Source organism: Bacillus sp. OK048 (assembly GCF_900103525.1).
GTDB lineage: Bacteria > Bacillota > Bacilli > Bacillales > Cytobacillaceae > Neobacillus.
Map to the genome: position 1 here is coordinate 1 of NZ_FNHN01000019.1, position 56,453 is coordinate 56,453.

General features: G+C 39.8%; 70 protein-coding genes, 1 rRNA gene and 2 other annotated features. Of the genes, 70 read left to right on the forward strand and 1 reads right to left on the reverse strand.

All coding sequences use genetic code 11. The annotated features are described in order from the left end of the window. The 70 genes from rrf to BLR86_RS23640 form a co-directional block, all read left to right on the forward strand. Nucleotides 1-90, forward strand: a 5S ribosomal RNA gene (gene rrf, locus BLR86_RS23295); the annotation flags it as partial. Between the two features lie 466 nt (nt 91-556). Then, nucleotides 557-1,018: a CtsR family transcriptional regulator gene (locus BLR86_RS23300; protein WP_090767515.1), complete on the forward strand. Its 462-nt coding sequence runs from the start codon at nt 557-559 to the stop codon at nt 1,016-1,018. Nucleotides 1,019-1,048: 30 nt separating this feature from the next. Further along, on the forward strand, nt 1,049-1,597 hold the full coding sequence (locus tag BLR86_RS23305) for a protein-arginine kinase activator protein McsA (protein WP_090767518.1): 549 nt from the start codon (nt 1,049-1,051) through the stop codon (nt 1,595-1,597). A 1-nt stretch (nt 1,598) separates the two neighbouring features. Beyond that, nucleotides 1,599-2,669: a protein-arginine kinase McsB gene (locus BLR86_RS23310; RefSeq protein ID WP_090767520.1), complete on the forward strand. Its 1,071-nt coding sequence runs from the start codon at nt 1,599-1,601 to the stop codon at nt 2,667-2,669. A gap of 16 nt (nt 2,670-2,685) precedes the next feature. Beyond that, nucleotides 2,686-5,127, forward strand: coding sequence for an ATP-dependent protease ATP-binding subunit ClpC (clpC, locus tag BLR86_RS23315; RefSeq protein ID WP_090767524.1), 2,442 nt, complete (start codon nt 2,686-2,688; stop codon nt 5,125-5,127). A 93-nt stretch (nt 5,128-5,220) separates the two neighbouring features. Beyond that, nucleotides 5,221-6,603, forward strand: a complete 1,383-nt coding sequence (gene radA / locus BLR86_RS23320) for a DNA repair protein RadA (protein ID WP_090767527.1) — start codon at nt 5,221-5,223, stop codon at nt 6,601-6,603. Between the two features lie 3 nt (nt 6,604-6,606). Next, nucleotides 6,607-7,680 (forward strand): DNA integrity scanning diadenylate cyclase DisA, encoded by a 1,074-nt coding sequence (disA, locus tag BLR86_RS23325; RefSeq protein WP_090767529.1) that lies wholly within the window; start codon nt 6,607-6,609, stop codon nt 7,678-7,680. A 178-nt stretch (nt 7,681-7,858) separates the two neighbouring features. Further along, entirely contained in the window at nt 7,859-8,944 is a 1,086-nt protein-coding gene (locus BLR86_RS23330) for a PIN/TRAM domain-containing protein (RefSeq protein ID WP_090767532.1), read from the forward strand. 36 nt (nt 8,945-8,980) lie between these two features. Next, nucleotides 8,981-9,670 (forward strand): 2-C-methyl-D-erythritol 4-phosphate cytidylyltransferase, encoded by a 690-nt coding sequence (gene ispD / locus BLR86_RS23335; protein WP_090767535.1) that lies wholly within the window; start codon nt 8,981-8,983, stop codon nt 9,668-9,670. Nucleotides 9,671-9,672: 2 nt separating this feature from the next. Continuing rightward, nucleotides 9,673-10,149: a 2-C-methyl-D-erythritol 2,4-cyclodiphosphate synthase gene (gene ispF / locus BLR86_RS23340; RefSeq protein WP_090767542.1), complete on the forward strand. Its 477-nt coding sequence runs from the start codon at nt 9,673-9,675 to the stop codon at nt 10,147-10,149. A 75-nt stretch (nt 10,150-10,224) separates the two neighbouring features. Beyond that, on the forward strand, nt 10,225-11,682 hold the full coding sequence (gene gltX, locus BLR86_RS23345) for a glutamate--tRNA ligase (protein WP_090767545.1): 1,458 nt from the start codon (nt 10,225-10,227) through the stop codon (nt 11,680-11,682). A 47-nt stretch (nt 11,683-11,729) separates the two neighbouring features. Then, nucleotides 11,730-11,972, forward strand: a binding site (T-box leader). Between the two features lie 342 nt (nt 11,973-12,314). Beyond that, nucleotides 12,315-12,983, forward strand: a complete 669-nt coding sequence (gene cysE, locus BLR86_RS23350) for a serine O-acetyltransferase (RefSeq protein ID WP_090767548.1) — start codon at nt 12,315-12,317, stop codon at nt 12,981-12,983. Next, the gene (gene cysS / locus BLR86_RS23355; RefSeq protein WP_090767551.1) at nt 12,964-14,361 is read left to right on the forward strand and encodes a cysteine--tRNA ligase; all 1,398 of its coding nucleotides are present in this window, start codon (nt 12,964-12,966) and stop codon (nt 14,359-14,361) included. Before cysE ends, cysS begins: the two co-directional genes overlap by 20 nt. A gap of 3 nt (nt 14,362-14,364) precedes the next feature. Then, on the forward strand, nt 14,365-14,787 hold the full coding sequence (locus BLR86_RS23360) for a Mini-ribonuclease 3 (protein ID WP_090767554.1): 423 nt from the start codon (nt 14,365-14,367) through the stop codon (nt 14,785-14,787). Beyond that, the gene (rlmB, locus tag BLR86_RS23365; protein ID WP_090767557.1) at nt 14,784-15,533 is read left to right on the forward strand and encodes a 23S rRNA (guanosine(2251)-2'-O)-methyltransferase RlmB; all 750 of its coding nucleotides are present in this window, start codon (nt 14,784-14,786) and stop codon (nt 15,531-15,533) included. Before BLR86_RS23360 ends, rlmB begins: the two co-directional genes overlap by 4 nt. Nucleotides 15,534-15,535: 2 nt before the next feature. Continuing rightward, nucleotides 15,536-16,045, forward strand: coding sequence for an NYN domain-containing protein (locus BLR86_RS23370; protein ID WP_090767560.1), 510 nt, complete (start codon nt 15,536-15,538; stop codon nt 16,043-16,045). A gap of 71 nt (nt 16,046-16,116) precedes the next feature. After that, complete coding sequence (gene sigH / locus BLR86_RS23375; protein WP_090767563.1) at nt 16,117-16,767, forward strand: RNA polymerase sporulation sigma factor SigH; 651 nt, start codon at nt 16,117-16,119, stop codon at nt 16,765-16,767. 108 nt (nt 16,768-16,875) lie between these two features. Further along, the gene (gene rpmG, locus BLR86_RS23380; RefSeq protein WP_090767566.1) at nt 16,876-17,022 is read left to right on the forward strand and encodes a 50S ribosomal protein L33; all 147 of its coding nucleotides are present in this window, start codon (nt 16,876-16,878) and stop codon (nt 17,020-17,022) included. 52 nt (nt 17,023-17,074) lie between these two features. Then, nucleotides 17,075-17,257, forward strand: coding sequence for a preprotein translocase subunit SecE (gene secE / locus BLR86_RS23385; protein ID WP_090767569.1), 183 nt, complete (start codon nt 17,075-17,077; stop codon nt 17,255-17,257). A 139-nt stretch (nt 17,258-17,396) separates the two neighbouring features. Next, the gene (gene nusG / locus BLR86_RS23390; RefSeq protein ID WP_090767572.1) at nt 17,397-17,930 is read left to right on the forward strand and encodes a transcription termination/antitermination protein NusG; all 534 of its coding nucleotides are present in this window, start codon (nt 17,397-17,399) and stop codon (nt 17,928-17,930) included. Nucleotides 17,931-18,122: 192 nt separating this feature from the next. Then, complete coding sequence (gene rplK / locus BLR86_RS23395) at nt 18,123-18,548, forward strand: 50S ribosomal protein L11 (protein WP_139185721.1); 426 nt, start codon at nt 18,123-18,125, stop codon at nt 18,546-18,548. A 159-nt stretch (nt 18,549-18,707) separates the two neighbouring features. Next, nucleotides 18,708-19,406 (forward strand): 50S ribosomal protein L1, encoded by a 699-nt coding sequence (gene rplA / locus BLR86_RS23400; RefSeq protein ID WP_090767575.1) that lies wholly within the window; start codon nt 18,708-18,710, stop codon nt 19,404-19,406. A gap of 54 nt (nt 19,407-19,460) precedes the next feature. Continuing rightward, nucleotides 19,461-19,607, forward strand: a sequence feature (ribosomal protein L10 leader region). Nucleotides 19,608-19,640: 33 nt separating this feature from the next. Continuing rightward, entirely contained in the window at nt 19,641-20,141 is a 501-nt protein-coding gene (gene rplJ / locus BLR86_RS23405) for a 50S ribosomal protein L10 (RefSeq protein ID WP_090767578.1), read from the forward strand. A 54-nt stretch (nt 20,142-20,195) separates the two neighbouring features. Then, nucleotides 20,196-20,555, forward strand: coding sequence for a 50S ribosomal protein L7/L12 (gene rplL, locus BLR86_RS23410; protein ID WP_090767581.1), 360 nt, complete (start codon nt 20,196-20,198; stop codon nt 20,553-20,555). Nucleotides 20,556-20,690: 135 nt separating this feature from the next. Continuing rightward, nucleotides 20,691-21,290 carry a class I SAM-dependent methyltransferase gene (locus BLR86_RS23415; protein WP_090767585.1) on the forward strand — a complete coding sequence of 200 codons (600 nt, stop codon included), beginning with the start codon at nt 20,691-20,693 and terminating at the stop codon, nt 21,288-21,290. 262 nt (nt 21,291-21,552) lie between these two features. Then, nucleotides 21,553-25,113 (forward strand): DNA-directed RNA polymerase subunit beta, encoded by a 3,561-nt coding sequence (gene rpoB / locus BLR86_RS23420; protein ID WP_090767588.1) that lies wholly within the window; start codon nt 21,553-21,555, stop codon nt 25,111-25,113. 66 nt (nt 25,114-25,179) lie between these two features. Then, nucleotides 25,180-28,779, forward strand: a complete 3,600-nt coding sequence (gene rpoC, locus BLR86_RS23425) for a DNA-directed RNA polymerase subunit beta' (RefSeq protein ID WP_090767591.1) — start codon at nt 25,180-25,182, stop codon at nt 28,777-28,779. A 140-nt stretch (nt 28,780-28,919) separates the two neighbouring features. After that, nucleotides 28,920-29,168, forward strand: a complete 249-nt coding sequence (locus tag BLR86_RS23430) for a 50S ribosomal protein L7ae-like protein (RefSeq protein WP_090767593.1) — start codon at nt 28,920-28,922, stop codon at nt 29,166-29,168. Between the two features lie 103 nt (nt 29,169-29,271). Next, the gene (gene rpsL / locus BLR86_RS23435; protein WP_090767596.1) at nt 29,272-29,694 is read left to right on the forward strand and encodes a 30S ribosomal protein S12; all 423 of its coding nucleotides are present in this window, start codon (nt 29,272-29,274) and stop codon (nt 29,692-29,694) included. Nucleotides 29,695-29,735: 41 nt separating this feature from the next. Next, on the forward strand, nt 29,736-30,206 hold the full coding sequence (gene rpsG, locus BLR86_RS23440) for a 30S ribosomal protein S7 (protein WP_090767599.1): 471 nt from the start codon (nt 29,736-29,738) through the stop codon (nt 30,204-30,206). Nucleotides 30,207-30,254: 48 nt separating this feature from the next. After that, complete coding sequence (gene fusA, locus BLR86_RS23445; protein ID WP_090767602.1) at nt 30,255-32,336, forward strand: elongation factor G; 2,082 nt, start codon at nt 30,255-30,257, stop codon at nt 32,334-32,336. A gap of 126 nt (nt 32,337-32,462) precedes the next feature. Then, a complete protein-coding gene (tuf, locus tag BLR86_RS23450; RefSeq protein WP_090767605.1) occupies nt 32,463-33,650 on the forward strand; it encodes an elongation factor Tu in 1,188 nt (395 codons plus the stop codon). A 443-nt stretch (nt 33,651-34,093) separates the two neighbouring features. Continuing rightward, nucleotides 34,094-34,402 (forward strand): 30S ribosomal protein S10, encoded by a 309-nt coding sequence (rpsJ, locus tag BLR86_RS23455; RefSeq protein WP_090767608.1) that lies wholly within the window; start codon nt 34,094-34,096, stop codon nt 34,400-34,402. Between the two features lie 40 nt (nt 34,403-34,442). Beyond that, the gene (rplC, locus tag BLR86_RS23460) at nt 34,443-35,069 is read left to right on the forward strand and encodes a 50S ribosomal protein L3 (protein WP_090767612.1); all 627 of its coding nucleotides are present in this window, start codon (nt 34,443-34,445) and stop codon (nt 35,067-35,069) included. Nucleotides 35,070-35,098: 29 nt separating this feature from the next. After that, nucleotides 35,099-35,722, forward strand: coding sequence for a 50S ribosomal protein L4 (gene rplD, locus BLR86_RS23465; protein WP_090767615.1), 624 nt, complete (start codon nt 35,099-35,101; stop codon nt 35,720-35,722). Further along, nucleotides 35,719-36,006 (forward strand): 50S ribosomal protein L23, encoded by a 288-nt coding sequence (rplW, locus tag BLR86_RS23470; RefSeq protein WP_175493034.1) that lies wholly within the window; start codon nt 35,719-35,721, stop codon nt 36,004-36,006. Before rplD ends, rplW begins: the two co-directional genes overlap by 4 nt. 28 nt (nt 36,007-36,034) lie before the next feature. Continuing rightward, nucleotides 36,035-36,865, forward strand: a complete 831-nt coding sequence (gene rplB, locus BLR86_RS23475; protein WP_090767620.1) for a 50S ribosomal protein L2 — start codon at nt 36,035-36,037, stop codon at nt 36,863-36,865. 60 nt (nt 36,866-36,925) lie between these two features. Further along, nucleotides 36,926-37,204: a 30S ribosomal protein S19 gene (gene rpsS, locus BLR86_RS23480; RefSeq protein ID WP_090767623.1), complete on the forward strand. Its 279-nt coding sequence runs from the start codon at nt 36,926-36,928 to the stop codon at nt 37,202-37,204. Nucleotides 37,205-37,221: 17 nt separating this feature from the next. Continuing rightward, nucleotides 37,222-37,563, forward strand: a complete 342-nt coding sequence (gene rplV, locus BLR86_RS23485; protein WP_090767626.1) for a 50S ribosomal protein L22 — start codon at nt 37,222-37,224, stop codon at nt 37,561-37,563. Between the two features lie 3 nt (nt 37,564-37,566). Continuing rightward, complete coding sequence (gene rpsC / locus BLR86_RS23490) at nt 37,567-38,223, forward strand: 30S ribosomal protein S3 (RefSeq protein WP_090767629.1); 657 nt, start codon at nt 37,567-37,569, stop codon at nt 38,221-38,223. 1 nt (nt 38,224) lies between these two features. After that, nucleotides 38,225-38,659 carry a 50S ribosomal protein L16 gene (gene rplP, locus BLR86_RS23495; RefSeq protein WP_090767633.1) on the forward strand — a complete coding sequence of 145 codons (435 nt, stop codon included), beginning with the start codon at nt 38,225-38,227 and terminating at the stop codon, nt 38,657-38,659. After that, nucleotides 38,649-38,849 carry a 50S ribosomal protein L29 gene (gene rpmC / locus BLR86_RS23500; RefSeq protein WP_090767636.1) on the forward strand — a complete coding sequence of 67 codons (201 nt, stop codon included), beginning with the start codon at nt 38,649-38,651 and terminating at the stop codon, nt 38,847-38,849. The genes rplP and rpmC overlap by 11 nt, the downstream gene beginning before the upstream one ends. 22 nt (nt 38,850-38,871) lie before the next feature. Further along, complete coding sequence (gene rpsQ, locus BLR86_RS23505; protein ID WP_090767638.1) at nt 38,872-39,135, forward strand: 30S ribosomal protein S17; 264 nt, start codon at nt 38,872-38,874, stop codon at nt 39,133-39,135. Between the two features lie 40 nt (nt 39,136-39,175). Next, on the forward strand, nt 39,176-39,544 hold the full coding sequence (gene rplN / locus BLR86_RS23510; RefSeq protein WP_090767641.1) for a 50S ribosomal protein L14: 369 nt from the start codon (nt 39,176-39,178) through the stop codon (nt 39,542-39,544). A gap of 35 nt (nt 39,545-39,579) precedes the next feature. Beyond that, nucleotides 39,580-39,888, forward strand: coding sequence for a 50S ribosomal protein L24 (gene rplX / locus BLR86_RS23515; protein WP_090767644.1), 309 nt, complete (start codon nt 39,580-39,582; stop codon nt 39,886-39,888). Between the two features lie 30 nt (nt 39,889-39,918). After that, on the forward strand, nt 39,919-40,458 hold the full coding sequence (gene rplE / locus BLR86_RS23520) for a 50S ribosomal protein L5 (RefSeq protein ID WP_090767647.1): 540 nt from the start codon (nt 39,919-39,921) through the stop codon (nt 40,456-40,458). A gap of 24 nt (nt 40,459-40,482) precedes the next feature. Further along, on the forward strand, nt 40,483-40,668 hold the full coding sequence (gene rpsN / locus BLR86_RS23525; RefSeq protein ID WP_090767650.1) for a 30S ribosomal protein S14: 186 nt from the start codon (nt 40,483-40,485) through the stop codon (nt 40,666-40,668). A gap of 29 nt (nt 40,669-40,697) precedes the next feature. Beyond that, nucleotides 40,698-41,096 (forward strand): 30S ribosomal protein S8, encoded by a 399-nt coding sequence (gene rpsH / locus BLR86_RS23530; RefSeq protein ID WP_034676109.1) that lies wholly within the window; start codon nt 40,698-40,700, stop codon nt 41,094-41,096. 31 nt (nt 41,097-41,127) lie between these two features. Then, complete coding sequence (rplF, locus tag BLR86_RS23535) at nt 41,128-41,664, forward strand: 50S ribosomal protein L6 (protein WP_090767653.1); 537 nt, start codon at nt 41,128-41,130, stop codon at nt 41,662-41,664. A 32-nt stretch (nt 41,665-41,696) separates the two neighbouring features. Next, nucleotides 41,697-42,059: a 50S ribosomal protein L18 gene (gene rplR, locus BLR86_RS23540; protein WP_090767656.1), complete on the forward strand. Its 363-nt coding sequence runs from the start codon at nt 41,697-41,699 to the stop codon at nt 42,057-42,059. Nucleotides 42,060-42,085: 26 nt separating this feature from the next. Beyond that, entirely contained in the window at nt 42,086-42,586 is a 501-nt protein-coding gene (gene rpsE, locus BLR86_RS23545) for a 30S ribosomal protein S5 (protein ID WP_090767717.1), read from the forward strand. Between the two features lie 13 nt (nt 42,587-42,599). Continuing rightward, nucleotides 42,600-42,782: a 50S ribosomal protein L30 gene (gene rpmD, locus BLR86_RS23550; protein WP_090767659.1), complete on the forward strand. Its 183-nt coding sequence runs from the start codon at nt 42,600-42,602 to the stop codon at nt 42,780-42,782. Between the two features lie 32 nt (nt 42,783-42,814). Next, nucleotides 42,815-43,255, forward strand: a complete 441-nt coding sequence (gene rplO, locus BLR86_RS23555; protein WP_090767662.1) for a 50S ribosomal protein L15 — start codon at nt 42,815-42,817, stop codon at nt 43,253-43,255. Continuing rightward, nucleotides 43,255-44,553 (forward strand): preprotein translocase subunit SecY, encoded by a 1,299-nt coding sequence (secY, locus tag BLR86_RS23560; protein ID WP_090767665.1) that lies wholly within the window; start codon nt 43,255-43,257, stop codon nt 44,551-44,553. The genes rplO and secY overlap by 1 nt, the downstream gene beginning before the upstream one ends. Nucleotides 44,554-44,611: 58 nt before the next feature. Next, on the forward strand, nt 44,612-45,262 hold the full coding sequence (locus tag BLR86_RS23565) for an adenylate kinase (RefSeq protein ID WP_090767667.1): 651 nt from the start codon (nt 44,612-44,614) through the stop codon (nt 45,260-45,262). Nucleotides 45,263-45,543: 281 nt separating this feature from the next. Further along, nucleotides 45,544-45,762 carry a translation initiation factor IF-1 gene (infA, locus tag BLR86_RS23570; protein ID WP_007085268.1) on the forward strand — a complete coding sequence of 73 codons (219 nt, stop codon included), beginning with the start codon at nt 45,544-45,546 and terminating at the stop codon, nt 45,760-45,762. A gap of 36 nt (nt 45,763-45,798) precedes the next feature. Then, nucleotides 45,799-45,912 carry a 50S ribosomal protein L36 gene (gene rpmJ, locus BLR86_RS23575; RefSeq protein WP_000868344.1) on the forward strand — a complete coding sequence of 38 codons (114 nt, stop codon included), beginning with the start codon at nt 45,799-45,801 and terminating at the stop codon, nt 45,910-45,912. 23 nt (nt 45,913-45,935) lie between these two features. After that, a complete protein-coding gene (rpsM, locus tag BLR86_RS23580) occupies nt 45,936-46,301 on the forward strand; it encodes a 30S ribosomal protein S13 (protein WP_090767670.1) in 366 nt (121 codons plus the stop codon). A gap of 21 nt (nt 46,302-46,322) precedes the next feature. Next, nucleotides 46,323-46,712, forward strand: a complete 390-nt coding sequence (gene rpsK, locus BLR86_RS23585; RefSeq protein WP_090767673.1) for a 30S ribosomal protein S11 — start codon at nt 46,323-46,325, stop codon at nt 46,710-46,712. A gap of 174 nt (nt 46,713-46,886) precedes the next feature. Then, nucleotides 46,887-47,831 carry a DNA-directed RNA polymerase subunit alpha gene (locus BLR86_RS23590; protein ID WP_045516506.1) on the forward strand — a complete coding sequence of 315 codons (945 nt, stop codon included), beginning with the start codon at nt 46,887-46,889 and terminating at the stop codon, nt 47,829-47,831. Between the two features lie 63 nt (nt 47,832-47,894). After that, the gene (gene rplQ, locus BLR86_RS23595) at nt 47,895-48,257 is read left to right on the forward strand and encodes a 50S ribosomal protein L17 (RefSeq protein ID WP_090767676.1); all 363 of its coding nucleotides are present in this window, start codon (nt 47,895-47,897) and stop codon (nt 48,255-48,257) included. 404 nt (nt 48,258-48,661) lie between these two features. Then, a complete protein-coding gene (locus BLR86_RS23600) occupies nt 48,662-49,501 on the forward strand; it encodes an energy-coupling factor ABC transporter ATP-binding protein (RefSeq protein ID WP_090767679.1) in 840 nt (279 codons plus the stop codon). Next, entirely contained in the window at nt 49,477-50,343 is an 867-nt protein-coding gene (locus BLR86_RS23605; protein WP_090767682.1) for an energy-coupling factor ABC transporter ATP-binding protein, read from the forward strand. Before BLR86_RS23600 ends, BLR86_RS23605 begins: the two co-directional genes overlap by 25 nt. After that, nucleotides 50,340-51,137, forward strand: a complete 798-nt coding sequence (locus BLR86_RS23610) for an energy-coupling factor transporter transmembrane component T family protein (protein ID WP_090767685.1) — start codon at nt 50,340-50,342, stop codon at nt 51,135-51,137. Before BLR86_RS23605 ends, BLR86_RS23610 begins: the two co-directional genes overlap by 4 nt. Nucleotides 51,138-51,149: 12 nt before the next feature. Beyond that, the gene (truA, locus tag BLR86_RS23615; RefSeq protein ID WP_090767688.1) at nt 51,150-51,887 is read left to right on the forward strand and encodes a tRNA pseudouridine(38-40) synthase TruA; all 738 of its coding nucleotides are present in this window, start codon (nt 51,150-51,152) and stop codon (nt 51,885-51,887) included. 256 nt (nt 51,888-52,143) lie between these two features. After that, complete coding sequence (rplM, locus tag BLR86_RS23620; protein WP_090767691.1) at nt 52,144-52,581, forward strand: 50S ribosomal protein L13; 438 nt, start codon at nt 52,144-52,146, stop codon at nt 52,579-52,581. 20 nt (nt 52,582-52,601) lie between these two features. Next, nucleotides 52,602-52,994: a 30S ribosomal protein S9 gene (rpsI, locus tag BLR86_RS23625; RefSeq protein WP_090767695.1), complete on the forward strand. Its 393-nt coding sequence runs from the start codon at nt 52,602-52,604 to the stop codon at nt 52,992-52,994. 167 nt (nt 52,995-53,161) lie between these two features. Next, nucleotides 53,162-53,605 carry a YbaK family protein gene (locus tag BLR86_RS23630; protein WP_090767699.1) on the forward strand — a complete coding sequence of 148 codons (444 nt, stop codon included), beginning with the start codon at nt 53,162-53,164 and terminating at the stop codon, nt 53,603-53,605. Nucleotides 53,606-53,731: 126 nt separating this feature from the next. Next, on the forward strand, nt 53,732-54,457 hold the full coding sequence (gene cwlD, locus BLR86_RS23635) for an N-acetylmuramoyl-L-alanine amidase CwlD (protein ID WP_302847252.1): 726 nt from the start codon (nt 53,732-53,734) through the stop codon (nt 54,455-54,457). A 126-nt stretch (nt 54,458-54,583) separates the two neighbouring features. Next, nucleotides 54,584-55,639, forward strand: coding sequence for an Mrp/NBP35 family ATP-binding protein (locus tag BLR86_RS23640; RefSeq protein WP_090767704.1), 1,056 nt, complete (start codon nt 54,584-54,586; stop codon nt 55,637-55,639). Nucleotides 55,640-55,700: 61 nt separating this feature from the next. Here the strand turns inward: BLR86_RS23640 and gerD are convergent, their stop codons facing one another. Further along, nucleotides 55,701-56,300 carry a spore germination lipoprotein GerD gene (gene gerD, locus BLR86_RS23645; protein ID WP_254782441.1) on the reverse strand — a complete coding sequence of 200 codons (600 nt, stop codon included), beginning with the start codon at nt 56,298-56,300 and terminating at the stop codon, nt 55,701-55,703. Nucleotides 56,301-56,453: the final 153 nt, after the last annotated feature.

Genomic DNA, 56,453 nt, shown 5'->3' on the forward strand with positions numbered 1-56,453 from the left:
ACCCGTTCCCATACCGAACACGGAAGTTAAGCTTCTTTGCGCCGATGGTAGTTGGGACTTTGTCCCTGTGAGAGTAGGACGTTGCCAGGCAAAACGAAACACAACCGAATGAAGGTTGTGTTTTTTTGTGTTGTTTGGAAAAAATAGTGAGGTAACGGATTATAGGAGAATCGTGCCCGAGAGGCGATATTTTTATTGAAAGAGGAAACGATAGTCGGAGAGTCGTGCCCGAGCGGTGGTGTTTTTATTGAAAGAGGGAACGATAGCCAGAGAATCGTGCCCGACCGATGACGTTTTTACTGAAAGAGGGAACAATAGTCGGAGAATTGAACCTTGTGGTGTAACCTGTTTCCTTCAACGGGTCTTTCTAAGATAGATGGTAAACCAACCCCCAACCCCAATTCCAAACCACAACTAATTTCCTAAAAACATATTTAACAGGTTTCGTGCCTGCAAAAAATGGAGAAAATCATTAGTAGCATGTTGTTTGCAACTACATAAAATTTTCAGTATAATTAAAGTCAAATATAGTCAAAGTCAAAAAGGGGGTGGGAAGATGAGGAACATCTCCGATATTATTGAAAAGTATTTAAAGCAAGTGTTAGAAATGAGTGAAAAGGAACATGTTGAAATAAAGCGTAGTGAAATTGCTGATAAATTTCAATGTGTCCCGTCGCAAATCAATTATGTTATTAATACACGGTTTACTATTGAGCGGGGGTATATCGTAGAAAGTAAACGCGGTGGAGGCGGGTATATTCGAATCATGAAGGTCCAGTCCCATGATTTAGTCGATCTAATTGATCATTTGCTATCACTCATTAATATTCGTATTGCACAAACTACAGCAGAAGATGTTATTTTTAGACTTGTTCATGAGGAGATAATTACAAAACGAGAAGCAAAAATTATGTTAAGTGTCATTGATCGTTCTGTTCTATATATTGATCTTCCATTCCGAGATGAATTAAGAGCCAGAATGTTGAAAGCGATGTTAACATCACTGAAATATAAATAATTTATACCAGCTAGAGAGGTGAAATGAGTAATGATTTGCCAAGATTGTAATCAAAGACCTGCTGCACTGCATTTTACAAAAATCATCAACGGTGAAAAAACCGAAGTAAATCTTTGCGAAAAATGTGCTCAAGAAAAGGGCGAGATGTTTATGATTACTGGAGGATCTGGTTTTACTTTTAATAACCTTTTAGCAGGTCTATTAAATATTGATCCTTCTGTTCAGAAACAAAATCAAAATACCTTTCATCAAGAAGAAATTCTTCAATGTAATGGATGTTCGATGACATTTCCACAATTTATAAAAGTTGGGCGTTTCGGATGTGCGCATTGCTATGAAACATTTAAAGAACAGCTTCCACCAGTCTTAAGAAGACTTCACAGCGGAAATTGGTCCCATAGCGGCAAAATCCCGCAGAGAATTGGCGGAGGAATTCAACTAAGAAAACAGGTTGAAAATCTTAAGAATGAATTAAAGGATTTAATCCAACAAGAGGAATTTGAAAAGGCTGCTATGATAAGAGATGAAATTCGCATGCTCGAAAAAGACTTATCAGACAGCAATAAGGGAGGGGAATAACGTGTCGCTTGAACGCTTTATCAATCAAGCAGTCAGCTCGTGGATGAGTGAGGAGGGACCAGACTCAGATATTGTCCTTAGTTCCCGAATCCGTTTAGCCCGAAACTTTGATAACGTTAAGTTTCCAACATTATTTTCTCACGAAGAAGCACAATCGGTTATTTTAAAAATGGAAGAAATACTCCGTGAATCAAATTTCTCTAAGTTCGGGCAAATCGAATTACTGAAAATCGATGAATTACAACCGCTGCAAAAAAGAGTTTTAGTAGAAAAACATTTGATTAGTCCTAACTTGGCAGAGGAATCGCCCTATGGTGCAGTTCTATTAACCGAAAATGAAGAAGTTAGTATTATGTTAAATGAAGAGGATCACATTCGCATACAGTGTCTGTTTCCGGGGCTTCAACTAACAGAGGCGCTGGATGCAGCTAATGAAATAGATGATTGGCTTGAAAGTCACATTCACTTTGGCTTTGATGAGAAGCATGGCTATCTAACAAGCTGCCCTACAAATGTTGGAACAGGACTTCGTGCTTCCGTAATGATGCACTTACCTGGTCTAATGTTGACACAGCAAATTAATCGCATCATTCCTGCTATTAATCAACTGGGATTGGTTGTAAGAGGGATCTATGGTGAGGGGAGTGAAGCACTCGGAAATATATTTCAGATTTCCAATCAAATCACATTAGGAAAATCAGAGGAAGATATTTGCCGAGACCTTAAGGGTGTTGTAAGTCAGTTAATTTCACAAGAAAGGTCCGCTCGTGAAGCATTACGCAAAACTTCTAACATACAATTAGAAGATAGAGTATTCCGATCTTACGGGGTGTTAACTAATTGCAGGGTCATTGAAACAAAAGAGGCTGCAAAGTGCCTATCTGATGTTCGTTTAGGAATTGATATGGGGTACATTGAGGATTTACCTAAGAATATATTGAATGAACTAATGATTTTAACACAGCCTGGCTTTTTGCAGCAGTATGCCGGAGGGCATTTACGACCAGATGAAAGAGACATAAGACGAGCAGCATTAATTCGAGAACGACTAAAAATGGAGCAAGAAAAATAGTGAGGAGGAATGGAATATGATGTTTGGCCGTTTTACTGAAAGAGCTCAAAAAGTATTAGCTTTAGCACAAGAGGAAGCAATTAGACTTGGGCATAATAATATTGGGACAGAACACATTTTATTAGGGTTAGTCCGTGAAGGAGAAGGCATTGCTGCAAAAGCACTTTATGGGCTAGGTTTAGGTTCTGAAAAGATCCAAAAGGAAGTTGAATCGTTAATCGGGAAAGGCCAAGAAGCATCCCAAACGATCCACTATACACCAAGAGCGAAAAAGGTAATTGAATTATCGATGGATGAAGCTCGAAAATTAGGACATTCTTATGTTGGAACTGAACATATTCTCCTAGGTTTAATCCGTGAAGGAGAAGGTGTCGCTGCAAGAGTTCTTAATAATCTCGGAGTAAGCTTAAATAAAGCACGACAACAGGTTTTACAATTACTAGGTAGTAATGAATCAGGCGGGCATCAGGGAGGCGCATCAGTAAGTGCGAATACCCCAACCCTCGACAGTCTTGCAAGAGATCTAACTTCTATTGCTAGAGAAGGAAGTTTGGATCCTGTTATTGGCAGAAGTAAGGAAATTCAGCGTGTAATTGAAGTGTTAAGCCGCCGTACAAAAAACAACCCCGTATTAATTGGCGAGCCTGGTGTTGGTAAAACGGCTATCGCGGAAGGTCTTGCCCAACAAATTGTCAATAATGAAGTTCCGGAAATTCTTCGTGATAAGCGGGTTATGACCCTTGATATGGGAACAGTAGTAGCTGGTACCAAATATCGTGGAGAATTTGAAGATCGATTGAAAAAAGTAATGGATGAAATTCGCCAGGCAGGTAATATCATCCTCTTTATCGATGAATTACACACATTGATTGGAGCCGGGGGAGCTGAAGGGGCCATTGATGCTTCTAATATCTTAAAACCATCCTTGGCCCGTGGAGAACTGCAATGTATCGGTGCAACTACTCTTGACGAGTATCGTAAATATATCGAAAAAGACGCAGCGTTAGAACGCCGCTTTCAGCCGATCCGTGTTGAGGAGCCAACAGCTGATGAGTCTGTCCAAATATTAGAGGGTCTTCGAGATCGCTATGAAGCCCATCACCGGGTATCCATTACGGATGCAGCAATTGAAGCTGCGGTTAAGCTATCAGATCGCTATATTTCTGACCGGTTCCTGCCCGATAAAGCGATTGACTTAATTGATGAAGCAGGTTCAAAGGTTCGTTTACGCTCTTATACGACTCCTCCCAATTTAAAAGAATTAGAAGTTAAGCTTGATGAAGTACGTAAAGAGAAGGATTCTGCTGTTCAGAGTCAAGAATTTGAAAAAGCTGCTTCGCTAAGGGATACTGAACAACGACTTCGCGAACAGCTGGAAGAAACCAAGAAAACATGGAAAGAAAAACAAGGAAAAGAAAACAGTGAAGTTACTGTTGAAGATATTGCAAGTGTAGTATCGAGCTGGACTGGTATACCGGTTTCAAAACTCGCTCAAACAGAAACAGCTAAATTGCTTAATTTAGAGGAAATCCTGCATTCCCGGTTAATTGGCCAAGAGGAAGCGGTTAAGGCTGTTTCCAAAGCGGTTCGTCGTGCACGAGCAGGCTTAAAGGATCCGAAACGTCCAATTGGCTCTTTTGTATTCCTCGGGCCTACAGGGGTAGGGAAAACCGAATTGGCACGAGCACTTGCAGAAGCAATGTTTGGTGATGAGGACGCCATGATTCGTATCGATATGTCTGAATACATGGAGAAGCACTCCACCTCTCGTTTGGTTGGATCTCCTCCTGGGTATGTGGGCTATGAAGAAGGCGGTCAATTAACGGAAAAAGTAAGAAGAAAACCGTATTCCGTTATCCTGCTTGATGAAATCGAAAAAGCACACCCAGATGTATTTAATATTCTATTGCAAGTTCTCGAGGATGGTCGTTTAACAGATTCTAAAGGTAGAACCGTTGATTTCCGCAATACAGTTCTGATTATGACCTCTAACGTCGGAGCAGAAGCGTTGAAACGTAACAAGTATGTTGGTTTTAATATTCAAGATGGCGAGCAGAATTATAAGGATATGAAGGGTAAGGTAATGGAAGAATTGAAAAAGGCCTTCCGTCCAGAATTCTTAAACCGTATTGATGAAATTATTGTCTTCCATGCTTTGGAGAGAAAGCATCTAGAAGAAATTGTTACGCTTCTGTCTGACCAGTTAGTGAAACGTCTTAAAGAGCAGCATATTTCTTTAGAATTAACAGAAGCAGCGAAGGCAAAAATTTCTATAGAAGGCTACGACCCAGAGTACGGTGCCCGTCCATTACGCAGGGCTATTCAAAAGCATATTGAAGACCGTCTCTCTGAGGAGCTGTTAAAAGGTACAGTATTAACGGGTCAGCATGTTATTATTGATGTAGATAATGGTGAATTCTTAGTTAGAACAGCAGAAAAAACGACGCTGACTAAATAACTATTATTCAAATGAACGAACAACTAAAAGGGGTACACGATACTAGTTCGACCGTGTACCTCTTTTTGTATTTAGAGTCAGGGGTAGATAGAAATGGCCAAACGTAAAACGAAATTCATGTGTCAGGAGTGCGGGTATGAATCTCCTAAATGGATGGGAAAATGCCCTGGTTGTGGGGAATGGAACAAGATGGTGGAGGAAGTTGAGGTAACTGGCGGGAATAGAAGAGGTGCCTTTGCACATTCTAGTGGCGGCTCTGCAATATCAGCCAAACCAACTCCTATTACAGCTATTGAATCTTTGGATGAACCGAGGATTCTTACCGATTTACATGAGCTTAATCGTGTTTTAGGCGGAGGAGTTGTTAAGGGCTCGCTCGTGCTAATTGGCGGTGATCCTGGTATCGGTAAGTCAACCCTCCTTTTACAGGTGTCATCTCAACTTGCATATAAAGGTAATCAGGTTTTATACATATCCGGTGAGGAATCTTTGAGACAAACAAAGCTTCGTGCAGAAAGATTAGGGATAAAATCTGAAAATCTCCTCGTTTATTCTGAAACAAATTTAGATGAAATTAGCCGAAACATTGAAAGTACAAATCCAAGCTTTGTTATTATTGATTCTATTCAAACGATATTTCATCCGGAAGTCACATCTGCACCTGGTAGTGTTTCTCAGGTCCGTGAGTGTACATCAGAGTTAATGAGAATAGGAAAAACCAAAGGGATTGCCATTTTCATTGTTGGTCATGTAACAAAGGAAGGCTCGATTGCCGGTCCAAGACTACTCGAACATATGGTTGATACCGTCCTCTACTTTGAAGGGGAACGACACCATACGTATCGAATTCTGCGTGCCGTAAAAAATCGTTTTGGCTCAACAAATGAAATGGGAATTTTTGAAATGAAAGAATTTGGACTAGAAGAAGTGGCAAATCCATCGGAAATCTTTCTTGAAGAGAGATCACAAGGTGCTGCAGGATCAACAGTAGTTGCGTCAATGGAAGGCACCCGGCCGGTACTGGTTGAAATCCAAGCTTTAATTTCTCCAACAAGTTTTGGGAATCCAAGGAGAATGGCAACGGGGATTGACCATAACCGTGTACCATTATTAATGGCTGTATTAGAGAAGCGAATGGGAATGCTGCTTCAGAATCAAGACGCGTACCTTAAGGTAGCAGGTGGAGTAAAATTAGATGAACCAGCCATTGATTTAGCGATTGCCGTAAGTATTGCATCAAGCTTTCGGGATAAACCTACGAGGGCAACAGATTGTATTATAGGTGAGGTTGGGCTAACTGGGGAGGTAAGAAGGGTCTCTAGAATTGAACAACGCGTTCAGGAAGCGGCAAAATTGGGTTTCGAACGGGTTATCTTACCTGCTAATAATTTAGGGGGCTGGCAAAGTCCGAAAGGTGTAGAATTAGTCGGCGTCTCTACCGTAGCTGAAGCTTTAAAAGCAGCGTTGGGGGTGTAGTATATGGAAAATAGAAAGCTAGGTGAACAAACCGTAAGCGAAGTTTTACAGTTTATTGCCCCAGGTACACCGATTCGTGAAGGAATCGATAATGTACTTAGGGCAAATACCGGCGGGCTAATCGTAGTTGGTTACAATGATAAAGTTAAAAGTATTGTAGATGGAGGATTTCAAATTAATTGTCCATTTTCGCCGAGTTATCTATATGAGTTAGCAAAAATGGATGGCGCGATTATCCTTAATGAATTAGGAAATACGATTCTAATTGCGAATGCCCAACTGGTTCCGGATTCAGACATTTCCGCATCAGAAACAGGTATGAGGCACCGGACTGCTGAAAGAGTGGCTAGGCAGACAAAAGCACTTGTCATTGCTATTTCCCAAAGACGAAATGTCATCACCCTCTATCAAGGAAACTTCCGTTATGCCTTAAAAGATATTTCAGTGATCCTAACAAAGGCAAATCAGGCCATTCAAATGCTGGAAAAGTATAAATCAGTCCTAGGGCGAAGTATTGCCAATCTGAGTATTTTAGAGTATGAAGAATCGGTTACATATAACGATTTCTTACTTGTTCTTCACCGATTTGAAATGGTGCTTAAAATAAAAAATGAACTTATTACTTACTTAAATGAACTTGGCACTGAGGGCAGGCTTATTCGTCTGCAAATGAATGAGATTCTAACCGATTTAGAAGAGGAGACGTCTCTTATTATTAAAGATTATGCTCTCGAGCGAAATATTAAGGAAAAAGATGTTCTTAAACGAATGCAGGTATTAACTAGTAATGGAACATTAGATGATATTGCTATCCTGAAACTAATGGGGTATCAAGGGTATATTCCTCTTGATGAAAATAAACATCCCCGCGGATATCGGATTCTCAACAAAATCCCTCGACTGCCTATTGTTATTATTGAAAATATTATTAACCGCTTCGGTGAGTTTTCAAAAATTATCGTGGCTAGTGTTGAACAGCTGGATGACGTTGAGGGGATAGGGGAAATTCGAGCAAAAAAAATTAAGGAAGGGTTAAAATTAATAAAAGATCGCTTATATACTGAGCGGCAATTATAAATCTAATTTTTAAAAACAATTTCCATATATTTGACAGAGATTTTCCCCAATGCTACCCTTGAAGGGGAAATTTGCTATGAAAACGGTGACCATTTAATTTGCTATTTTATAAAAATAATCAAGAAACAAAGGTTTCATTTTTGGGAATATGTTTATAATGAATAGAGGAGGTGAAGGAATGTTAAAACGTATTGTGCAAGCATGTTTTCTCATTACAGGCGGGACTCTTGGGATATTATTGATTCCGCTATTGCTAGAATTAATTAAAATGAATGACATTCCAATAATCAGTAGCTCGTATGCCACGGCTATTCTAGGTGCAATTATTTTTTATCTTATTACTTTTTGGGCAGTAGATTATGTACTTGAGTTTATTAAATGGGCAGAAGATTCACTGGTGAAAATCCCGGTAACAGATGTGATTTTTGGCAGTTTAGGATTAATCTTTGGCTTGTTAGTAGCCTTTTTATTCGGATTTGCTCTAAATGCAATTCAAGAGCCTATACTAAATGCGGTCGCTCCTCTTTTACTGACATTATTATTTGGTTACTTAGGCTTTCAGGTCGGATTTAAGAAAAGAGATGAGCTTTTAAATCTATTTGGCAGCCGTGGCAAGAAGAAGGGTGGAGAAGAAGATTCTGAACAGGCGGAGGGTCAGTCGCTTAAGATCCTAGATACTAGTGTAATTATTGATGGTCGTGTGGCTGATATTTGCCAAACAGGATTTTTAGAAGGAACAATTGTCATTCCTCGCTTTGTACTCGAGGAACTACAGCATATTGCTGATTCATCTGATGTCCTAAAGCGAAATAGAGGCAGACGTGGACTAGATATATTAAATCGGATCCAAAAAGAACTTGCGATTAAAGTAGAAATTTATGAAGGCGATTTTGATGAAATTCAAGAAGTGGACAGCAAACTAGTGAAACTAGCTAAGATTACGAATGGGATGCTTGTTACCAATGACTTTAATCTTAATAAAGTATGTGAATTACAGAACGTTTCAGTATTGAATATTAATGATTTAGCCAATGCTGTTAAACCAGTTGTTTTACCAGGGGAAGAGTTAGCCGTGCAGGTAATCAAGGATGGTAAGGAATATCACCAAGGCGTAGCATATCTTGATGACGGAACAATGATTGTGGTTGAGGAAGGCAGAGAATACATTGGAAAAAGAATTGAAGTTCTTGTTACAAGTGTTCTTCAAACATCAGCAGGAAGAATGATCTTTGCAAAACCGAAATTATTGGAAAAGGCGCTGTAGCTAGACAGACAATTAGAGATAGATGGGAGTTTTATTATGGCCTATCAAGTCATTATCCCGGCAGCGGGTCAGGGGAAGAGGATGGGAGCAGGGAAAAATAAGCTTCTGCTAGAACTGAATAACATACCTATATTAATCCATACCTTAAGGGTATTTGAAGAAGATGAATTATGTGAGGGCATCATTTTAGCTATTAGCCCACAGGATGAAGCGGAATTTAGATTATTATTAAAACAGCATAAGGTGAAGAAGGTGCTGGATTTAGTTCGAGGTGGACAAGAACGTCAAGATAGCATTTATAATGCATTGAAAACGGTAAAGACCGACGGAATAATCCTTGTTCATGATGCAGCTCGTCCTTTTATTCTCAAGGAAAATATTCACCGACTACTAGATACAGCACAAGAAACAGGTGCAGCAATCATTGGAGTGCCAGCAAAAGATACCATGAAAACAGTACGCGATCATATGGTAATGGCAACTGTCGAAAGATCTAGCTTGTGGGCTGTCCAGACCCCACAAGCTTTTCGTTTTTCCGTTTTGTATAAGGCCTATGAACAGGCAGAAATGGATTCCTTTATTGGTACGGATGATGCAAGTTTGGTAGAGCGAATCTCTCATCCAGTCACAATCATTGAGGGGGATTATGATAATATCAAGCTTACTACCCGGGAGGATTTATTTTTTGCCGAAGCGATAGTAAAGAAAAGACAAGGGAGTTTTTGAATATGTTTCGAATTGGTCAAGGATTTGATGTACACCAACTAGTAGAGGGCCGTCCGCTGATTATAGGCGGTATTACCATCCCCTATGAAAAAGGCCTATTAGGTCATTCAGATGCGGATGTTTTATTACATACGATTGCTGATGCGTGTCTAGGAGCTATCGGGGAAGGTGATATTGGCAGGCATTTTCCCGATACAGATCCTGAGTTTAAAGATGCGGATTCGGCTAAGCTTTTGGAACATGTATGGCAGATTGTGAAAGATAAAGGATACGAGTTGGTTAATGCAGATTGTACCGTTATTGCACAGAAGCCCAAAATGGCACCGTACATCGAGCAAATGAAAGAGCGGATTGCTCAGTTATTAGATGCCGAACTAGAACAAATTAACGTGAAGGCAACTACCACAGAGAAACTAGGCTTTACTGGCCGTGGTGAAGGAATTGCTTCACAAGTGGCAGTTTTACTAAAAAAGATGTAATTGTCTTTATTGCTGAAATCCACAATGGTAAAATAAATCAGATATAGAAAATCACAGGTATACGGAGGCATAATGATGTCAAATGAAGTTCGTGTAAGGTATGCTCCAAGTCCAACTGGCCATTTACATATTGGAAATGCCCGTACAGCATTATTTAATTATTTATTTGCACGTAATCAAGGTGGAAAGTTTATTATCCGCATTGAGGATACAGATAAAAAACGAAATATTGCTGGCGGTGAAGAAAGTCAATTAAAATACCTTAAATGGCTAGGTATGGATTGGGATGAAAGTGTGGATGTCGGCGGTGAATATGGACCATACCGGCAATCCGAAAGAAATGATATTTACCAAACCTACTACAATCAATTGCTAGAGAATGGTCATGGCTATAAATGCTATTGTACAGAAGCGGAAATTGAAGCGGAGAGGGAAGAGCAGACGGAGAGAGGCGAAACTCCACATTATTCTGGAAAGTGCCGTCATCTAACTGCTGAAGAACGTGCAAAATTAGAAAGCGAAGGCCGTGAGCCAAGTATAAGAATTATCGTACCAGAAGGGAAGACCTATACGTTTGATGATTTGGTAAAAGGGCCTGTATCCTTTGAATCAGAAGGAATGGGTGATTGGGTCATCATCAAAAAGGATGGGACACCAACGTATAATTTTGCGGTAACCATTGATGATTATTTAATGAAGATCTCCCATGTACTACGTGGTGATGACCATATCTCTAATACGCCTAAGCAGCTAATGGTTTATGAAGCATTAGGCTGGGAGCCGCCGATATTTGGTCATATGACTCTAATTGTAAATGAGAGCAGAAAGAAGTTAAGTAAACGTGATGAATCAATCATCCAATTCATCGAGCAATACGAAGAATTAGGCTATCTGCCAGAAGCCTTATTTAACTTTATTACGTTACTAGGCTGGTCTCCAGAAGGAGAAGAAGAACTCTTTTCAAAAGAGGAGTTTATCAAGATATTTGATGCGAGTCGTTTATCGAAATCACCAGCTTTATTTGATACTCAAAAGCTTACATGGATGAACAATCAATATATGAAAAAGGTAGACGTAGACCGAGTTTTCGAGGTATCGTTACCACATCTCGTTAAAGCTGGAAGAGTAAGTGAGAGCATAACCGAAGAGGAACAGCAATGGACCAAAAGCTTAGTTTCACTTTTACAAGAAAAAATGAGCTTTGGGGCAGAGATTGTTGAACTATCTGATATGTTCTATAAAGAGGAAGCCGAATACGAAGAGGATGCCAAGGAAATATTATCAGGGGAAACAGTTCCTGAAGTCCTAAAGGCATTTTCTGATGAGCTTGAAAAGCTTCCGCATTTTAAAGCTGACGAAATTAAGGCGGCAATGAAGGCAGTGCAAAAATCAACTGGCCAAAAGGGGAAAAACTTGTTCATGCCAATCCGTGCAGCAGTTTCAGGGCAAACCCACGGTCCAGATTTACCACAAGCCATTGAACTTTTAGGAAAAGAAAAGGTTCAGAAGAGAATAAAAAAAATTATTGGTTAACATTGGCGCCAAAATGTAATATAGTAAAAGAAATAAACTTTCTATATGAAAAAATGTAGAAGAGGAAAAGTAGAATATGATGCTTTAAAGAGAAGACCATCACCGGCTGAAAGTGGTTTAAGCCTCTCATGTTTGAACATGCACCTCTGAGTCCCATTTCGAAAGGATGAGAATCTGTATAGACATGGGCGGAACCTTTCCGTTAACAGGTAGAGTGAGACCAATGTAAGCCGAATGGATAAAGGCTTACGGTCTAATCAGAGTGGAACCACGCAAAATGCGTCTCTGTCGTTATGACAGGGGCGTTTTTTATTTTATTGGCTGTGTGTTAAAGGATATTGTTGATTTTAAAACCTGTTGATTTGAGTGGAAGGCGCTCGACTCCTGCGGGAGGACGGGGCGGGGGAGACCCCGCAGGCGCTTCAGCGCCGAGGAGGCTCCCCGGACCGCCCGCGGAAAGCGTAGCGCCTCGTTACAGGCACAGACCGCCTGTCACTGCGGTGATTATTCAAAGAAGCTTTCCTTAGTGGAGCTCAAATCAACAGTCAAGTTTAACACAGCCATTTTATTAGAAACAAGATGGGGACTATTTTACAAAGACACTCCATTACATTTAAGGGGGAAATGAGAACATGTTCAAAAGAATGAAGGAGGATATTGAGGTTGTTTTTGAACAAGATCCTGCAGCAAGAACTCACTTAGAAGTTATCCTGACGTATTCAGGCTTACATGCAATTTGGGGGCACCGAATTGCACATGCATTTTTCAAGCGAAAGTTTTATTTTCTTGCACGGGTCATTTCTCAAATAAGTCGGTTCTTCACAGGTATTGAAATCCATCCAGGTGCAAAAATAGGCAGGAGATTATTTATTGATCACGGTATGGGGATTGTTATTGGAGAGACTTGTGAAATTGGTGATAATGTAACCATATTTCAGGGTGTGACACTTGGGGGAACCGGAAAAGAGAAAGGCAAGCGTCATCCAACTATAAAAGATAATGTATTAATTGCTACAGGTGCAAAGGTTCTAGGCTCTATAACAATCCGGGAGAATTCGAAAATTGGTGCAGGTTCTGTTGTATTAAAGGAAGTACCCCCTAATTCAACCGTTGTTGGCGTTCCTGGCAGGGTAGTTATCCAAAACGGCAAACGAATTGGCAAGGACTTAGATCATTGTAATCTTCCTGATCCTATTGCAGATCGTATTACAGATTTACAAATTGAAATAATTGAGTTGAAAGAAGAGTTGATCGAATTGAAGAGAGAAAGGAATAAAGTGAATGACCATTCAGCTGTATAATACACTAACCCGTAAAAAAGAAGTATTTGTCCCGCTCGAAGAAGGAAAAGTAAAAATGTATGTTTGTGGTCCGACCGTCTATAATTATATTCATATCGGTAATGCACGTCCGGCAATTGTTTTTGATACGGTTCGCCGTTATTTTGAGTATCGAGGATATGACATCCAATATGTATCTAATTTTACAGATGTAGATGATAAATTAATCCGTGCTGCCAATCAGCTTGGAGTGGATGTCCCAACGGTTGCTGACCGGTTTATTCAAGCGTATTTTGAGGATGTAACAGCATTAGGCTGCAAACATGCGGATGTCCATCCACGTGTAATGGATAATATGGAGATCATTATTGAATTTATTGATTCTCTCATTCAAAAGGGCTATGCCTATGAATCAGAAGGGGATGTCTACTTCCGAACACGAAGTTTTAATGGTTACGGCAAGCTGTCTCACCAATCGATTGATGACCTGCAGGTAGGTGCCAGGATTGAGGTTGGGGAGAAGAAACAAGATGATTTAGATTTTGCCTTATGGAAGGCAGCAAAAGAAGGGGAAATCTATTGGGAAAGCCCATGGGGAATTGGACGGCCAGGCTGGCATATTGAATGCTCGGCAATGGCAAAGAAATATCTAGGTGAAACGATTGATATTCATGCTGGTGGTCAAGATTTAACGTTTCCGCATCATGAAAATGAAATCGCTCAATCAGAGGCACTTTCTGGAAAAACCTTTTCCCGCTACTGGATGCACAATGGATATATTAATATTGACAATGAAAAAATGTCAAAATCACTTGGGAACTTTGTTTTAGTACATGACATTATCCAACGGCATAATCCACAAGTGTTACGATTTTTTATGCTATCTGTTCATTACCGCAATCCAATCAACTATAGTGAAGAGTTATTGGAAAGTACAAAGGCGGCCTTTGACAGATTAACTACCTCTTATCAAAATCTAAAGCATCGGAAAGAATCAAGTACAAATCTAACAAAAGATAATAACGAGTGGTTAGACAAGATTGCATCCTTACAGGAAGAGTTTATTAATGCGATGGATGATGACTTCAACACTGCGAAGGCTATTTCCGTCATCTTTGACCTTTCGAAGCTGGCTAACTACTACCTTTTAGAAAAAAATACAGCAATAGAAGTGATCGATAAATTCACTCAAAAATTTGATGAATTATTTAAGGTATTGGGCCTGACGCTTGAAACAACAGAAATGCTGGATGAAGAAATAGATGCATTGATTGAAAAAAGAATCCAAGCTCGCAAAGACCGTAATTTTCAGCTTTCCGACCAAATCAGGGATCAATTAAAGGAAATGAATATTATCTTAGAAGATACACCACAGGGTACAAGATGGAAAAGAGGCTAATTCATGCTTGATTATCAAGAAAAACTAGATGCCAAACAATTGAATAGTCTTGCACTAGCATTTATGGGTGACGCTGTCTATGAGACGTATGTCAGACGTCACCTTCTGCAAAGCGGGAGGGTAAAACCAAACCTTCTACACCGTGAAGGGACAACGTATGTTTCTGCAAAGGCACAATGCCAAGTACTATTTCAAATGATGGATAAAAATCTCCTGTCAGAAGAAGAATTAGCGGTGGTCAAGCGCGGACGTAATGCCAAATCAGGCACAGTCCCTAAAAATACGGATGTTCAAACGTATCATTACAGTACCGCTTTTGAAGCCTTAATGGGATTTTTATATTTAACGGATGAAACAGAGCGATTGGAAGAACTTATCGTAAAGTCCTTTGAGTTTGTTGAAAAAGGAAAGGAGGAACAAGCATGAACGAGAACAATGATTATATCATTGGGAAAAATCCAGTTATGGAGGCGTTAAGGTCAGAACGGGATATCAATAAAATACTAATTGCAGAATCTTCCCAGCGTGGTCAAATGCAGCAGTTAATTCAATTAGCGAAAGAATCAAATGTTATTGTACAATTTGTCCCAAAGAAAAAGATTGATCAAATATCTGATGAAAACCATCAAGGGGTACTTGCTTATGTTGCTGCTTATCAATATGCGGAGATCGATGATTTATTTGCAGCAGCAGAAAAGAAAAATGAACCTCCTTTCTTTTTGTTATTAGATGAAATCGAGGACCCTCATAATCTAGGTTCCATCATGCGAACAGCTGATGCGGCCAGCGCCCATGGAATTATTATCCCGAAAAGAAGAGCGGTTGGGTTAACAGCAACAGTCGCGAAAGCGTCTACAGGTGCCATCGAGCATATTCCAGTCGTCCGTGTTACCAATATGGCAAGAACCATTGATGAATTAAAGGAGCGCGGTCTTTGGATTGCGGGTACCGACGCTAGTGGAAAACAAGATTATCGTCAACTGGATGGAACAATGCCACTTGGTTTAGTGATTGGAAGCGAAGGAAAGGGTATGGGCAGGCTGATACGAGATAAATGTGACTTTCTCATCAATCTGCCGATGGCTGGAAAGGTAACTTCATTAAATGCATCTGTTGCAGCAGCAATATTAATGTATGAGGTATATCGCAGGCGGCATCCTCTTGAGGGATAGAAATGGATATTTTGCTGGTTGATGGATATAACATTATTGGGGCATGGCCGGAGCTAAAGGTACTAAAAGACCATGATTTACCCGCAGCTCGGGATCATTTGGTTGAGAGGATGGCAGAATACCAAGCTTATTCAGGCTATCGTGTCATTGTTGTCTTTGATGCCTATTTTGTGCAAGGGACAGAGAAAAAGTATAAAAATCATAAAGTTGAAGTCATTTTTACCAAGGAAAATGAAACAGCAGATGAGCGGATTGAAAAAATGGCAATAGCCCTAAATAATAGAAGGACACAAATTCATGTGGCTACCTCTGATTTTACTGAGCAATGGGCAATTTTTGGACAAGGTGCGTTAAGGAAATCTGCTCGTGAACTGCTGATTGAGATGTCTTCAATTGAAAAAGGAATAGAAAAAAAGGTAAAAAATATTCAAGAGAAACAACCAATCTCAAAGATACCGATTAGTAACGAAGTGGCAGAAATTTTTGAAAAATGGCGCAGAGGTGAAAAGTAAGCGTTGACGTTCAAAAGTTTCGAGCAGTATAATAATACTATCTATGCTTGTTCGGTGGAGGGGGATCTTAATTGGGTACAGACTTCGGGGAAAAAAGCAACAAGCTATTTTTTTCATTGGAAGACGAGGAAATTGTTGATCAAGTGCACCAAGGTAATAGTGAGGCATTGGACTACTTAATTCACAAATATCGTAATTTTGTACGTGCAAAGGCAAGATCCTACTTCTTAATCGGAGCGGATAAGGAAGATATTGTTCAAGAGGGTATGATTGGGCTTTACAAGGCAATTCGAGACTTTCGTGAGGACAAGCTTACTTCATTCAAAGCATTCGCTGAATTATGTATCACCCGGCAAATTATTACGGCTATAAAAACAGCAACAAGGCAAAAACATATTCCGTTAAATTCCTATGTATCATTGGACAAGCCAATTTATGATGAAGAATCGGACAGAACCTTAATGGATGTTCTATCCGGAGCAAAGGTTCTCGATCCGGAAGAATTAATCATTAATCAAGAAGAATTTGATCATATAGAGGTAAAGATGACTGAATTATTAAGTGATTTGGAACGAAAAGTGTTAGCGCTTTACCTTGATGGCCAATCTTATCAAGAAATTTCAGAAGAACTAAATCGACATGTTAAATCAATTGATAACGCCTTGCAGCGTGTGAAAAGAAAATTAGAACGGTATTTAGAGATTAGGGAATTTAGTTTGTAGTTTTAAACTATGTCAATTATATGAATCGGTTCTCATATGCAGTTGACAATAAATAGGTGTCATGTTACATTTTTAAAGATGTAAAGATGGGGATGAAGGTGTCGAAATATGAGTAAAAAAGTTATCCTAGCATGTGCTGACTGTGGATCACGCAATTATACAACTAATGCCAATCAACAGCAATTAGAACGATTGGAACTAAAGAAATATTGCAAAACATGCGCCTCCCATACAATCCACCGAGAAACAAAATAATTTTATTTTATTCATACTAGCAATGTTATTCCGATAGTTGGAGGGTTCAGTTATGCAACGCTTAAAGAAATTCTTCAGTGATGTTTTCCGTGAAATGAGAAAAGTTAGTTGGCCGAAACGCAAGGAACTAACACGCTATACCATTACAGTTTTTTCAACGGTTGCCTTTTTTGCAATCTTCTTTGCTGTTTTAGATTTAGGAATTTCTAAATTGATTCGTCTTATTCTTGAATAATAAAAGGTATTTCATGGTATAATGGTGAATAATAAAAGAGATTTTTATGTGAAGCCCGTCTAACGGGTTTTTTCATTTGTCTTAAAAAAATTATTTTTTTATAAAAGTACGGGGAGGGATGGACGTTTAGTCCTCTTGAATGGAAAAAAATTGGTATGTTTTACATACTTACTCAGGTTATGAGAATAAAGTTAAAGCAAATTTAGAAAAACGTGTTGAATCAATGGGCATGACGGATAAAATCTTCCGCGTCGTAGTACCCGAAGAAGAAGAAACCGAAATTAAAAACGGTAAAAAGAAAGTTGTTAAACGAAAGGTTTTTCCAGGGTATGTGCTGGTTGAAATCGTAATGACGGATGATTCTTGGTATGTAGTCCGTAATACTCCTGGTGTAACTGGATTTGTCGGCTCTTCGGGCGCTGGATCAAAACCAACTCCGCTTCTGCCTGAAGAAGTCGTGTCGATTCTGAAACGTATGGGTGTTGAGGAAAGGCGTATTGATGTAAATTATGAAATTGGTGAAACCGTTCGGGTGAAAGAAGGTCCATTTACAAACTTTACTGGAACAGTTGAAGAGATGGATAAAGACAAAGCTAAACTTAAAGTTCTTGTTAATATGTTTGGTCGTGACACGCCGGTAGAACTTGAATTTACACAAATCGAGAAGCTTTAATATAAGGAACATAAAATGTAATTTGAAAAAAACTTGAAATCATTTTTAAAAAGTGGTAATATTTCATAGGTCAGTATGTCTCTTGTGAGACTAGACTTTTGATAAGATCTTTATCTTTATATAAAGACAGATACCTGAGTGGGAGGGCAAAAACCCTATTACCACATCACGGACTTTAAGGAGGTGTGTCTCGTGGCTAAAAAAGTAATTAAAGTTGTTAAATTACAAATCCCTGCTGGAAAAGCAAATCCTGCACCACCAGTTGGACCTGCATTAGGTCAAGCCGGTGTTAATATCATGGGATTCTGTAAAGAATTTAACGCTCGTACAGCAGATCAAGCTGGATTAATCATTCCTGTTGAAATCACGGTTTTTGAAGACCGTTCATTTACATTTATTACGAAAACTCCTCCTGCTGCAGTTCTTTTGAAAGTAGCAGCTGGAATCCAGTCTGGTTCTGGTGAACCAAACCGTAATAAGGTAGCAACAGTTAAGCGTAATACAGTACGCGAGATTGCGGAACAGAAAATGCCTGACCTAAACGCTGCAAGCGTTGAAGCAGCAATGCGCATGGTTGAAGGTACTGCACGCAGCATGGGTATCACGATCGAAGACTAATCCATGTAAACTTTTTGGTAATGAAGGGGGTTGCGTTACTAGCGCAACCTTTATTCGTTACTAGCTGTGGCGCCTAGCCCCTCGGGGCTGGACAAGGCGCCTCCGCTTTAATAAGTGGGAGAGTAAATCGCTAAAACCACAATCTAGGAGGAAATAAAAATGGCTAAAAAAGGTAAAAAGTATTTAGAAGCTGCAAAGCTTGTAGATCGCACAAAAGCTTACCCGGTTGTTGAAGCAATTGAACTTGCAAAGCAAACAAACTATGCTAAATTTGATGCGACTCTTGAAGTTGCTTTCCGTTTAGGCGTAGACCCTAAGAAAGCAGACCAACAAATTCGTGGTGCAGTAGTACTTCCGAATGGTACTGGTAAAACTCAACGCGTTTTAGTATTCGCGAAGGGTGAAAAAGTGAAAGAAGCAGAAGCCGCTGGTGCAGACTATGTTGGCGATGCAGAATACATCAACAAAATCCAACAAGGTTGGTTTGAATTCGATGTAATCGTAGCAACTCCTGACATGATGGGTGAAGTCGGTAAACTTGGTCGTACATTAGGACCAAAAGGTTTAATGCCAAACCCTAAAACTGGTACAGTTACATTTGATGTAACTCGTGCAATCAACGAAATTAAAGCAGGTAAAGTTGAATACCGTGTTGACAAAGCTGGAAACATCCACGTGCCAATCGGAAAAACATCTTTCGAAAACGAAAAACTTGTTGAGAACTTCCAAACTGTATTCGAAACAATGTTAAAAGTTAAGCCTGCAGCTGCTAAGGGAACATACATGAAGAACGTAACAGTTACTTCAACAATGGGACCTGGCGTGAAGGTTGATCCTTCATCTGTTAACGCTAAGTAATTTTTTGCCAATTGACAATCACAGATAGATTTTATATAATCTATTTTGTTGTTTAAAATATAAACATTTGTACTGAAGACAGCAGGTGCTTAATGAAGCTTAATTTCCTGCCGAGGTAATACGATAAATTGGCTGAAATTTTCAGCTATCCGTATGTGCCTCCATGTCTATCGTTTGATATGGAGGTTTTACTTTGCCTGGTATAAATGTAGAGAATCTACAGGAGGTGTAAAGATGAGCAGCGCAATTGAACAAAAAGTTCTAATCGTTGATGAAATCACTGCTAAGTTAAAAGCTAGTGTTTCAACAATTGTTGTTGACTACCGTGGACTAAGTGTTTCCGAAGTTACTGAACTTCGTAAGCAGCTTCGTGAAGCAGGTGTTGACTTCAAAGTATATAAAAACTCTATGGTTCGCCGTGCAGCAGATGCTGCTGAGCTTTCAGAATTAAACGCAGCATTAACTGGTCCGAACGCAATCGCGTTCAGTACAGAAGATGTAGTAGCACCTGCGAAAATTCTTAACGACTTTGCGAAAAAGCATGATGCACTTGAAATTAAAGCTGGTGTAATCGAAGGCAACGTAGCAACAGTTGAAGAGGTTAAAGCACTTGCTGAACTACCTTCACGCGAAGGATTGCTTTCTATGCTACTCAGCGTACTACAAGCTCCAATCCGCAACCTTGCTCTTGTTACAAAGGCAGTTGCAGAACAAAAAGAAGAACAAGGCGCGTAAGCTAAAACTTATCGCTTAACAAATACGGAATGAAAACTAAGGAGGAATATTAAAATGACTAAAGAACAAATCATTGAAGCAGTTAAATCTATGACTGTTTTAGAACTTAACGACCTAGTAAAAGCAATCGAAGAAGAATTTGGCGTAACTGCAGCTGCTCCAGTAGCAGCAGGTGGCGCAGCTGTTGCAGCTGTTGAAGAGCAAACTGAATTTGATGTAATCCTAGCTAGCGCTGGCGATCAAAAAATCAAAGTTATCAAAGTGGTACGTGAAATCACTGGTCTTGGTCTTAAAGAAGCAAAAGATCTTGTTGATAACACTCCTAAAGCTGTTAAAGAAGGCGTTTCTAAAGAAGAAGCTGAAGAAGTTAAAGCTAAGCTTGCTGAAGTTGGAGCTAACGTTGAAGTTAAGTAATAACCTTATAGAAAAGCTCGCTGTATAAGCGAGCTTTTTTTGACTTATTTTTATTAGCTGGTGTACCGGGTGTATAAAAATAAGTATTTTTCCTCTATTACCTCAATAATTAACACTCCTCGGGAGGTGAGTCTATTGTCTGAACATTACTATTCTCGTTCACAGAAGGTTGAAAGTGACCCAAAGGATTGGGATTTCATCTTAAGGAATCAATTGTTTCGATTTAAAACGGATAACGGAGTATTTTCAAAGAGGGAAGTCGATTTCGGATCCCGTTTATTAATAGAAGCTTTTGTACTGCCTGACGCAGATGGACCTGTTCTAGATGTAGGCTGCGGTTACGGTCCGATTGGTCTTTCGATTGCTAAAAACTATCCAGAGCGTATTGTGCATATGATTGATGTAAACGAAAGGGCACTTGAACTAGCAAAAGCAAACGCAGAGCAAAATTCGATAAACAATGTCCATATTTATGAAAGTGATACTTTAAAAAATGTTCACGAGTTAAATTTTGCTGCTATTTTATCTAACCCCCCTATAAGGGCGGGGAAAAAGACAGTGCATGCTATTTTAGAACAAAGTCATGAGCATTTAGAAACCTTAGGTGAGCTTTGGGTTGTGATACAAAAGAAGCAAGGTGCACCTTCTGCTATTGAAAAATTAAAAGAACTTTTTTCAACAGTAGAGACTATTGACAAGTCTAAAGGTTATTTTATTATTAAAGCTGTAAAATAGTTGACTTGAAAATGTCAGATATGTTAGCATTATAAAATGCCATCATAATATTTTCCGATTTATTCCTGTAAATACTTATTTTATTAGTATAAAATCAGTTTAAGACGGATATGATGACAAAATAATAGTCAAAATGTAAAAATGTGGTTTTTTAGAGATAAAAACCCTTTTTTCTTTTTTGTCTGATGGAGGACGTTTCAAGATCCTTACATAGACCAAAATATATGTTTAATAAAAACGCTTGATTTGAGGGGTGAATCAGTTGACAGGTCAACTAGTTCAGTATGGACGACACCGCCAACGGAGAAGTTACGCACGAATCAGTGAAGTTTTAGAATTACCAAATCTTATTGAAATCCAAACCTCTTCCTATCAATGGTTTCTTGATGAAGGTTTGCGTGAAATGTTCCAGGATATTTCACCGATTGAAGACTTTACTGGTAACCTATCACTAGAATTTATTGATTACAGCCTTGGCGAACCAAAGTATTCTGTTGCGGAATCGAAAGAGCGGGACGTTACATATTCTGCACCATTGCGTGTAAAAGTACGTCTTGTAAACAAAGAAACAGGCGAAGTAAAAGATCAAGATGTTTTTATGGGTGATTTTCCACTCATGACTGAAACAGGTACGTTTGTCATCAATGGGGCAGAACGTGTTATTGTTTCTCAGTTAGTACGTTCACCGAGCGTATACTTTAGTGGCAAACTTGACAAAAATGGGAAAAAAGGTTTTACAGCTACAGTCATTCCGAACCGCGGCGCTTGGCTTGAATATGAAACAGACGCCAAAGATGTCGTCTACGTCAGAATAGATCGTACTCGGAAACTGCCCGTTACGGTTCTTTTGCGTGCACTTGGGTTCGGCTCTGATCAAGAAATCATTGAATTGATTGGAGATAATGAGTACATTCGAAATACGCTTGAGAAGGACAACACTGAAGGAGTAGAAAAAGCGCTATTAGAAATCTATGAGCGCCTTCGTCCGGGTGAACCTCCAACCGTAGATAACGCTAAGAGTTTATTAGTTTCCAGATTTTTTGATCCAAAGCGCTACGACCTTGCAAACGTTGGTCGATATAAAATTAATAAAAAGCTTCATATTAAAAATCGCTTATTTAATCAGCGTTTAGCTGAATCACTTGTCGATCCTGAAACAGGTGAAATCATTGCAGAAAAAGGGACAGTTCTGGATCGCAGAAATCTCGACCGTATCATTCCTGCCTTGGAAAAGGATATTAATTTCAAAGGCTTTAATCCAGTTGGCGGTGTAGTTGAAGATGAAATCATCCTTCAAGGAATTAAAATCTATGCGCCGAACGACGATGGAGAAAAGGTCATTAACGTCCTAGGAAATGCCTACGTGGCAGAGCCAATAAAGAATATTACACCAGCTGATATTATTGCATCAATAAGTTATTTCTTTAACTTATTGCATGGTGTTGGCGATACGGACGACATCGACCATTTAGGAAACAGACGTCTTCGTTCTGTAGGTGAATTACTTCAAAATCAGTTCCGTATTGGTTTATCTCGTATGGAACGTGTGGTACGTGAGAGAATGTCGATTCAAGACACTGCTACGATCACACCACAACAGTTAATCAATATTCGTCCTGTTATTGCATCAATAAAAGAGTTCTTCGGAAGCTCGCAGTTGTCGCAATTCATGGATCAAACGAATCCGCTTGCTGAATTAACGCATAAACGTCGTTTATCCGCATTAGGACCTGGAGGATTAACACGTGAACGGGCAGGATTTGAAGTTCGTGACGTTCACTATTCTCACTATGGCCGTATGTGTCCGATTGAAACGCCAGAGGGACCAAACATTGGTCTAATCAACTCCCTATCATCCTTTGCAAAGGTAAATCGGTTTGGCTTTATTGAAACTCCATATCGCCGGATTGATCCAGATACTGGAAAGGTTACAAGTCGAATCGATTACTTAACCGCAGATGAAGAGGATAACTATGTGGTTGCCCAGGCCAATTCTCGTCTTAGCGATGACGGTACATTCATAGATGAAGATGTTGTTGCTCGTTTTAGAGGTGAAAACACTGTTGTAAAACGTGAGCGAATTGATTATATGGATGTATCACCTAAACAGGTTGTTTCAGCGGCAACAGCATGTATACCTTTCTTAGAAAATGATGACTCTAACCGTGCCCTAATGGGAGCGAACATGCAGCGTCAAGCTGTGCCTCTTTTACAGCCGGAAGCACCTAGAGTTGGTACTGGAATGGAATATGTCTCTGGTAAAGATTCAGGGGCAGCAGTTATCTGTAAACAAGAAGGAATCGTTGAACATGTTGAGGCGCGTGAAGTATGGGTACGTCGAATTAATAACGTCGATGGTCAAGAAGTAAAAGGTGACCTTGATAAATATAAAATGTTGAAATTCATTCGTTCTAATCAGGGAACATGCTACAATCAACGTCCAATCGTTGCAGTGGGTGACCATGTAACGAAAGGTGAGATTCTTGCAGATGGTCCTTCGATGGAATTAGGGGAATTAGCTCTAGGCCGTAACGTTTTAGTTGGTTTCGTTAACTGGGATGGTTACAACTATGAAGATGCGATCATTATGAGCGAACGCCTTGTGAAAGATGATGTTTATACTTCTATTCATATTGAAGAATATGAATCAGAATCTCGTGATACAAAGCTCGGACCAGAAGAAATTACCCGTGACATTCCAAATGTAGGGGAAGATGCTCTTCGTAATTTGGATGAGCGTGGAATTATTCGTACTGGTGCAGAGGTAAAAGATGGTGACTTGCTTGTTGGTAAAGTAACTCCTAAGGGTGTTACAGAACTTACTGCTGAAGAGCGCTTATTACATGCGATTTTCGGAGAAAAAGCACGTGAAGTCCGTGATACTTCATTACGAGTTCCACATGGCGGCGGCGGTATTGTTCTCGACGTTAAAGTCTTTAACCGTGAAGATGGTGATGAATTGCCACCAGGTGTTAATCAGCTTGTACGCGTTTATATTGTTCAAAAGCGTAAGATTCACGAAGGGGATAAAATGGCAGGACGCCATGGTAATAAAGGGGTTATCTCTCGAATTTTACCTGAAGAGGATATGCCGTATTTACCAGATGGTACCCCGATTGATATTATGTTGAATCCTTTAGGGGTTCCTTCACGTATGAACATCGGCCAGGTGCTTGAGCTTCATTTAGGAATGGCAGCCAGAGCGCTTGGAATCCATGTGGCGTCACCAGTATTTGATGGTGCAACAGAAGATGATGTTTGGAGCACGATTGAAGAAGCAGGAATGGATATTGACGCAAAAACTGTTTTATATGATGGACGTTCCGGAGAACCGTTCGATAACCGTGTTTCTGTGGGTGTTATGTATATGATTAAACTTGCCCACATGGTTGATGATAAATTGCATGCACGTTCAACAGGACCTTACTCACTTGTAACGCAGCAGCCACTTGGCGGTAAGGCACAATTTGGTGGACAGCGATTTGGTGAGATGGAGGTTTGGGCACTAGAAGCATACGGTGCCGCATACACACTTCAAGAAATTCTGACAGTAAAATCAGATGATGTTATAGGTCGTGTGAAAACGTATGAAGCGATCGTAAAAGGCGAAAACGTACCGGAACCAGGTGTTCCTGAATCATTCAAAGTATTAATTAAAGAACTTCAAAGTCTTGGTTTGGATGTGAAAATCCTATCAGGAGATGAAAAAGAAATTGAAATGCGTGATATGGACGATGAAGATGACTTACAGCAAGTCGAAACATTAAACGTCGCTCCTGAAACACGAGCATTTGAATCTGAAAAGGTTGGTTCTAAGGAATAAGATTTAGCTGAAGCACATCAGTTGCTTCAGCTAATGATTGTCTAGATGGAAAGGGAGGTAGGCCCCTTGCTTGATGTTAATAATTTTGAGTATATGAAGATTGGTCTGGCATCACCGGATAAAATCCGTTCATGGTCATTTGGTGAAGTGAAAAAACCAGAAACCATTAACTATCGTACATTGAAGCCTGAAAAGGATGGTTTATTCTGTGAAAGAATTTTTGGTCCAACAAAGGATTGGGAATGTCATTGCGGAAAATATAAACGTGTCCGTTACAAAGGTGTTGTATGTGACCGATGCGGTGTCGAAGTAACGCGTGCAAAGGTACGTCGTGAACGTATGGGGCATATTGAGCTAGCTGCTCCTGTCTCTCATATTTGGTATTTTAAAGGAATTCCAAGCCGGATGGGACTCGTTTTAGATATGTCTCCTAGGGCATTAGAGGAAATTATCTATTTTGCTTCTTATGTTGTAACGGAATCAGGAGATACAGCACTTGATAAGAAACAACTGTTATCAGAAAAAGAATATCGTGCATACCGCGAAAAGTATGGAACCAAGTTTCAAGCTGCGATGGGTGCTGAAGCGATTAAAAAGCTTCTTTCTGATATTGATTTAAATAAAGAGGTTGACGCATTAAAAGAAGAACTAAAATCTGCCCAAGGTCAACGTCGTACTCGTGCAATTAAACGTCTTGAAGTGTTGGAGGCATTCCGTAACTCTGGAAATGAACCATCATGGATGGTTCTTGATGTTCTACCTGTCATTCCTCCAGAACTTCGTCCAATGGTACAGTTGGATGGAGGAAGATTTGCTACATCTGATTTAAACGATTTATATCGTCGAGTAATCAACCGGAATAATCGTCTTAAACGTTTATTAGATCTTGGTGCACCAAGCATTATCGTTCAAAACGAGAAGCGGATGCTTCAAGAAGCAGTAGATGCTTTAATTGATAATGGTCGTCGTGGCCGTCCAGTAACAGGGCCAGGTAACCGTCCATTAAAATCACTTTCGCATATGTTAAAAGGAAAGCAAGGTCGTTTCCGTCAAAACTTACTTGGTAAACGTGTTGACTATTCTGGTCGTTCCGTTATCGTTGTTGGTCCGAATTTAAAAATGTACCAATGCGGTCTGCCAAAAGAAATGGCTCTTGAGTTATTTAAGCCATTTGTTATGAAGGAACTAGTAGAAAAAGGGCTAGCTCATAATATTAAATCTGCAAAACGTAAGATCGAAAGAGTTTCTCCTGAAGTTTGGGATGTACTTGAAGATGTTATTCGTGAGCATCCGGTTTTACTTAACCGTGCCCCAACTCTTCATAGACTAGGGATTCAGGCATTTGAACCAACGCTTGTTGAAGGAAGAGCAATTCGTCTTCACCCGCTCGTGTGTACAGCGTACAACGCGGACTTTGATGGCGACCAAATGGCTGTTCACGTTCCACTTTCATCCGAAGCGCAAGCAGAAGCACGACTACTAATGCTCGCAGCGCAAAACATTTTGAACCCTAAAGATGGTAAGCCAGTTGTTACACCTTCACAGGATATGGTATTAGGTAACTACTACTTAACTCTTGAAAGAGAAGGCGCCGTTGGCGAGGGTATGATTTTTAAAGATACAAACGAAGCGTTAATCGCTTATCAAAATGGCTATGTTCATCTGCACACTCGTGTTGCTGTCCATGCAGGTTCACTTGGAAATGAAACATTGACTGAAGAACAAAACAGTAAGTTGCTAGTTACAACAGTAGGTAAACTTATCTTTAACGAAATTCTTCCAAAGTCATTCCCATACATCAATGAACCGACAAGGCACAATTTAGAAGTGGAAACACCTTCTAAGTACTTTGTGGAAAAAGGTGAGGATGTTACAGCTAGAATTAAAGAAATGCCATTGGTGGATCCGTTCAAAAAGAAAATCCTTGGAAATATCATTGCAGAAGTATTTAAACGATTCAAAATCACTGAAACGTCTAAAATGTTAGACCGCATGAAGGACTTAGGATTCAAATATTCTACTAAAGCTGGTATTACCGTCGGTGTTGCTGATATCGTGGTATTACCTGAAAAGCAAGAAATTCTTCATGAGGCACAAAGCAAGGTTGATAACGTTATGAAACAGTTCCGTCGGGGATTAATTACCGAAGATGAACGTTATGATCGTGTCATTGCTATATGGAGTGCTGCGAAGGATACCATTCAAGGGAAACTAATGCAATCTTTGAATAAAACGAATCCAATTTTCATGATGAGTGACTCCGGAGCGCGTGGTAACGCATCTAACTTTACTCAGCTGGCTGGTATGCGTGGTTTGATGGCCAACCCGGCTGGACGGATTATCGAATTACCGATTAAGTCTAGTTTCCGTGAAGGTCTGACAGTGTTAGAGTATTTCATCTCAACACATGGTGCTCGTAAAGGTCTTGCGGATACAGCGTTAAAAACAGCTGACTCTGGTTATTTAACACGTCGTCTAGTAGACGTTGCACAAGATGTAATAGTCCGTGAAGATGATTGTGGAACTGACCGTGGCTTATTAATCCGTTCATTAAAAGACGGTACTGAAGTAATTGAAGGTCTTGATGAGCGTTTAATTGGACGTTATGCTCGTAATCCTATTAGACACCCTGAAACGAAGGAAGTACTAGTTCCTGAAAATGGACTTATCACGGAAGATTTAGCAGAAACCATCGTTAGTGTTGGCATTGAAGAAGTGAAAATCCGCTCTGCCTTTACATGTAATACCCGTCATGGTGTATGTAAGAAGTGTTATGGCCGTAACTTAGCTACAGGTCAAGAAGTTGAAGTTGGGGAAGCAGTTGGTATTATTGCGGCCCAATCAATTGGCGAACCTGGTACACAGTTAACGATGCGTACGTTCCATACAGGCGGAGTTGCAGGAGACGATATCACTCAAGGTTTACCGCGTATTCAAGAAATATTTGAAGCACGTAATCCTAAGGGTGTTGCGGTTATTTCTGAAATTGATGGTGTGGTTGTTGGAATTAACGAAGGCCGCGATCGCCAGCATGAGATTATTGTTCAAGGTGAAATTGAATCACGCACCTATAATGCTCCATATACAGCACGTTTGAAGGTAGCGGTTAATGATCAAATTGCACGTGGACAAGAATTAACAGAAGGTTCTATTGATCCTAAAGAGTTAATTAAAGTAAAAGATGTTACTTCCGTTCAAGAGTACTTGTTGCGTGAAGTTCAAAAAGTTTATCGTATGCAGGGCGTTGAAATTGGCGATAAACACGTTGAAGTAATGGTTCGTCAAATGATGCGTAAGGTTCGTGTTAGTGATGCGGGTGAAACAGATGTACTTCCAGGTACATTGCTTGATATCCACCAATTCACAGATGCGAATGAAAAAGCATTATTAGCAGGAAAATTACCTGCGACAGGCCGACCAGTATTACTAGGTATTACAAAAGCATCCCTTGAAACAGATTCATTCTTGTCGGCAGCTTCATTCCAAGAAACTACGAGAGTTCTTACCGATGCAGCGATTAAAGGCAAGCGTGATGAGTTACTCGGCTTAAAAGAGAATGTTATCATCGGTAAACTTGTACCAGCAGGAACAGGAATGCAGCGTTACCGTAAAGCTGAACCAGTTTTAAGAGATACAACTTCTGAAGAAACAGTAACTATTGATTAATCATAAGAAGCGGTACTTGCTTAAAGGCAAGTACCGCATTTTAAAGAATTAATTTTGATACACTTGTTGACTTATTTTTTAGAAGATGGTAATATATCAAAGGTGCTCCTATTAACCTGTTGCTTTGGAGGATATGATAAATGTCTTATGAAAAAGTATTGCAGGCAACAAAGATTTCAATAGGAACGAAACAAACAGAAAAAGCACTAAAGGATGGTACAGCAAATGAGTTGATCATTGCAAGTGATGCTGACATGAAAGTAACAGCGCCGGTAGTGAAACTAGCTCAAGATGTCAAAGTCCCTATTACCTATGTTGACTCGATGAAAAAACTCGGGAAGGCATCTGGAATTGAAGTTGGTGCTTCAACTGTAGTAATTATCCGTTAAAAACTGTTTTTGTAGATAGATGGTCTGCAAGAACTTTGTTTTTGCACAAAAATGAACCACCTGGATGTGTGGGCTTACAAATAATGAAGGGAGGAAAAGTAACATGCCAACGATTAACCAATTAGTACGCAAACCTCGTCAATCTATTGAGGAGAAATCAAAATCACCTGCGCTAAATAAAGGTTATAACAGCTTCAAAAAATCACAAACAAATGTAACTTCACCACAGAAACGTGGAGTATGTACTCGTGTTGGTACAATGACTCCAAAGAAACCGAACTCAGCGTTACGTAAATATGCACGTGTACGTTTGACAAACGGTATTGAGGTGACAGCATACATTCCTGGTATTGGCCACAACCTTCAAGAGCACAGTGTTGTTCTTATTCGTGGCGGTCGTGTAAAAGACTTACCAGGGGTACGTTATCACATCGTTCGTGGTGCGCTTGATACGGCTGGAGTTAACAACCGTATGCAAAGTCGTTCTAAATATGGTACTAAGAGACCAAAAGCAGCTAAGAAGTAAAATCAGATTAAATAGAATGTTGTTTGAAAGGAGGAAATTCAATGCCACGTAAAGGTCCTGTAGCAAAAAGAGACGTGTTACCAGATCCACTTTACAATTCTAAGTTAGTTACTCGTCTAATCAATAAAATGATGGTTGACGGCAAAAGAGGTAAGTCACAAGAAATTCTTTATTCTGCATTTGAAACAATCCGTGAGCGCTCTGGTAAAGAGCCGATGGAAGTGTTTGAAGCAGCAATGAAAAACATTATGCCGGTACTTGAGGTAAAAGCACGCCGTGTAGGTGGAGCAAACTACCAAGTGCCAATCGAGGTGCGTCCTGATCGCCGCACAACTCTTGGTCTTCGTTGGTTAGTAAACTATTCACGTCTTCGCGGTGAGAAAACGATGGAAGAACGTTTAGCTAACGAAATCATGGATGCTGCTAACAACACTGGAGCATCTGTTAAAAAGCGTGAAGATACACACAAAATGGCTGAAGCAAACAAAGCGTTTGCTCACTATCGTTGGTAGAATTACCTTAATCATAATAACTTTCATACTAGGAAGGAGAAAGACCCAATGGCAAGAGAGTTCTCCTTAGAAAAAACGCGTAATATCGGTATTATGGCACATATTGATGCTGGTAAAACGACAACAACTGAGCGTATCCTTTACTATACTGGTAAAATCCACAAAATCGGCGAAACACACGAAGGTGGAGCGCAGATGGACTGGATGGAGCAAGAACAAGAACGCGGAATTACAATTACATCTGCAGCAACAACTGCATCATGGAAAGGTCACCGCGTCAACATCATTGATACACCTGGTCACGTAGACTTCACAGTTGAAGTTGAACGTTCTTTACGTGTACTTGATGGTGCAGTTACTGTACTTGATGCACAATCTGGCGTTGAGCCACAAACAGAAACAGTATGGCGTCAAGCAACAACATATGGCGTGCCGCGTATTGTTTTTGTGAATAAAATGGATAAAATCGGTGCGGACTTCTTATATTCTATTGGTACACTTCATGATCGATTACAAGCAAATGCAGCAGCAATTCAATTGCCAATCGGTGCTGAAGATCAGTTCAGAGGCATCATTGATTTAGTTGAAATGAATGCTACAATGTACAATAATGATCTTGGCACAGACATGGAAGAAGTAGAAATTCCAGAAGAATATAAGGCACAAGCCGAAGAATACCGTGAAAAGTTAATTGAAGCAGTTTCAGATTTCGATGAGGATTTATTGGAAAAGTACCTCGGTGGAGAAGAAATCACCAAAGAAGAACTTAAAGCAGCGATTCGTAAAGGTACTTTAAGTGTTGAATTTTACCCAGTAATGTGTGGTACTGCTTTCAAAAATAAAGGTGTTCAAAAGATGCTTGATGCAGCAATTGACTATCTTCCGGCTCCGACAGATGTACCAGCAATCAAGGGTCATGCAGTAGATGACCCAGATGAATTGGTTGAACGTCATTCAGATGACGAAGAGCCATTCTCTGCTCTTGCATTTAAAGTAATGACTGATCCTTATGTTGGAAAATTAACGTTCTTCCGTGTTTACTCTGGTACTTTAGATTCTGGATCTTATGTTCAGAACTCTACTAAAGGAAAGCGTGAACGCATCGGACGTATTCTACAAATGCACGCAAACAGTCGTCAAGAAATCTCTAAGGTTTTTGCAGGTGACATTGCTGCTGCGGTAGGACTAAAAGATACAACAACAGGTGATACACTTTGTGATGAGAAAAATCTCGTTATCTTAGAGTCAATGAATTTCCCTGAACCGGTAATTCAGCTTTCTGTTGAACCAAAATCAAAAGCTGATCAAGACAAAATGACAACTGCACTACAAAAACTTCAAGAAGAAGATCCAACTTTCCGCGCGCACACTGACGTGGAAACTGGACAAGTTATCATCGCTGGTATGGGTGAACTTCACCTTGATATTCTAGTAGACCGTATGCGTCGTGAGTTTAAAGTAGAGGCTAATGTTGGTGCACCACAGGTTGCTTATCGTGAAACTTTCCGTGCTTCCGCACAAGTTGAAGGTAAATTCGCGCGTCAATCTGGTGGTCGTGGACAATACGGTCACGTTTGGATCGAATTCTCACCTAACGAAGAAGGAAAAGGATTTGAATTTATAAACGGTATTGTCGGTGGTGTTGTTCCTCGTGAATACATCGCTCCAGTTCAAGCTGGACTTGAAGATGCTCTAAATCGTGGTGTTCTTGCTGGATATCCATTAGTTGATATTAAAGCAAGATTATTTGACGGATCTTACCATGATGTTGACTCCTCTGAAATGGCGTTTAAGATTGCTGCTTCAATGGCACTTAAAAATGCTGCTTCAAAGTGTAAGCCTGTTATCCTTGAGCCTATGATGAGGGTTGAAGTAGTAATCCCAGAAGAGTATCTAGGAGACATTATGGGTCAAATCACTGCGCGCCGTGGTCGTGTAGAGGGCATGGAAGCACGTGGTAACGCACAAGTAGTTCGTGCTCAAGTTCCACTTTCAGAAATGTTCGGATATGCAACATCACTTCGTTCAAGCACACAAGGTCGTGGAGTATTCTCTATGCACTTTGATCACTATGAAGAAGTACCAAAATCAGTTTCTGAAGAAATTATCAAAAAAAATAAAGGTGAATAATTGATTTTCACCTTTTAATAAAGTATAACTACTTATATAACCGTGGAAACTGTAAATTTGGGTCAACCAATATACAGTTTCCATAAAATATACTTAATTTTTTTATATTAAAGGAGGATTTTCCTAATGGGTAAAGCTAAATTCGACCGTTCAAAGCCACACGTAAATATTGGTACAATTGGTCACGTTGACCACGGTAAAACAACTCTAACAGCTGCAATCACTTCTGTACTTGCTAAAACTGGTGGTGCAGAAGCTCGCGGCTACGATCAAATCGACGGTGCACCAGAAGAAAAAGAACGTGGAATCACAATTTCTACTTCACACGTTGAGTATGAAACTGCTGCACGTCACTATGCACACGTTGACTGCCCAGGACACGCTGACTATGTTAAAAACATGATCACTGGTGCTGCGCAAATGGACGGCGGTATCCTAGTTGTTTCTTCAACTGATGGTCCAATGCCACAAACTCGTGAACACATCCTTCTTTCTCGTCAAGTAGGCGTACCTTACCTTGTTGTATTCATGAACAAGTGTGATATGGTTGATGACGAAGAACTTCTTGAATTAGTAGAAATGGAAATTCGTGATCTATTATCAGAATATGACTTCCCTGGTGATGACACTCCAGTTATCAAAGGTTCAGCTCTTAAAGCATTAGAAGGCGAAGCTGCTTGGGAAGAAAAGATCCATGAACTTATGACTGCTGTTGATGAGTGGATTCCAACACCAACTCGTGATACTGACAAGCCTTTCATGATGCCAGTTGAGGATGTATTCTCAATCACTGGTCGTGGAACTGTTGCTACTGGTCGTGTAGAGCGTGGAGTAGTTAAAGTGGGCGACGTTGTTGAAATCGTAGGTTTCACTGAAGAGCCAAAATCCACAACTGTAACAGGTGTAGAAATGTTCCGTAAGCTTCTTGACTTTGCTGAAGCTGGAGACAATATCGGTGCACTTCTTCGTGGTGTAGCACGTGAAGAAATCGAGCGTGGACAAGTTTTGGCTAAGCCAAAATCAATCACTCCACACACAAAGTTCAAAGCACAAGTTTACGTTTTATCAAAAGAAGAAGGTGGACGTCACACTCCATTCTTCACTAACTACCGTCCACAATTCTATTTCCGTACTTCTGATATTACTGGTATTTGTAATCTTCCAGAAGGCGTAGAAATGGTTATGCCTGGTGACCACATCGAAATGACTGTTGAGCTTATCGCTCCAGTTGCTATCGAAGAAGGAACTAAGTTCTCAATCCGTGAAGGCGGTCGTACTGTAGGTTCAGGTTCAATCACTACAATCACTGAGTAATTTATAAATACAAGGCAGATGGGTGACGATCCATCTGCTTTTTTTATGCAAAAAACTAGTTTCTTCTATATATAAAGAACACAGGTAATATTCAAATTATAAAGCGTTATTATAGGTTATTTTTGGAGAATGATATTTTCTATTGAAAATGTATATTCAGGTCGCTATAATAATAAAAGTGTGCTAAACGTAAACAGAAAGTTCTTTTCTGATTAACTATTGTTTCAAGAAGAATCAAAGTTTAAGGAAAGAATCATTTAAAAGAAAATATTAAAAAATGTTGCGTTTGCCTAATGTTTTATGTATAATAGACAATGTTGGTCTTTGACTGCGATGATGTGAAAGGTTGCTGACACACCCGGCCGCTTTGCCATGGCGAGTGTGTGGGAAATTTTCACTGAGAATGTCTATTTTGAAAATAGGCGAATAAAGGAGGGAAAATAATGGCAAAACAAAAGATTCGTATACGTTTAAAAGCTTATGATCACAGAATTCTTGATCAATCTGCAGAAAAGATTGTAGAAACAGCAAAGCGTTCAGGTGCAACTGTTTCAGGTCCGATCCCACTTCCAACTGAGAAGTCAATCTACACAGTTCTTCGTGCGGTGCATAAGTACAAAGATTCTCGTGAGCAGTTCGAACAACGGACTCATAAGCGTCTAATCGATATCGTTAACCCGACTCCACAAACAGTTGATGCGTTGATGCGTTTAGATTTACCATCCGGTGTTGATATTGAAATTAAACTTTAGAAATAATAAATAAACAAATTATCTAGGAGGTGTGACTTAAATGACCAAAGGAATCTTAGGAAGAAAGATTGGTATGACTCAAGTATTTGCAGAAAACGGCAACTTAATCCCAGTTACTGTAGTTGAAGCTGCTCAAAACGTGGTACTTCAAAAGAAATCAGTTGAAAGCGACGGTTATGAAGCTGTTCAAATTGGTTTTGAAGATAAGCGTGATAAGTTAGCTAACAAACCAGAAAAGGGACATGTTGCTAAGGCAAACACTACTCCTAAGCGCTTCATTCGCGAATTCAGCGGAGTTGACGTTACAGGATATGAAGTTGGTCAAGAAGTCAAAGTTGATATTTTCGCAGCTGGCGATGTTGTTGATGTAACAGGAATCTCAAAGGGTAAAGGTTTCCAAGGCGTTATCAAACGTCACGGACAATCACGCGGCCCAATGGCCCACGGTTCACGTTATCACCGTCGTCCTGGTTCTATGGGACCTGTTGCTCCAAACCGCGTATTCAAAGGTAAATTATTACCTGGACGTATGGGTGGAGAACAAGTAACAGTTCAAAATCTCGAAATCGTAAAAGTTGATGTTGAACGTAACTTGCTTTTAATCAAAGGTAATGTTCCAGGACCTAGAAAAGCATTATTAAAAATCAAAAGTGCGGTTAAAGCGTAATATCTTCAAAAGAAAGGAGGAGCAAAAGAATGACGAAAGTTTCATTGTTTAACCAAAATGGGTCACAAGTTGGAGAAATTGAACTTAACGATTCAGTATTTGGTATCGAGCCTAACCAACACGTATTATTTGAAGCAATTGTAATGCAAAGAGCTTCTTTACGACAAGGAACTCATAAAGTTAAAGTTCGTTCTGAAGTTCGCGGTGGTGGACGTAAACCATGGCGTCAAAAAGGAACTGGTCGTGCTCGTCAAGGGTCTATCCGTTCTCCACAATGGCGCGGAGGTGGTATTGTATTTGGTCCAACACCACGCAGCTACAGCTACAAATTACCGAAAAAGGTACGTCGCTTAGCGATAAAATCTGCACTTTCATCTAAAGTGCTGGAAGAAAACATCTTAGTTTTAGAAAGCCTAGCTTTCGATGCTCCAAAAACAAAAGATTTTAAATCAGTATTAGGTGGTCTTTCTGTTGAGAAGAAGGCACTTATTGTTACTGCTGACCTTGATGAAAATGTAGCACTTTCTGCTCGTAATATTCCTGGTGTAACTGTTGTAACAGCTGACGGAATTAATGTTTTGGATGTAGTAAATCATGATAAATTAATCATGACGAAAGCTGCAGTTGAAAAAGTAGAGGAGGTGCTTGCATAATGGATGCACGCGATATCATTAAGCGCCCCGTTATCACTGAACGGTCTACTGACCTAATGGCTGAAAAGAAATATACGTTTGAAGTTGATGTAAGAGCTAATAAAACTCAAGTTAAAGATGCGATTGTTGAAATCTTTGGCGTTGAAGTTGATAAAGTTAACATCATGAACTATAAAGGTAAATTTAAGCGCATGGGCAAATTCGGTGGTTACACAAATAAACGTCGTAAAGCAATTGTAAAATTAACTGCTGATAGCAAAGAAATCGAATTCTTTGAAGCATAAAATCAATTAAGAAAAGGAGGGAATAAACATGGCGATTAAAAAGTACAAACCTACCTCCAATGGTCGTCGCGGTATGACTACTTCTGATTTCGCAGAAATCACAACTAGCACACCAGAAAAATCTCTAATGGCTCCAATAAAGAGAAAAGGCGGCCGTAATAACCAAGGTAAGTTAACTGTTCGTCATCAAGGTGGCGGCCACAAGCGTTCATACCGTATCATCGATTTCAAACGTAACAAAGATGGCATACCAGGACGCGTTGCCACTATCGAGTACGATCCAAACCGTTCCGCAAATATTGCACTAATCAATTATGTAGATGGTGAAAAGCGTTATATCCTAGCTCCTAAAAACCTAGTAGTAGGTTTAGAAGTAATGTCAGGACCAGAGGCTGATATCAAAGTAGGTAACGCATTACCACTTGTAAATATCCCAGTAGGTACTGTGGTACACAACATTGAGTTAAAACCTGGTAAGGGTGGACAATTAGTCCGTTCTGCTGGTACTTCTGCACAGGTTCTTGGTAAAGAAGGAAAATACGTACTTGTACGTTTAAATTCTGGTGAAGTTCGCATGATTCTTGCTGAATGCCGTGCAACGGTCGGTCAAGTAGGTAACGAACAACACGAACTAATCAAAATTGGTAAAGCGGGTCGTTCACGCTGGTTAGGCAAACGCCCAACAGTACGTGGATCTGTAATGAACCCTAATGATCACCCACACGGTGGTGGTGAAGGTCGTTCACCAATCGGACGTAAATCACCAATGTCTCCATGGGGCAAACCAACTCTTGGATTCAAAACACGTAAGAAAACGAATAAATCAGACAAGTTTATTGTACGTCGTCGTAAAAAATAACGGGATTGAACTACGGTTCACTGATAGAGCCGTAGAACAGTCACAGAGGGAGGTTCATCCATGGGTCGCAGCCTTAAAAAAGGACCATTTGTTGATGATCATTTAATAGTTAAGATCGAAAAGTTGAATGAAACTGAAAGTAAACAAGTTGTTAAAACTTGGTCTCGTCGTTCTACGATCTTCCCACAATTTATCGGCCACACTATCGCTGTGTATGATGGTCGCAAACATGTGCCAGTATATGTTACTGAAGACATGGTAGGACACAAACTTGGAGAATTTGCTCCAACACGTGCTTACAAAGGTCACGGTAATGATGATAAGAAAACCAGACGTTAAGAGAGGAGGGCATCCAAATGCAAGCTAAAGCTGTTGCAAGAACAGTTCGTATTGCTCCTCGTAAAGCACGTCTAGTCGTAGATCTAATTCGAGGAAAGCAAGTTGGTGAAGCGGTGGCGATTTTAAATCACACTCCAAAGTTTGCTTCTCCAATCGTAGAAAAAGTATTGAAATCTGCTATGGCAAATGCCGAGCATAATTATGAAATGGACGTAAATAGCTTGGTAGTAACTCAAGCTTTTGTAGATGAGGGACCAACGTTGAAACGTTTCCGTCCTCGTGCAATGGGCCGTGCCAGCCAAATCAACAAGCGCACTAGCCACATCACAATCGTTCTATCAGAAAAGAAGGAGGGATAATCTGTGGGTCAAAAAGTAAATCCAGTCGGTTTGCGTATCGGAATCATCAAAGATTGGGAATCTAAGTGGTACGCAGGTAAAGACTTCGCTGATCTTTTGCATGAAGACCTTAAAATTCGTGAGTATATCACGAAGCGTTTGAAGGATGCTTCTGTATCCAAAGTTGAAATCGAACGTGCGGCTAACCGTGTGAATGTAACAGTTCATACAGCTAAGCCAGGTATGGTTATCGGTAAAGGCGGTACTGAAGTCGAAGCACTTCGTAAAGCTTTAAATCAATTAACTGGCAAACGTGTTCACATCAACATCCTTGAAATTAAAAGAGCTGATCTTGATGCGAAATTAGTTGCTGAAAATGTTGCTCGTCAATTAGAAAATCGAGTATCTTTCCGTCGTGCACAAAAGCAAGTAATTCAACGTGCTATGCGTGCAGGTGCAAAAGGTATTAAAACAATGGTATCAGGTCGTCTTGGCGGTGCAGATATTGCTCGTTCAGAACACTATAGCGAAGGAACTGTACCACTTCATACTCTTCGTGCTGATATCGACTATGCTCATGCTGAAGCTGATACTACATTTGGTAAGCTTGGCGTAAAAGTATGGATCTATAAGGGAGAAGTCCTTCCTACTAAGAAGAAACCTGCGGAAGGAGGCAAATAATATGTTATTGCCAAAACGCGTTAAATATCGCCGTCAACACCGTGGAAAAATGCGTGGTATCGCAAAAGGTGGCACTGAAGTAACATTTGGTGAATTCGGCTTACAAGCAACAGAAGCTTCTTGGATCACGAATCGCCAAATCGAAGCTGCCCGTATTGCGATGACTCGTTACATGAAACGTGGCGGTAAAGTTTGGATTAAAATCTTCCCACATAAGCCTTACACTGCAAAACCTCTTGAGGTGCGGATGGGTTCTGGTAAAGGTGCGCCTGAAGGATGGGTGGCTGTTGTTAAACCTGGGAAAGTAATGTTTGAAATTGCCGGTGTTTCTGAAGAGGTAGCACGTGAAGCACTTCGTCTTGCAATGCACAAACTTCCTATTAAATGTAAGTTTGTAAAACGTGAAGAAATTGGTGGTGAATCAAATGAGAGCTAATGAAATTAAAGACCTTACCACTGCCGAAATTGAACAAAAAGTTAAATCTTTAAAAGAAGAGCTTTTCAACCTTCGCTTTCAATTAGCGACAGGTCAACTAGAAAATACGGCTCGCATTCGTGAAGTACGCAAAGGGATCGCTCGCATGAAAACTGTGATTCGTGAGAGAGAAATCAGCGTTAATAAGTAATCATTGAGAGGAGGTTCACATAATGAGTGAACGTAATCAACGCAAAGTTTACACTGGGCGCGTCGTTTCTGACAAAATGGATAAAACAATAACTGTTTTAGTCGAAACACACAAAAAGCATCCTCTTTATGGTAAACGCGTTAAATACTCTAAAAAGTTTAAGGCTCATGATGAGCAAAACGAAGCTAAGATTGGCGATATCGTGCGTATCATGGAAACTCGCCCGCTTTCAGCTACAAAACGTTTCCGTTTAGTTGAAGTTACAGAAAAAGCAGTTATTATTTAATTGTTCGGATTAAGTATCATTCCGAAGGGAGGTTACACACATGATTCAACAAGAATCACGTTTAAAAGTTGCTGATAACTCTGGTGCTCGTGAGGTACTTACCATTAAAGTTCTTGGTGGTTCTGGCCGTAAAACTGCTGGTATTGGCGATGTTATTGTTTGTACAGTGAAACAAGCAACACCTGGTGGCGTTGTTAAAAAAGGTGACGTTGTTAAAGCTGTTATCGTTCGTACGAAAAGTGGTGCACGTCGACCTGATGGAACATACATCCGTTTCGATGAAAACGCATGTGTAATTATCAAGGATGATAAGAGCCCACGTGGAACTCGTATCTTCGGACCAGTTGCTCGTGAACTTCGCGATAGCAACTTTATGAAAATCGTTTCCTTGGCTCCAGAAGTACTATAATTTAAATTCAAATGCCTTTAAGGAGGTGCTTACGAATGCATGTTAAAAAGGGTGACAAAGTAAGAGTTATCTCCGGTAAGGATAAAGGCAAAACAGGAGTAATCCTAGCTGCCTATCCTAAAGATAGCCGTGTACTAGTAGAAGGTGTAAACATCGTGAAGAAACACGCTAAACCTTCTCAAGTGAATCCACAAGGCGGAATTTTGAGCTTTGAGGCACCAATTCATGTATCAAACGTTATGCCTATCGACCCTAAGTCAGGTAACCCAACTCGTGTTGGTTATACAACTGTTGATGGCAAAAAAGTACGCGTGGCCAAATCCGGTGAAGTACTAGATAAATAAATAGTTTAAATAAGAAGGGAGGTACTATGTATGAACCGCCTAAAAGAAAAATTTGTTAAAGAAGTTACTCCTGCTCTAATGAGCAAGTTCAACTATAAATCTGTAATGCAAGTACCACAACTTGATAAGATCGTTATTAACATGGGTGTTGGTGACGCAGTTGCAAACGCAAAATCATTAGATAATGCTGTTGAAGAACTAGCTACCATTACTGGTCAAAAACCTGTTGTAACTCGTGCGAAGAAGTCAATCGCTGGTTTCCGTCTTCGTGAAGGTATGCCAATCGGTGCAAAAGTTACACTTCGCGGTGAGCGCATGTACGAATTCTTGGATAAATTAGTTTCCGTTTCTTTACCTCGTGTTCGTGACTTCCGTGGTGTTTCTAAAAAATCATTCGATGGTCGCGGTAACTATACTCTGGGTGTAAAAGAACAATTAATCTTCCCTGAAATTGATTACGATAAAGTAACGAAGGTTCGTGGTATGGATATCGTTATCGTAACTACTGCTAACACTGATGAAGAAGCACGCGAACTGTTAACACAATTTGGAATGCCATTCCAAAAGTAATCGCTAAATAAGGGAGGCGAAAACGTGGCTAAAAAGTCAATGATAGCGAAACAAAAGCGCACGCCTAAGTTCGCGGTTCAAGAGTACACTCGCTGTGAACGTTGCGGCCGTCCACACTCTGTATACCGTAAATTTAAGCTTTGCCGTATTTGTTTCCGTGAATTAGCATACAAAGGACAAATTCCTGGTGTCAAAAAAGCTAGCTGGTAAACCCCAAGTCTGGGAAGGAGGTAAAAATAATGGTCATGACAGATCCGATTGCTGATATGCTTACTCGCATTCGTAATGCGAATATGGTGCGTCACGAAAAGTTAGAAGTGCCTGCTTCTAATATCAAGAAAGAAATCGCTGAAATCTTAAAGCGTGAAGGCTTCGTTCGTGATGTTGAATTTATTGAAGACAACAAACAAGGTATTATCCGTATCTTCTTAAAGTACGGTTCTAATAATGAACGTGTTATCACGGGTCTTAAGCGTATAAGCAAACCTGGACTACGTGTTTATGCAAAATCTACTGAGGTGCCACGTGTCCTTAACGGTCTAGGTATCGCATTAGTATCAACTTCAAATGGTGTTATAACAGATAAAGAAGCTCGTGCTAAACAAGTTGGCGGAGAAGTATTAGCTTACGTTTGGTAATCGAGTTTTTGAATGAATGGAGGTGCACTAAATGTCTCGTATAGGAAAACTACCTATTGAAATCCCAGCAGGAGTTACGGTTACTTTAAACAATAGTACCGTTACTGTTAAAGGACCAAAAGGCGAATTAACTCGATCTTTTGATCCGGAAATTGGAATTACTATTGAAGAGAACGTTGCAACGGTTACTCGTCCATCTGATGCGAAGGAACACCGCGCTTTACACGGTACAACACGCGCGGTACTTGCGAACATGGTCGAAGGTGTTTCCAAAGGCTTCGAAAGAAGATTAGAATTAATTGGTGTTGGTTATCGTGCACAAAAGCAAGGTAACAAGCTTGTATTAAACGTTGGATACTCTCATCCAATTGAGTTCGAACCAGAAACTGGCCTTGAAATCGAAGTTCCTGCTAATACAAAAATCACCATTAAAGGTACTGACAAAGAACGTGTTGGTGAATTAGCTGCTAACATTCGTCAAGTACGTCCTCCAGAGCCGTATAAAGGCAAAGGAATTCGTTACGAAGGTGAAGTTGTTCGTCGTAAAGAAGGTAAAACTGGTAAGTAATGCCGCTTAGGTAACCGAAAGGAGTGACGTAAATGATTACGAAGCTTGATAAAAATGCTAGTCGAAAGAAGAGACATGCTCGAGTTCGTGCAAAGCTTAGTGGTACTGCAGCTCGCCCACGTCTTAATATTTTTCGTTCTAACAAGCATCTATATGCTCAATTAATTGATGATATGAGTGGAACTACTTTAGCAAGTGCTTCTACTATGGAAAAAGATCTAAATCTTGAATCTACAAGCAATGTTGAAGCAGCTAAGTTGGTCGGAGAATTAGTCGCTAAACGTGCGGTAGAAAAAGGTATCACTGCAGTTGTATTTGACCGTGGAGGATACCTTTACCATGGACGTGTTCAAGCATTAGCTGATGCAGCCCGTGCGAACGGCTTGCAATTTTAATAGATAAAGGAGGGACACATATAATGATACGTCGTATTGATCCAAACAAACTTGAACTAGAAGAACGCGTTGTAACGGTAAACCGTGTAGCGAAAGTTGTTAAAGGTGGCCGTCGTTTTCGCTTCTCTGCTCTAGTAGTAGTTGGTGATAAAAACGGTCATGTAGGTTTCGGTACTGGTAAGGCTCAAGAAGTACCAGACGCGATTCGTAAAGCAATCGAAGATGCGAAGAAGAACTTAGTTGAAGTACCAATGGTTGGAACTACTGTTCCTCACCAAGTAATTGGACGATTTGGTGCTGGTGAAGTTCTTTTAAAGCCTGCTTCTGAAGGTACAGGAGTTATTGCTGGTGGTCCAGTCCGTGCTGTTCTTGAGTTAGGCGGGGTACAAGATATTCTTTCTAAGTCTTTAGGAACCAACACTCCAATTAATATGGTACGTGCAACGATTGATGGTTTAAAACAATTAAAACGTGCTGAAGACGTAGCAAAGTTACGTGGTAAGTCAGTAGAAGAACTGTTAGGATAAGGAGGGAAATCAAATGGCAAACAAACTATTAATTACCCTCAACAAGAGCGTTATTGGTCGCCCTGGTGACCAACGCGCGACAGTTACTGCTCTAGGTTTACGTAAATTAAATCAAACAGTTGAGCACCAAGATAATGCCGCTATCCGTGGTATGATCACTAAAGTTGCTCACCTTGTAACAGTTAAAGAACAATAATTGATTGTTTTCTTTCATAAGGAGGTGCCAATATGAAACTTCATGAATTAAAGCCTGCTGAGGGTTCTCGTAAAGAACGTAAACGTTTAGGACGCGGTATCGGTTCTGGTCAAGGAAAAACTGCCGGTAAAGGTCATAAAGGTCAAAATGCTCGTTCTGGCGGTGGTGTCCGTCTTGGATTCGAGGGTGGTCAAACACCTTTATTCCGTCGTTTACCAAAACGTGGTTTTACAAATATCAATCGCAAAGAATATGCAATTGTTAACCTTGACGTTCTTAACCAGTTTGAAGAGGGTACAGAAGTTACTCCAGAACTTCTAATTGAAACTGGTTTTGTGAAGAACGAAAAAGCGGGAATTAAAATTCTTGCAAAAGGGAACGTAGAGAAAAAACTAACGGTTAAAGCTCATAAATTCTCCTCTACTGCCAAAGAAGCAATTGAAGCTGTAGGTGGAACTACTGAGGTGATCTAATGTTCCGGACAATCTCCAATTTTATGCGCGTTGCTGAAATTAGAAGAAAAATTATTTTTACGCTTTTAATGTTAATCGTATTTCGACTCGGCAGTTTTATTCCTGTTCCGAATGTAAATGCTGAAATTTTGGCTGCGCAAGATAAATTAAGTGTATTTGGTATTTTAAATACCTTTGGTGGTGGAGCGTTGCAAAACTTCTCCATCCTTGCTATGGGTATTATGCCTTACATCACTGCTTCCATTATCATTCAGCTTTTACAAATGGATGTTGTTCCGAAATTTACGGAATGGTCAAAGCAGGGGGATGCTGGACGTCGGAAGTTAGCACAGTTTACACGGTATTTCACAATTGTACTTGGCTTTATTCAAGCTATCGGTATGTCTTACGGCTTCAATACTATGGCAAGTGGACAATTGATTAGAAATCCTGGAATTGGTACTTATTTGTTAATTGCAGTTGTTTTAACAGCTGGTACTGCCTTTCTGATGTGGTTAGGTGAGCAAATAACTGAAAAAGGTGTTGGGAATGGTATTTCCATCATCATTTTTGCAGGTATCGTAGCGAGTATCCCTAACACAGTTAATCAGATCTATGTACAGCAGTTTGAAAATGCTGGTGAGCAATTATTCCTTCGTATCGTTACGGTACTATTAATTCTCCTAGCAGTTATTGCGATTGTAGTTGGTACTATTTTCATCCAACAAGCAACAAGAAAAATTCCTATTCAGTATGCAAAACAAAAATCTATTAACGGTCGTAATGCGGGTGGCCAACAATCCACTCACATGCCGTTAAAAGTAAATGCTGCTGGAGTTATCCCTGTAATTTTTGCAGTTTCTTTTATTGTAACCCCTAGAACCGTTGCATCGTTTTTTCCAACAAATGATGTAACGCTATGGATCATAAGAGTATTTGATTATTCCCATCCAATTGGGATGACGCTTTATGCTGCATTGATTATTGCTTTTACGTATTTCTATGCTTTCATTCAGGTAAATCCAGAACAAGCAGCAGAAAATTTACAAAAGCAAAGTGGATATATCCCTGGTATTAGACCAGGTAGGAGCACACAGGAATACTTAACACGAGTATTGTATCGTTTAACCTTTGTGGGTGCCCTTTTCTTAACTGTTATTGCGGTTCTTCCTATTATCTTTATTGCAGTAGCGAACCTGCCGCAATCAGCTCAAATTGGGGGAACAAGCCTTTTGATCGTAGTGGGTGTTGCACTTGATACGATGAAACAGCTTGAAGCACAGCTAGTTAAACGTCATTATAAAGGTTTTATTAAATAATATGGTTTTGGGGGCAATGTTCCCTCAAAACCGATAAATAGCACGAGGGGGAACACGTGTGAATTTAGTATTAATGGGGCTACCGGGTGCTGGAAAAGGTACTCAGGCCGAACAAATCGTCGAACAATACGGCATCCCTCATATCTCCACTGGAGATATGTTCCGTGCAGCGATGAAAGAAGGAACAGAACTAGGGTTAGAAGCTAAGTCTTACATGGACAAAGGCGAACTTGTTCCTGATGAAGTTACAATCGGCATTGTTCGTGAACGTTTAAGTAAAGATGACTGTAAAAAGGGCTTTTTACTTGATGGCTTTCCTAGAACGGTACCTCAAGCAGAAGCATTGGAAAGCTTATTATTTGATTTAGATAAAAAGATTGATTATGTAATCAATATTAATGTTGATAAAAGTATTTTAATGGATCGTTTGACAGGTCGTCGTATCTGTAAAGATTGTGGTTCAACGTATCATTTAGTATTTAATCCTCCTGCAAAAGAGGGAACTTGCGACAAGTGTGGCGGAGAGCTTTACCAACGTGCTGATGATAATGCTGAAACCGTTCAAAATCGGTTAGACGTCAATATCAAACAACAAGAACCATTGCTTACTTTCTATGAAACAAAAGGTTACCTACGTACAATTGATGGTCAGCAAGACATTAAATTAGTTTTCGCTGATATTGATCGTTTGCTTGGAGACTTGCGTTAATGGCCATTAGTTTAAAGATACAATCGGCTCTCGAACATCTCTTCAATAAGCTTCAAAGTATGTGGATGTAAATGGCTTTTCTATTGTACTGAGTATGTAGGACCGAGAGTTAGGCAAGACTTACATGTGGAATTAATCATTCCTGATTATGTAGAATTTACTTGCGGACAGAACACGAACATTATGTTACTATTATAAGGTTGCTAATGTTTTGTACGAAAGAAAAGAATTTGCTTTACATTTTCGAATCTATTATTTGAAATGAGAAGGGAGACGAATTAATGGCCAAGGATGATGTAATTGAAATTGAAGGTAAAGTAATAGAAACTTTGCCAAACGCAATGTTTAAGGTAGAATTAGAAAATGGTCATACCGTGCTAGCTCATGTTTCTGGTAAAATCCGAATGCATTTCATTCGCATCCTTCCGGGTGACAAAGTTACTGTCGAGCTTTCTCCATATGACTTAACACGCGGAAGAATTACTTACCGCTTTAAATAGTTGCTTGCACTCCGTATTACTAAGGAGGTTAGGATAATGAAAGTAAGACCATCTGTTAAACCGATCTGCGAAAAGTGCAAAGTTATCCGTAGACGCGGTAAAGTCATGGTTATCTGTGAAAACCCTAAACATAAACAAAAACAAGGTTAATCTTGAAGGAGGTGCGCTCATTTATGGCACGTATTGCTGGTGTAGATATTCCACGTGAAAAGCGTGTAGTTATCTCTTTAACTTACATTTATGGTATTGGTAAAAATACTGCACAAAAAGTATTAGCAGATGCTGGTGTTTCTGAAGATACTCGAGTGCGTGATTTAACTGAAGACGAACTAAATAAAATCCGTGATATCATCGACAAATTAAAAGTTGAAGGTGACCTTCGCCGTGAAATTTCTCTTAACATTAAGCGTTTAATGGAGATTGGTTGCTACCGCGGATTACGTCATCGTCGTGGTTTACCGGTTCGTGGACAAAACACGAAAAACAACGCTCGTACACGCAAAGGTCCTCGTAAGACTGTTGCGAACAAGAAGAAGTAATCGGCAAAGGAGGTTATTTAAATGGCACGTAAAACTAATACACGTAAACGTCGTGTTAAAAAGAATATTGAACAAGGTATCGCGCATATTCGTTCAACATTTAACAATACAATCGTAACAATTACTGACGTACATGGTAATGCAATTTCTTGGTCTAGTGCTGGTGCGCTTGGATTTAAAGGTTCTCGTAAATCTACTCCATTCGCAGCACAAATGGCTGCTGAAACTGCAGCTAAAACATCTATTGAAAATGGCATGAAGACTCTAGAAGTTACAGTTAAAGGTCCTGGTGCTGGTCGTGAGGCTGCTATTCGTGCTTTACAGGCTGCAGGTCTTGAAGTAACAGCTATTAAAGACGTTACTCCAGTACCTCATAACGGATGCCGTCCACCAAAACGCCGTCGTGTTTAATTTTTCTGTATAGAATTTGTATCGTCCGTCTATAATGGGATATGATACTAATTTTTCCGTTCTTACAGAAGATTTATTCCAGTTGTTGTGCACAAAACGGGAACGTATACATGGGGGAATTTCGATTAGAACATTTCTAGTCGAGGTTTCGACGTTTTGAAGGAGGGTTATTTGATGATCGAAATAGAAAAACCAAAAATCGAAACGGTTGAGATCAACGATGATGCCAAGTACGGGAAGTTCGTCGTAGAGCCACTTGAGCGTGGATATGGTACCACTTTGGGTAACTCCTTACGTCGTATCCTATTATCTTCACTTCCTGGTGCCGCTGTTACATCGATACAGGTCGATGGGGTACTTCATGAGTTCTCAACAATAGAAGGCGTCGTAGAGGATGTAACCTCCATCATTTTAAACATTAAAAAATTAGCTTTAAAAATCTATTCTGATGAAGAAAAAACTCTTGAAATTGATGTTCAGGGTGAAGGACCTGTTAAGGCAGGAAATATTACTCATGATAGTGATGTTGAAATCTTAAATCCAGATCTTCATATTGCTACATTAGCTTCAAGCGGTCATCTTCGCATGCGATTAACGGCAAAGCGTGGTCGTGGTTATACGCCTGCTGAGCAAAATAAACGTGAAGATCAACCAATTGGTGTGATTCCAATTGATTCTATTTTCACTCCAGTTTCTCGTGTGTCCTATCAAATAGAAAATACTCGTGTTGGTCAAATGACAAACTATGATAAGTTAACGCTTGATGTTTGGACAGATGGTAGCACAGGGCCAAAAGAAGCAATTGCTCTTGGTTCAAAAATTCTTACCGAGCATTTAAATATCTTCGTTGGGTTAACTGATGAAGCACAAAATGCTGAGATTATGATCGAAAAAGAAGAGGATCAGAAAGAAAAGGTCCTAGAAATGACGATCGAAGAACTGGATTTATCCGTTCGTTCATATAACTGCTTGAAGCGTGCTGGAATCAATACTGTTCAGGAATTAGCAAATAAAACTGAAGAAGATATGATGAAAGTACGAAACTTAGGCCGTAAATCACTTGAAGAAGTGAAGGCGAAACTAGAAGAGCTTGGATTAGGCTTACGTAAGGATGACTGATTAGTTCAATCCTATCTTTATAACTAATCCGTTTAATGACTTCAACAAAGGAGGGAACCCTTCATGGCATACAGAAAGTTAGGACGCACAAGCGCACAGCGTAAAGCTATGCTACGTGATTTAACTACAGACTTAATCATCAACGAGCGCATTGAAACAACAGAAACTCGCGCAAAGGAAATTCGCGGTACTGTTGAGAAAATGATCACTTTAGGTAAACGTGGTGACTTACATGCTCGCCGTCAAGCTGCTTCTTACGTTCGTAATGAAGTTGCTGATGCTGAAACAGGTACAGATGCACTACAAAAACTATTCGCTGACATCGCTCCACGTTATCAAGAGCGCCAAGGTGGATACACTCGTATTATGAAACTTGGACCACGCCGCGGCGATGGTGCACCAATGGTAATCATCGAGTTAGTTTAATACCTGAAAACAGACAACAAGGGCGCTGGACAGTTTACGTTACAAACTTGTTCTTGAGCCCTTTTTCTGTATAATAAACTTTATAAATTACGAACCAAGCCAAAAAGAGTGTTATGATGAGCGTGACTCCAATAATATGGAGATTCTCTAAATGGAATAGTTGGTTTCTTTTACCATTTTCATAATGGATATCTTCTTCCTTTTAGATGACCGCAGCGAATGTTGCGTGGATTGAAAATTACGTCTCGTCTAGCTCATGCACCTCCTCCTATTTCTATTTTAGAAATCCCGTTTACGTGGCAGAAAAACTCGTTTGCTGCCTTGGGGTGAGGTGCAGGCTTTTTTTGTATTCCCGAGCTTAGCAGAGAAATGAGTATTAGGTGAGTTGAGAGGAGAAGTTTTTAATGAGAAAATCTGTTGTTTCCTTAAAAAATGTGTCTTTTCATTATGAGAACCAAAGTGACTACGCTCTTGATAATGTTAGCTTAGATATCTATGAAGGTGAATGGTTAGCAATAGTGGGTCATAATGGTTCAGGTAAATCAACGATGGCTAAGCTGTTAAATGGACTGCAATTTCCACAGCAAGGGGAAATAACGGTCTGTGGTAATCGCTTGAATGAGGAGTCTATTTGGGAGATAAGAAAGAAATTAGGAATGGTTTTTCAAAACCCTGATAATCAGTTTGTAGGTACGACTGTGCAGGATGATGTGGCTTTTGGGTTAGAAAACCATGGAGTCCCAAGGGATGAAATGATCTTTAGGGTCGGAGATTCTCTAAAAAAAGTTAAAATGGATCTTTTTCTTAATCAAGAGCCGCACCATCTTTCTGGGGGACAAAAGCAGCGAGTTGCGATTGCGGGTGTGCTTGCATTAAGGCCGACAATCATTATTCTAGATGAGGCAACCTCAATGCTCGATCCGAAAGGCCGAGGGGAAGTATTAGAAACAGTAAGAGAATTAAAGGAAGAGAAGACCCTCACTGTCATCTCGATTACTCATGATTTGGAAGAAGCAGCCAAGGCGGATAGGATAATCGTTATGAATAAAGGTAAAGTACACCGCGAGGGTAATCCGGAAGATATTTTCTCATTAGACGAAGAATTGATACATTTAGGGCTTGATATCCCTTTTTCTATAAAAATGAGTAATGCATTCCGTCAAAAAGGGGTAGCTTTATCAAAGCACTATTTATCAGAAGAAGAGTTGGTGAATGAGCTATGGACATTTCGCTCCAAAATATAGAGTATCGGTATCAAGCAAATACCCCTTTTGAACGTTTGGCGATTAAAGATGTGTCTATTGACATTCCGACTGGTACTTACATGGCGCTAATCGGCCATACTGGTTCGGGTAAATCAACAGTTTTGCAGCATTTAAATGCCTTGTTAATGCCGACAGAGGGAATGGTTGTCATTGGTCATCATCAGGTTAAAGCGAAGCAAAAAAATAAGAATCTACGAGAGATTAGGCAGAGAGTCGGGATTGTTTTTCAGTTCCCTGAACACCAGCTATTCGAAGAAACAGTTGAAAAGGATATCATTTTCGGACCAATGAATTTTGGGGTTTCAGAAGACGAGGCAAAAAAAAGAGCACGTCTTGCTTTACGACAAGTTGGTCTATCGGAAGAGATACTAGAAAAGTCTCCATTTGATTTGTCAGGAGGGCAAATGCGTCGTGTTGCGATTGCAGGTGTTCTGGCAATGGAGCCTGATTGTCTTGTTTTAGATGAACCAACAGCTGGGTTAGATCCTCGCGGCCGTAAAGAAATTATGGACATGTTCTATACTCTCCACAAAGAAAGAAATTTGTCTACCATACTGGTCACTCATAGCATGGAAGATGCTGCAAGGTATGCGGACCAAATTGTTATCATGCAAGAAGGACGCGTTGTAAAACAAGGCACACCAGTTGAAATCTTTTCTACTGTGGCTGACCTTGTGGATATGGGCCTCGATGTGCCAGAAGTGGTTCGTTTTCAACGGAATCTAGAAGATAAATTAGGGATTAATCTAGGGAAAACCTATCTTTCAATTGAGGAATTATCTACTGCCGTTGCAGAACTGTTAAGGGGTGCGCCAGTATGATGGAAAAAATGATTATTGGGAGATATGTTCCTTCAGATAGTTTAATCCACCGAATGGATCCTAGGTCAAAGCTTATTATTATTTTCTTGTTTGTTTGTATTATCTTTTTAGCAAACAATTTTTTCACTTATGCTCTTATTGGCACTTATACTTTTTTAATGCTTGGGTTATCTAAAATTCCCTTCCGTTTTTTATATGCAGGATTAAAGCCTGTTCTTTGGTTAGTATTATTTACGTTGGTACTACAGGTTTTCTTTACCAAAGAGGGGAGTATACTCTATGAGATTGGCCCGATAAAGATCTATGAAGAAGGGGTCAGACAGGGTATCTTCATTTCAATGAGATTCTTTTTCTTAATATTAATGACTAGTCTGCTTACATTAACAACGACACCAATCGAAATAACCGATGGGTTGGAAACACTTCTACACCCCTTGAAAAAGGTCCGTTTCCCTGTCCATGAAATGGCTTTAATGATGTCGATTTCTTTACGATTTATTCCGACACTTATGCAAGAAACCGATAAAATTATGAAAGCACAAATTGCACGGGGAGTAGAATTTTCTAGCGGCCCTGTAAAGGAAAGAATTAAGGCAGTTATCCCATTGCTAATCCCGTTATTTGTCAGTTCGTTTAAACGAGCTGAGGAGCTTGCGATAGCGATGGAAGCAAGAGGATACCGCGGTGGTGAAGGTAGAACAAAATACCGTCTATTAAGTTGGAAACTTGCTGATACTCTACAATTGTTGATTTTGGCGATTTTAACTACATTCTTAATCCTATTACGTTCATGATGGAGCTAAAACATGATTCGCTACAAATGTATTATTTCCTATGATGGATCTGGATTCAATGGATATCAGGTCCAGCCCAATAAACGTACCGTTCAAAGCCAAATAGAAGCCATTTTAGCAAAAATCCATAAGGGAACGAATGTAAAAATTATTGCTTCTGGAAGAACGGATGCCGGGGTACATGCAAAAGGTCAGGTTATTCATTTTGATTCGCCGTTAGCCCTTACTACGGAAAAGTGGGAGATAGCCTTAAATTCCATGCTGCCCGGGGATATATCGATACGATCTGTTGAAAAAGCAGATCCTTCCTTTCATGCTCGATTCGATGCGTGTGGCAAAGAATATCGTTATTTTCTTTATCAATCACCGAAAAGAGACCCATTTCAACGGGATTTTGCCTTGCATTACCCGTTTCGTTTAGATCTCGAGGCCATGAATGAAGCTGCCGAGTATTTACTAGGTACACATGACTTTTCTAGTTTTTGTTCAGCAAAAACTGAGGTGACAGATAAGGTTAGAACCATTGAGGCTATAGAGATTTTGCAGGAAAGTGAACAAATTTGCTTCCGTTTTGTCGGGAATGGATTTTTATATAATATGGTTCGAATACTAGTAGGAACTTTACTAGAGGTTGGTTCAGGAAAACGGACGCCGACAGAAATAGTGGAGATTCTTGAAAAAAAAGACCGCAGTTATGCGGGGAAAACTGTTCCTGGACAAGGCTTGTATTTATGGGAAGTATATTATTAAAAATTTCCTCGTATAACAACTGAACCTAGTGTAACATTTTCTTGACTTTTAGCTTCAAAGAATTTATTATATTATATGGTTGTGTTTTTAATCCCACGATTAAGCCCCGGAAAGTCTTCATCGTGATTGAAAATATATGAAGTTAACAATAGACGCACAATGACGTTACCGTTTATTCCCGGAACAGAACAAACGATAACGACTTATGATGGTGCGAAAAATAATCTTTAATGGATTTAATTTAGGAGGGAAATTCATGCGTACAACGTTTATGGCTAACGCCAACAATATCGAGCGTAAATGGTACGTGATTGATGCTGAAGGCAAAACTCTTGGTCGTCTTGCTTCTGAAGTAGCAGCAATCTTACGCGGTAAAAATAAACCAACTTTTACACCACATGTTGACACTGGTGATCATGTTATCATTCTTAACGCATCTAAAGTTGAATTAACTGGGAAGAAATTAACTGACAAGATCTACTACCGTCACACAATGCACCCAGGTGGTTTAAAAACTAGAACTGCTCTTGAAATGCGTACAAACTATGCTGAGAAAATGATCGAGCTTGCTGTTAAAGGCATGCTTCCAAAGAATTCTCTTGGCCGTCAAACATTCAAAAAATTACACGTATATGCTGGCGCAGAACATCCGCACCAAGCACAACAACCTGAAGTTTACGAACTTCGCGGTTAATATAGAGGGAGGGAATTAACTTGGCACAAGTTCAATATATTGGTACTGGTCGTCGTAAAAGCTCTGTCGCACGTGTGCGCTTAGTTCCAGGTACAGGTAAAATCCTAATTAACGGTCGTGACATCGAAGAATATATCCCATTTGCAGCTTTACGTATGGTTGTAAACCAACCATTAGTTGCTACTGAAACAACAGGCAGCTACGATGTTCTTGTAAACGTAAGCGGCGGTGGATACACTGGTCAAGCTGGCGCAATTCGCCACGGTATTGCTCGCGCATTACTTACAGCTGATCCTGAATACCGTCCAACATTAAAGCGTGCGGGTCTATTAACTCGTGACCCACGTATGAAAGAACGTAAGAAATACGGACTTAAAGGCGCTCGTCGTGCTCCTCAGTTCTCAAAACGTTAATCTTCAACATTTCAAAGGCTCTCAACCAATTTGGTTGGGAGTCTTTTTATGTATACTAGGAGATGTTTAGGTAATTTGTACAATAAAAATTGGCAATCAAAATCGCACTGCATTTTGCATTTCTTAGCACCAAGGGATGAAGAATAGTCTTAAGAGGTGAAAATGGAGTGACTGTAATAACTACCTTTAAAGAAAAGCGTCGGGATAAACAATTAAAATACGAGCGGTCTGTATTAAAGGACTTATCGGTTAAAACGCTAAAAGAGCGGGTGCAGCAATACTTTGGCTCTTCGAGAATTGCGTCTAGTTTCGTTATGAACTCTGGAATAGAAGAGGCTTGCTATGATGTAGCTTTAGAAGCCTATTTATTAGGAGCTAAATTCAGCAAATTTGGTTATTATGGTGAAAATATAGATGAAGTGCGAAAACGCTGTTATAAAGAAGAGAAACACTTAATTGATACTCTTTACAATTTCCTCCTTTATTGGGGAAACGGTGAAGAAGGCGTTATGAGCGAAACCCTTTACTACTCCTGTGAGGGCTATATCGATGTATGGTGGAAAGATGGTTATGAAAAGGCACAAAGACGGCGTAAGCTACGGTTACACTAATTCTGAGGCACCATGTTTAGGATAATTCCCTAGCTTGGTGCTTTTTTGAAGTTTCTTCCTGTTCTAAACAGTTTCCTTGTCCCATATAGTTTAGTGAATAGGGACGAGCGGGAAGGAATGATTCAGGTGTCAAAGAAAAAAGTAAAGGTTATAGGATTTTCTTTAGGTTTACTTCTCTTATTTTTGATTTTACAATATGATTTTGTCAAAGAAGATACATGGGGAGATTCATGGAGTCTTCCGTTATCCGGAAAAATCATCTTGCTTGATCCTGGACATGGCGGTCCAGATGGGGGAGCAGGAAACTCCAAAACATTAGAGAAAGACATTGCCTTGGATATTACCTTAAAAGTCAGAGATTATTTGCAGGAGCAGGGAGCCTTAGTAATCATGACCAGAGAAACGGATACTGATTTAGCAGATGAAGATACAAGAGGCTATAGTAGAAGGAAAGTAGAAGACTTGAAGAAGCGGCTAAAGATGATAAATAACACGGATAATGACCTCTACGTCAGCATTCATTTAAATTCCATTCCTTCTGCAAGATGGAGAGGAGCTCAAACTTTTTATGCACCTCATTTCAAAGAAAATGCCAAGGCGGCAAAATTCATTCAGGATGAGTTGATTGTAAACCTTGAAAATACAACACGTAAAGCAAAGCCAATCAATTCAGTCTATATTTTAAAAAATGCAAAAAAACCTGGTGTATTAGTGGAAGTTGGGTTCCTTTCAAATTCAAACGAAAGAGAGCTGCTAAAAAAGGATGCCTATCAGGAGAAAATTGCCGCTTCCATCTATCAAGGGGTAGTTCGCTATTTTACGAATGAAAAGGAAATTAAGGTGGAGGAATAAGGAGGGTAGCGTTGCACCTTCTATTTTTTTGTAATAGGCAATAAGTGATTCATTTAACTGTTTGTGAGTTCAAATATGGTATACTGAAAACTGGAAACGAATTCATTAGGCGAGGTGTTTGTTTACATGTTAACAGAATTAAATGTCCGTGAAGTACTGGGAAGCTTAAAAGAACCATTTTTACATAAAACGTTAGCCGAATTAAATGCTATCGAAGAAATAAAAATAAAAGTAGAGAAAAACCATGTCAGCGTAAAGTTACAAATTGCTAAAACTGGTACAGCCGAACAATTACAGCTGCAAACTCAAGTGGTTAATTTGCTAAAAGAAGCAGGGGCACAAACTGTAGGAATCCGATTTAGTGAGCTTCCAGAAGCAGTTCTTGCAGAACATCGTCAAGCTGCAGGCGAAACAGAAGATAAAGGATTACTTTCTTCTGATAAAACTACATTTATCGCCATTGCAAGTGGTAAAGGCGGAGTTGGTAAATCAACCGTGTCTGTTAACCTTGCTGTTGCGCTAGCGCGTTTAGGTAAAAAAGTTGGATTAATTGATGCAGATATTTATGGATTTAGTGTTCCAGATATGATGGGGATTACGCAAAGACCTGTCGTGAGAGGCGAAAAGATTCTACCTGTTGAGCGTTTTGGTGTTAAAGTCATTTCAATGGGCTTCTTTGTAGAAGATAATTCTCCAATCATTTGGCGTGGTCCAATGTTAGGCAAAATGCTGAACAGCTTCTTTAACGAAGTGGAATGGGGAGAAATTGATTATTTACTGTTAGATTTACCTCCTGGAACCGGGGACGTTGCATTAGATGTCCATACGATGCTTCCTGCTTGTAAAGAAGTAATCGTAACGACTCCACATCCAACTGCTGCTTTTGTTGCGGCACGTGCAGGTGCTATGGCACTTCGTACGGACCATGAGATCATTGGAGTTATTGAAAATATGGCCTATTTCGAAAGTATGTTAACAGGTGAAAAAGAATATGTATTTGGTAAAGGCGGCGGTGATAAATTAGCTGAAGACTTGAACTCTGAAGTCCTAGGTCGACTGCCTCTTAATCAGCCTGATTGGAATGATGATGACTTTGCTCCATCAATTTATCAAGAAGACCACCAATTAGGGAAAATCTATTTAGAAATTGCCGAAAAATTGACAAGCCGTTTGAAAAAGTAACGGAACTATTAGAGAAGGCCTCTTCCTAGACCAAGGGAGAGGCCTTTTACTATAATTTATATTAAGATCCGCTGCTGCCTTTGTCCTTTCCTTCACTTTTTTTGGCTTCTTTTTTCTGTGTTTCTTCAGCTGCCTTTAAGAGTAATTCTTGCATTTTCACTTTAAATAATGGGCTTTCAAGGGTTTCGGATATAACCGTTTGAAGGTGCTCCCTGTATTCTTTGCTTTTTAAAGCATCTGCCATTTCCTTTTGAATTTCAGGCTCTTTAAAGACCTCAATCATCATACCTCTATACTCAGGATCCTTCATCAAATCCTTTAGAAGGATTTCATTCTCAGATCTCATGCTTTTTGCTACACCAGCGGCGAATTTTGTATCACTAAAGGTTTTTTTCCAAAACTCGGTTGCATTTTCAGAAGTAAGGGTTTGTTGAATCGTATCCGATACCACCTTTTGATCCATTACCAGGGATTCTTTCATTTTGTCATTCGTCATTACTTCTTCAATTGCTTTCTTACCATCATCCGTTTTAAGAATATCAACAACCATTTTCTTTGTCTCTTCATAGTTTATTTGCTTTCCGCCACTTGCTTCCGGAGAAGAACAACTAGATAGAAACATGGTGATGAGCAAGAGGAGCATTAATCTTTTACGTTTCATCTAAAAAAGCTCCTTTCACATAAGAGTCCTTAATTTTTAGGATGAAGAAAAGAGCATTAGATTATACGTGTGGAAATTGAAATGATGGATTTTTTATAGTTGGATTGGTACAATCAATATGGAATTTTACTTTTTATTATTGGAGGATAATGG

Excerpts from the sequence above, each read along its gene's own strand:
- BLR86_RS23610 (WP_090767685.1), top strand. The coding sequence starts at position 50,340 with ATGATGGAAAAAATGATTATTGGGAGATATGTTCCTTCAGATAGTTTA.
- fusA (WP_090767602.1), top strand. The coding sequence starts at position 30,255 with ATGGCAAGAGAGTTCTCCTTAGAAAAAACGCGTAATATCGGTATTATG.
- BLR86_RS23600 (WP_090767679.1), top strand. The coding sequence starts at position 48,662 with ATGAGAAAATCTGTTGTTTCCTTAAAAAATGTGTCTTTTCATTATGAG.
- ispD (WP_090767535.1), top strand. The coding sequence starts at position 8,981 with ATGGCCTATCAAGTCATTATCCCGGCAGCGGGTCAGGGGAAGAGGATG.
- cysS (WP_090767551.1), top strand. The coding sequence starts at position 12,964 with ATGACCATTCAGCTGTATAATACACTAACCCGTAAAAAAGAAGTATTT.
- rplR (WP_090767656.1), top strand. The coding sequence starts at position 41,697 with ATGATTACGAAGCTTGATAAAAATGCTAGTCGAAAGAAGAGACATGCT.
- rplP (WP_090767633.1), top strand. The coding sequence starts at position 38,225 with ATGTTATTGCCAAAACGCGTTAAATATCGCCGTCAACACCGTGGAAAA.
- BLR86_RS23640 (WP_090767704.1), top strand. The coding sequence starts at position 54,584 with ATGTTAACAGAATTAAATGTCCGTGAAGTACTGGGAAGCTTAAAAGAA.
- rplJ (WP_090767578.1), top strand. The coding sequence starts at position 19,641 with ATGAGCAGCGCAATTGAACAAAAAGTTCTAATCGTTGATGAAATCACT.
- cysE (WP_090767548.1), top strand. The coding sequence starts at position 12,315 with ATGTTCAAAAGAATGAAGGAGGATATTGAGGTTGTTTTTGAACAAGAT.
- rpmJ (WP_000868344.1), top strand. The coding sequence starts at position 45,799 with ATGAAAGTAAGACCATCTGTTAAACCGATCTGCGAAAAGTGCAAAGTT.
- rplF (WP_090767653.1), top strand. The coding sequence starts at position 41,128 with ATGTCTCGTATAGGAAAACTACCTATTGAAATCCCAGCAGGAGTTACG.
- rpsG (WP_090767599.1), top strand. The coding sequence starts at position 29,736 with ATGCCACGTAAAGGTCCTGTAGCAAAAAGAGACGTGTTACCAGATCCA.
- BLR86_RS23360 (WP_090767554.1), top strand. The coding sequence starts at position 14,365 with ATGCTTGATTATCAAGAAAAACTAGATGCCAAACAATTGAATAGTCTT.
- rplN (WP_090767641.1), top strand. The coding sequence starts at position 39,176 with ATGATTCAACAAGAATCACGTTTAAAAGTTGCTGATAACTCTGGTGCT.
- rlmB (WP_090767557.1), top strand. The coding sequence starts at position 14,784 with ATGAACGAGAACAATGATTATATCATTGGGAAAAATCCAGTTATGGAG.
- BLR86_RS23590 (WP_045516506.1), top strand. The coding sequence starts at position 46,887 with ATGATCGAAATAGAAAAACCAAAAATCGAAACGGTTGAGATCAACGAT.
- rplE (WP_090767647.1), top strand. The coding sequence starts at position 39,919 with ATGAACCGCCTAAAAGAAAAATTTGTTAAAGAAGTTACTCCTGCTCTA.
- secE (WP_090767569.1), top strand. The coding sequence starts at position 17,075 with ATGCAACGCTTAAAGAAATTCTTCAGTGATGTTTTCCGTGAAATGAGA.
- gerD (WP_254782441.1), bottom strand. The coding sequence starts at position 56,300 with ATGAAACGTAAAAGATTAATGCTCCTCTTGCTCATCACCATGTTTCTA.
- rpsH (WP_034676109.1), top strand. The coding sequence starts at position 40,698 with ATGGTCATGACAGATCCGATTGCTGATATGCTTACTCGCATTCGTAAT.
- rplA (WP_090767575.1), top strand. The coding sequence starts at position 18,708 with ATGGCTAAAAAAGGTAAAAAGTATTTAGAAGCTGCAAAGCTTGTAGAT.
- BLR86_RS23430 (WP_090767593.1), top strand. The coding sequence starts at position 28,920 with ATGTCTTATGAAAAAGTATTGCAGGCAACAAAGATTTCAATAGGAACG.
- rplC (WP_090767612.1), top strand. The coding sequence starts at position 34,443 with ATGACCAAAGGAATCTTAGGAAGAAAGATTGGTATGACTCAAGTATTT.
- rplV (WP_090767626.1), top strand. The coding sequence starts at position 37,222 with ATGCAAGCTAAAGCTGTTGCAAGAACAGTTCGTATTGCTCCTCGTAAA.
- truA (WP_090767688.1), top strand. The coding sequence starts at position 51,150 with ATGATTCGCTACAAATGTATTATTTCCTATGATGGATCTGGATTCAAT.
- rpsQ (WP_090767638.1), top strand. The coding sequence starts at position 38,872 with ATGAGTGAACGTAATCAACGCAAAGTTTACACTGGGCGCGTCGTTTCT.
- rplB (WP_090767620.1), top strand. The coding sequence starts at position 36,035 with ATGGCGATTAAAAAGTACAAACCTACCTCCAATGGTCGTCGCGGTATG.
- rpsK (WP_090767673.1), top strand. The coding sequence starts at position 46,323 with ATGGCACGTAAAACTAATACACGTAAACGTCGTGTTAAAAAGAATATT.
- rpmG (WP_090767566.1), top strand. The coding sequence starts at position 16,876 with ATGAGTAAAAAAGTTATCCTAGCATGTGCTGACTGTGGATCACGCAAT.
- BLR86_RS23330 (WP_090767532.1), top strand. The coding sequence starts at position 7,859 with ATGTTAAAACGTATTGTGCAAGCATGTTTTCTCATTACAGGCGGGACT.
- rpsJ (WP_090767608.1), top strand. The coding sequence starts at position 34,094 with ATGGCAAAACAAAAGATTCGTATACGTTTAAAAGCTTATGATCACAGA.
- BLR86_RS23300 (WP_090767515.1), top strand. The coding sequence starts at position 557 with ATGAGGAACATCTCCGATATTATTGAAAAGTATTTAAAGCAAGTGTTA.
- BLR86_RS23605 (WP_090767682.1), top strand. The coding sequence starts at position 49,477 with ATGGACATTTCGCTCCAAAATATAGAGTATCGGTATCAAGCAAATACC.
- nusG (WP_090767572.1), top strand. The coding sequence starts at position 17,397 with ATGGAAAAAAATTGGTATGTTTTACATACTTACTCAGGTTATGAGAAT.
- rplD (WP_090767615.1), top strand. The coding sequence starts at position 35,099 with ATGACGAAAGTTTCATTGTTTAACCAAAATGGGTCACAAGTTGGAGAA.
- rplO (WP_090767662.1), top strand. The coding sequence starts at position 42,815 with ATGAAACTTCATGAATTAAAGCCTGCTGAGGGTTCTCGTAAAGAACGT.
- radA (WP_090767527.1), top strand. The coding sequence starts at position 5,221 with ATGGCCAAACGTAAAACGAAATTCATGTGTCAGGAGTGCGGGTATGAA.
- clpC (WP_090767524.1), top strand. The coding sequence starts at position 2,686 with ATGATGTTTGGCCGTTTTACTGAAAGAGCTCAAAAAGTATTAGCTTTA.
- secY (WP_090767665.1), top strand. The coding sequence starts at position 43,255 with ATGTTCCGGACAATCTCCAATTTTATGCGCGTTGCTGAAATTAGAAGA.
- rpsL (WP_090767596.1), top strand. The coding sequence starts at position 29,272 with ATGCCAACGATTAACCAATTAGTACGCAAACCTCGTCAATCTATTGAG.
- rpsM (WP_090767670.1), top strand. The coding sequence starts at position 45,936 with ATGGCACGTATTGCTGGTGTAGATATTCCACGTGAAAAGCGTGTAGTT.
- rplX (WP_090767644.1), top strand. The coding sequence starts at position 39,580 with ATGCATGTTAAAAAGGGTGACAAAGTAAGAGTTATCTCCGGTAAGGAT.
- rplQ (WP_090767676.1), top strand. The coding sequence starts at position 47,895 with ATGGCATACAGAAAGTTAGGACGCACAAGCGCACAGCGTAAAGCTATG.
- BLR86_RS23305 (WP_090767518.1), top strand. The coding sequence starts at position 1,049 with ATGATTTGCCAAGATTGTAATCAAAGACCTGCTGCACTGCATTTTACA.
- rplM (WP_090767691.1), top strand. The coding sequence starts at position 52,144 with ATGCGTACAACGTTTATGGCTAACGCCAACAATATCGAGCGTAAATGG.
- ispF (WP_090767542.1), top strand. The coding sequence starts at position 9,673 with ATGTTTCGAATTGGTCAAGGATTTGATGTACACCAACTAGTAGAGGGC.
- rplL (WP_090767581.1), top strand. The coding sequence starts at position 20,196 with ATGACTAAAGAACAAATCATTGAAGCAGTTAAATCTATGACTGTTTTA.
- rpsS (WP_090767623.1), top strand. The coding sequence starts at position 36,926 with ATGGGTCGCAGCCTTAAAAAAGGACCATTTGTTGATGATCATTTAATA.
- gltX (WP_090767545.1), top strand. The coding sequence starts at position 10,225 with ATGTCAAATGAAGTTCGTGTAAGGTATGCTCCAAGTCCAACTGGCCAT.
- BLR86_RS23370 (WP_090767560.1), top strand. The coding sequence starts at position 15,536 with ATGGATATTTTGCTGGTTGATGGATATAACATTATTGGGGCATGGCCG.
- rpmC (WP_090767636.1), top strand. The coding sequence starts at position 38,649 with ATGAGAGCTAATGAAATTAAAGACCTTACCACTGCCGAAATTGAACAA.
- disA (WP_090767529.1), top strand. The coding sequence starts at position 6,607 with ATGGAAAATAGAAAGCTAGGTGAACAAACCGTAAGCGAAGTTTTACAG.
- rpmD (WP_090767659.1), top strand. The coding sequence starts at position 42,600 with ATGGCAAACAAACTATTAATTACCCTCAACAAGAGCGTTATTGGTCGC.
- infA (WP_007085268.1), top strand. The coding sequence starts at position 45,544 with ATGGCCAAGGATGATGTAATTGAAATTGAAGGTAAAGTAATAGAAACT.
- tuf (WP_090767605.1), top strand. The coding sequence starts at position 32,463 with ATGGGTAAAGCTAAATTCGACCGTTCAAAGCCACACGTAAATATTGGT.